We start from the raw sequence: 43344 nt of genomic DNA, 5'->3' as shown, positions 1-43344 counted from the left end.
ATTTATCTCACTTGCACTGGCTGAATGGGCAGAGCAACATGCAGTAAAACTGGAGTTTATCCAGCCGGGTAAGCCGACGCAGAACGCTTTTATTGAGCGCTTTAACCGAACATACCGTACAGAAATACTCGATTTTTATCTGTTCAGAACGCTGAATGAAGTGCGGGAAATCACGGAAAGATGGGTGTCAGAATATAACTGTGAACGCCCTCATGAATCACTGAACAATATGACGCCGGAGGAGTATCGACAGCACCATTATTTGGCCGGGATCTCAAAAAATGCATGGAACTAAAACGGGTCTATTTACAGTGTTGCCCAGGAGGTCATCAATAATCCAGGCAGAAAAAAGAAAGTAAACAGTGCCCACAGACGGTTGCGCAGGGCTATGCGGGAGGCAGTTACGGTCATAACTTCTCTTCGGAAAATGAAAAGGTGAGACAACACTAGCAAGTAAGTGTACATTTGTACATAAATCAGAGAGAGGATCTATGGCACGACGACCAAATGACCCGCAGCGGCGCGAACGTATTCTTGAGGCGACGCTGGACACCATCGCCGAACACGGCATCCAGGCGGTAACCCATCGCAAAATCGCCAGTTGTGCGGATGTCCCGCTCGGCTCAATGACCTACTATTTCTCCGGCATTGACGCGCTGCTTGAGGAGGCATTCAGCCGCTTTACCGGGCAGATGTCGGCGCAGTACGCTGCTTTTTTTGATGGTGTCGACAGCCCGGCGCGGGCCTGCGATGCGGTGACGGATCTGATCTATGGCGTGCAGGTTACTACCGCGCGCAATATGGAACTGATGTACCAGCTTTACGCCTTTATGAGCCGCCAGCCCGTGCTGAAAAGCGTGATGCAAAACTGGATGCGATCCAGCCAGACGACGCTTGAACACTGGTTTGATCCGGTCACGGCGCGTGCGCTGGATGCCTTTATCGAAGGGATGACGCTACACTTTGTGACCGACAGGCAGCCGCTGAGCCGCGAAGCGATCCGCCTAATGATTGGCCGGATCGCCGGGCTCTGAGCGGTATGCGTTATCCTGTAACCGGCAGGCACGGCGGCTGCCATCTTTCCACGGCCATGGATAGATAAGCGAGTCGTTACCATTTGCCAGGCTGACGCAGGTGGAAAACGACATTAGTTGTCGTCCGGTAATAAAGCAAAATAGCGCGATGAAAAACAATTCAGTGGCGATTTCCTTGCAAAATCACAAAATTCTATGCCTGTCTTTTTTTGCCCGCCCATTACTGGGGATTCCTCAGGGGCAGGGAGGATGATTTTATTGCTGTCTCTACGCGAGGGGCAAACCTAATCGGACTCGTCTTTTACGATCTGTCCGTTTTCTTTCATGCGATATATTTTATTATTAGTAGTAAAAGAGAGTCCCATATTCCTACCGAAACGGACAGTAAAAACTTTATCTTTATCTATACAGTTTCTTGGTGATTTCATGTCTTCGAAACAAAGTCTGTCATACTTACCTTTTTCTTTATAACTATCGCCAAAATTCCAAAAGACAACAGTAAAAAAACCATCAGTATCAGGCTTGGGAACTTCATAATTATTTTTGAGTATATCTTTATTTTTTAGCCACCAATTTATTTTCCCCTTATCTGTCAGCGGGAAGCTCCTGACTAAAACATAGCTATGATTACCGTTGTCATGAACCGCAACAACCTCTGCCGGGCGCAGTGATAGCCAAAGCCAGTAACCCAGCAGAACACAGCCAGCCAGGAAAACCAGAATCAAGATTTTTTTATTTTTTACTGTCATTGCGCCCTCCAGTGATTTCTACGGTGGCTTCCATATTGGTCATAAAAGGTTTAAAACCAAACTGATTGTACCTCTGGAGAACAAACCAGATACGAAAGAAATGTAACTGGCTGAATTTTGTTTTCAGTATATCTTCACTATCAAGACCAAAGTGATCCTGTACTTTGTAATGTACCACTGCCCGGTATCGGTCATTTTCAATATGCAGTGATTTAATGGTGATATGCGTTGCCCAGGTATCATGAATGATTATCCCCATACCATTATAATTATCCTGGAATCTGTCAAATTTAGGTAGTCGCCCTTCAAGGATGGCTTTTGGTAGTTCGTTTTTTTGGTTAGTCGGGTAATATTTTTTATCCCAATCTATATAGGTGTCAAACGCCTCTTTTAAAAGAAGCCTGGTACTGTTCTCTGTCGAATTATCTCTGAGAATGTGCTCTTTTAACGCCTGGTTCAGCGACACATCATGGAAGGGTGTACCATTGCCGTTCTGCATGTGGGTGATCATCTTTTCGATCAGGTGGCGGTATGGCCCATAAAGAGAAAACTTACGGGATAATGAGCGGAATTCATCAAACAGCATTGCGGCACACTGCTGCCGGGTAATCTTTTCACCCTGGCCACGCAGATTACAGCAGAACATGGACTGAGGGCGATCCATTGAGGAACGCCGGGTAAGCGTCCAGGGATCAACCCGGTCAGAAATATAGTCCAGCCGGTACTGGGATTTATCCTTATGCTGGTTTTCCTTTGTAGCATACTTAGAACCTTTAGCACCTGTGGTGCATATCTTTGACCGCGTTCATAAAGAATGCTGAGGTATTCACGAACACTGGGGTTTGCCGAAAAGCATTGTACTCTCCTTGCTTCAAGACCAACCTCGGCGCATTCATTTATGAATGTCTGTTTGATATCTTCCGGGAGATAGAAAACTAGTGAAGAGTACCTGGATTGACTTTGTGATGACACAAAAATTTTCCTTTATGTGAACGGCACAAATCGCTGCCGCCATTCTGTCGCCAAAGGCTACGCGTGGGCTATGTAACCAAATGATTTATAGAATTAATAATGGCAGGCAACAAAAAACCCATCAACCTTGAACCAAAATGGCGGGGTTGATGGGCTCCACAAAATGGGGACATCAAAGAAAAGCAGTGGCACTAGTTATGACTGATACCCCAGAAAAAAGTTCTGCGCATAACAGAAATATTTTCAGCTTCGGAGTTATCCGAGCCCCGGCCAGATGATGATAATCAGCGTCCCCGCCAGGGTTAACAACACGTTGGCGATCGCGTAGGTTCCGGCGTAGCCCAGTGCCGGGATATTGCTGCGCGCGGTATCGCTGATGATCTCCATGGCGGGTGCGCAGGTACGTGCGCCCATCATTGCGCCAAAGAGCAGGGCGCGGTTCATTTTCAGCACATATGCGCCGAACAGGAAACAGATCAGCACCGGAACGAGACTTACGATCAACCCGGCGATCAGCATCTGCCCGCCGATGGCGCCCAGGCCATGACCAATGCCGCTACCGGCGCTTAAGCCTACACCGGCCATAAACACCATCAGACCAAATTCTTTCACCATCATCAGCGCACCCTGAGGGATATAGCCGAACGTCGGATGATTCGCACGCAGGAAGCCAAGCATGATACCGGCAAACAGCAGACCGGCGGCGTTCCCAACGCCGAAACTGAACGAGCTAAACTGGAAGGTGATCATGCCGATCATCAGGCCGACAATAAAGAAGGCACAGAAGGCGAGCAGATCGGTAACCTGGCTGTGAATCGAGATAAAGCCGATACGGTCTGCAATGGTTTTCACCCGGCGGGCATCGCCGCTGATTTGCAGCACGTCGCCTTTATTGAGCACGATATTGTCGTCGATCGGCATCTCAATCTGGCTACGGATCACGCGGTTAAGGAAGCAACCGTGATCGGTCAATTTTAACTGCGCGAGACGGCGGCCAACGACATTGTGATTTTTCACCACCACCTCTTCCGTCACGATGCGCATGTCCAGCAGATCGCGATCGAACACCTCTTTACCGTTGCGGAAACTGGGATCGAGGCGTGCGTGCGCGTCCGGGTAACCGACCAGCGAGATCTCATCGCCCATTTGTAGCACCGCGTCACCGTCCGGGCTGGCGAGAATACCGTTGCGGCGAATACGCTCAATATAACAACCGGTCTGGCGATAGATCCCCAGTTCGCGCAGATTTTTGCCGTCTGCCCAGGCCACCAGCTCCGGCCCGACGCGGTAAGCGCGGATCACCGGCAGATAAACTTTGCGATGGGCATCAGTATCGAGGCCGCGTTCGCGCGCGATCTGTTGGGCGCTGGTTTGCAGATCCTGGTGTTGCAGCTTCGGCAAATAACGCGCGGCGAAAATCAGGCTGACCAGACCAATCAGGTAGGTTAACGCGTAGCCAAGGCTGAGGTTATCCAGCGCTTTGGCAAGATGACCGTTCTCCATCGACGTATGGCGCAGCGTATCGCCTGCGCCAACCAGAACGGGGGTTGAGGTCATTGAACCTGCCAGCATCCCGGCGGTGAGGCCAATATCCCAGCCGAACAATTTTCCCAGACCTAAGGCGATTAATAGCGCGCTACCAACTAATACCAGTGCGAGCATCAGATAATTTTTGCCGTCGCGAAAAAAAATCGAAAAAAAGTTGGGGCCAGCTTCAACACCCACACAAAAAATAAACAGCATAAAGCCAAGATTTAATGCATCCGTGTTTATGCTGAAATGTTGCTGGCCTAATAATAACGAAACGACTAAAACGCCAATGGAATTACCGAGTTGTACCGAACCCAGACGTAATTTACCAAGACACAGGCCGAGTGCCAGTACGACAAACAATAACAGTATGTAATTCCCGTTTAACAAATCTGCGACGTTTATATTCACGGAGGCTAACTTCTTGTTTACTTGTAACTTGTTGAAAGAAATGGTTATTTGGGCTAGTGTTTTGCCCGTGTGCTGGCATAAAAAAGCGGCATTGCACCAGACATTCTTCGCAAAACAAAAACAGGGCGATAGTTTAATCGGATTAGATTACAACGGCTAGTGAGAATCGCGTCTTTACGGCCAGGCCATTTCAGATATGGATTACCGTTCCCCTTTATCTGTCCGGACATTCTTTTGAACGAACTGGTGTGGGATAGAGAGTCAGGAGGATTGTTTGAAACTCAGACGACGTCGGCTCGGTGTTATTTGTAGTTTTCTACCCTTTATTGCGGTATGCCTTTCTTTGATCGTTAGCATGGAAGGAGATTTGCCACGTTCGGGTAAACCTGAAACAGGTTTGTTGTTTTTTATATTGCCCGGGATTGCCAGCGGCCTTGTTGCTCGCCGTCGCAGAGTGGTTAATGCGCTGCTGGGGGCGCTACTGGCGCTACCGTTCTGTTATGTTCTGATTCATCTGTTCCTGCTGCCGTCGCGATCGGTCTGGCAAGAGCTGGCTTGGCTGTTCAGCGCAGTGTTCTGGTGTGGGATAGGCGGTCTGGTGTGTCTGTTTGTAAGCAGAATGTTCAGGCACTGAACGCCCCCGGAGATGAGGGCGGTCGTCGGGCCGCTATGCAAACAGGCCGAAATGCTGTTTGGCGTAAGCTTCAAAATCTGTGCAGCCGCCAATGTGTTGCTGGTCGAGGAAAATCTGCGGTACGGTTTCGACCGGCTTACCGACTGTTTTTTCCAGATCGGCTTTCGTGATCCCTTCCGCATGAATATCGACATAGCGATAGTTGAAATCATCACGTTCAGCGGTCAGTTTTTCTGCCAGCTCTTTTGCGCGTACGCAGTACGGGCAGCCTGGGCGGCCAAAAATTACAGCAAACATACTCTCTCCTTAAACCTGAAGGTTAATAGCCGCTATCTTGAACAACCCCTGGCCAGATGGAAAGAAGGTTCTGCCTGTTGCATTAATCTCTGCAACCTTTCAGGACAATTTCGGCTTACTGCAATCCTCCGTCTCTGTCCTATACTCGGGAGTCTTGGTTATACGGGGATTATTGATCATGACACCAACGATTGACTTGCTGTGTGCCCATCGTTCCATTCGCCACTTTACCGATCAACCTGTCACACAGGAACAGCGTGAGGCAATTATCGCCAGCGCGCAGGCGACCTCCAGCTCCAGCTTTTTACAATGCAGCTCGATCATTCGCATAACCGATATGGCGATGCGTGAGCAACTGGTGACATTGACCGGCGGGCAGCAGCATGTCGCTCAGGCGGCTGAGTTCTGGGTGTTCTGCGCGGATTTCCATCGTAACTTTGAGATCAGCCCGGAAGCGAAACCCGGCCTTGCGGAACAACTGCTGCTGGGTGTGGTGGATACAGCGCTGATGGCGCAAAACGCCTTTACGGCGGCGGAATCTCTGGGCCTCGGCGGTGTTTATATCGGCGGTATTCGTAACAATATTGAAGCGGTAGGTGAACTGTTACAGGTACCAAAACATGTGTTGCCGTTGTTTGGCCTGTGTCTTGGCTGGCCGGCGGACGATCCGGGTTTAAAACCGCGTATGCCGGCGTCGCTGCTGGTGCATGAAAACCATTATCAGCCGCTGGATCGCGAGGTACTGACGCAGTATGACGAAGAGATCGCCAACTACTATCTGACGCGTGGCAGCAATACGCGTCGCGATACGTGGAGCGATCATATCCGTCGCACATTGATTAAAGAGAATCGTCCTTTTATTCTCGATTATTTGCATAAACAGGGATGGGCAACACGCTAATTCCCGTTCATCCTGCACTTCTCTACGTGTATGATACGCGGGCTTTAACGGCTCTTATTTAGCGAGGTGCAGGGTGAGAATTGCCATATTGTCCCGGGATGGAACGCTCTATTCATGTAAACGCCTGCGCGAAGCTGCTACGCAGCGCGGCCATCTGGTCGAAATTTTCGATCCTCTCTCCTGCTACATGAATATCAGCCCTGCGGCATCGTCCATTCACTATAAAGGTCGTCAGCTCCCGCATTTTGATGCGGTGATCCCACGCATTGGTTCCGCCATTACCTTTTACGGTACGGCTGCGCTGCGCCAGTTTGAAATTCTGGGCAGCTATCCGCTCAATGAATCCGTTGCCATTACCCGCGCCAGAGATAAACTGCGCTCGCTGCAACTGTTGGCGCGCCAGGGGATCGATTTACCGGTGACCGGCATTGCGCATTCGCCGGATGACACAAGTGATCTGATCGATATGGTCGGCGGCGCGCCGCTGGTGGTAAAGCTGGTGGAAGGCACGCAGGGGATCGGCGTGGTGCTGGCGGAAACCCGGCAGGCGGCAGAAAGCGTGATTGATGCGTTTCGCGGTCTGAATGCACATATCCTGGTGCAAGAGTTTATCGCCGAAGCCAAAGGGTGTGATGTCCGCTGTCTTGTCGTCGGCAATGAAGTGGTTGCGTCCATTGAACGCCGGGCGAAAGAGGGGGATTTTCGCTCTAACCTGCACCGGGGCGGGCAGGCGATCGTCGCTAATATCACGCCGCGCGAACGCGAAATCGCGCTGGCTGCCGCGCATACTCTGGGGCTGGATGTTGCGGGTGTGGATATTCTGCGCGCGAATCGAGGGCCGCTGGTGATGGAAGTAAACGCGTCGCCGGGGTTGGAAGGTATCGAAAAGGCTACCGGTATTGATATCGCCGGGCGAATGATCGAGTGGATTGAGCGTCAGGCAACGCCTGGATTTAGCCTGAAAACAGGCGGCTAGGGCATTTTCCTGCGCTATTAATGGTACCTGGCGTGCTTTTTGCGTAAGCTATGGGCAATTTTTCTGTAAGAGAGCATTACGTTATGGATTCACTCGTCGTTCCTGGTCTGGGCACGCTTCGTCACTGGCTCGACGAACTGGGCATCACTTTTTTTGAGTGCGATAACTGTCAGGCGCTGCACCTGCCGCATATGCAAAATTTTGATGGTGTGTTCGATGCGAAACTCGACCTGGTTAATGACATCATGCTGTTTACGGCAATGGCGGAAGTTAAACCTTCGGCGCTGCTGGCGCTGTCAGCGGATCTCTCTGCCATTAACGCCAGTTCGTTGACCGTAAAAGCGTTTCTCGATATTCAGGATGATAATCTGCCGAAGCTGGTAGTGTGCCAGTCCTTATGCGTTGGGCCGGGTGTGACCTTCGAGCAGTTCGCCTGGTTTATGCGCCAGAGTGAGGAGCAGATTTCCATGGTGATTATGGAAGCCAACGCACATCAGATACTGTTTCTTGCGACAGAAGGGGAAGAAGAGGTCGTCGTGGGTGACGCAACGCGCCATTTTCTCCACTGACTCTTCGCCGCAATTCATGCAGTCGCTGCCAGTGCGGCTGCAAAATAAATATTTTTATTTCGCTTTTAACCTTTCTTTAAAGAACTATTCACCGCAATTCCGGCGGTGAAGGCTTATCCCATAGACATATCCTGCATAAAAAATTGATAAACGGCGTTTTTTAATCTGACCTATAGCCTCAAACCCTGGCTACAGTTATTCTTGCGCTGTTTATACCCGTCATACTTCAAGTTGCATGTGCATTGGCTTTTTTATTCGGCTCATCCCTGAGCCTTACCCCTTCGGGGCCGCTGCTTACAGCGTTCAAATCTGTTCCCGGCAGATTTGTCGCTCACCCCGGTCACGGACTTATGTAAGCTCCCGGGGATTACTGAGAGACATCCTGTCTCTCACCGGAGGCCAACCTTCGGTTGGGCAAATTCGTTCCCGACGAATTTGTCGCTGCGTCGCCGCCTTCCTGCAACTCGAATTATTTAGGGTATACAATAGCATGCGGTGTCTGCCGGAAGCGTTTTCTCCTCCGAGTCTGTGCAGAATGGCAAAATATGCATGATTCTTGCATACCTTAAAACGCGTACATTTGGTTCGTATGTTAACTGGCTTTTCCAGAAGGAATGAGATATGACCGCCTTGAGCAAAAAATGGGTATCAGGTCTTGTCGCGGGTGCGTTGATGGCTGTCTCTGCCAGCACGCTCGCAGCCGAGCAAAAGACGCTGCATGTATACAACTGGTCTGATTATATTGCGCCGGACACCGTCGCAAATTTCGAAAAAGAAACCGGTATTAAAGTCGTTTATGACGTGTTTGATTCCAACGAAGTGCTGGAAGGCAAACTGATGGCGGGCAGCACCGGCTTTGACCTTGTGGTGCCATCGGCAAGTTTCCTTGAACGTCAACTGGCTGCCGGAGTATTCCAGCCGCTGGATAAGAGCAAGCTGCCAAACTGGAAAAACCTCGATCCAGATGTGCTGAAGATGGTCGCTAAGCATGATCCGGACAACAAGTACGCCATGCCGTACCTGTGGGCGACCACCGGTATTGGTTATAACGTCGATAAAGTTAAAGCCGTACTGGGCAAAGACGCGCCGGTGAACAGTTGGGATCTGGTACTGAAGCCGGAAAATCTGGAAAAACTGAAAAGCTGCGGCGTCTCTTTCCTTGATGCGCCGGAAGAAATTTTTGCCACCGTGTTGAACTACCTCGGTAAAGATCCGAACAGCACCAAAGCGGATGATTACACCGGTCCGGCAACGGATTTGCTGCTGAAGCTGCGTCCGAATATCCGCTATTTCCACTCTTCACAATACATCAACGATCTGGCTAACGGCGACATCTGCGTGGCGATTGGCTGGGCAGGGGACGTATGGCAGGCCGCTAACCGCGCGAAAGAAGCGAAAAACGGCGTCAACGTGACCTACACCATTCCGAAGGAAGGCGCGCTGGCGTTCTTTGACGTCTTCGCGATGCCTGCCGATGCAAAAAATAAAGATGAAGCTTACCAGTTCCTTAACTATCTGATGCGCCCGGATGTGATTGCCCATATCAGCGATCACGTGTTCTACGCGAACGGCAACAAAGCCTCTGTTCCACTGATCAGCGCAGAAGTGCGTAACAACCCGGCGATCTTCCCGCCGCCGGATGTCTTCGCCAAGCTGTTTACGCTGAAAGTCCAGGATCCGAAGATTGACCGCGTAAGAACCCGCGCATGGACTAAAGTTAAAAGCGGCAAGTAAATCAATTACCTGATCGGTGATTTGAGTGCACTAATATAGTGCAATTGCCCCAAAGCTGGACAGAGGTACTGCGCCTCTGTTCAGCTATTTGTAAGTCAACCTGTTGAAACAGGATGATGTTTATGCCGGAGAGCACTGGATTGAACGACGCTATTCCCCGCCCGCAGGCGAAGAGCCGCAAGGATCTGACGCCGCTGCTTGAAATCCGCAATCTGACCAAATCGTTTGACGGCCAGCATGCCGTTGATGATGTCAGTCTCACTATCTACAAAGGCGAAATTTTTGCTCTACTCGGTGCGTCCGGCTGCGGCAAATCGACCTTGCTACGTATGCTGGCCGGTTTTGAGCAGCCAACGCAGGGGCAAATTATGCTCGACGGCGTCGATCTGGCGCACGTGCCGCCGTATCTGCGCCCCATCAATATGATGTTTCAGTCTTATGCCCTGTTCCCGCATATGACGGTTGAACAGAACATCGCGTTCGGCCTGAAACAAGACAAGTTGCCAAAAGCGGAAATTGCCAGCCGCGTGGCGGAGATGCTCAATCTGGTACATATGAGCGAGTTCGCCAAACGTAAGCCGCATCAGCTTTCCGGCGGGCAACGTCAGCGTGTGGCGCTGGCGCGCAGCCTGGCGAAACGTCCGAAATTGCTGCTGCTGGATGAACCGATGGGCGCGCTGGATAAAAAACTGCGTGACCGTATGCAACTGGAAGTGGTGGATATCCTCGAGCGCGTTGGCGTGACCTGCGTGATGGTGACGCACGATCAGGAAGAGGCGATGACCATGGCTGGCCGTATCGCCATCATGAATCGCGGTAAATTCGTGCAGATTGGCGAGCCGGAAGAGATTTATGAGCATCCGACCACCCGTTATAGCGCTGAATTTATCGGCTCGGTCAATGTTTTCGAAGGGTTGCTGAAAGAACGTCAGGATGATGGTCTGGTGATCGAGTCTCCGGGGCTGGTGCATCCGCTGAAGGTCGATCCGGATGCTTCGGTGGTGGACAACGTGCCGGTGTACGTGGCGCTGCGGCCGGAAAAAATCATGCTCTGCGACGAGCCGCCAGCTGATGGCTACAACTTTGCCGTCGGCGAAGTGGTGCATATTGCTTACCTTGGCGACCTTTCTATTTATCACGTGCGTGTACAAAGCGGGCAGATGATCAGCGCCCAGTTGCAAAACGCGCATCGCTACCGTAAAGGCGCACCCACCTGGGGCGACGAAGTTCGTCTCTGTTGGGATGCCGATAGTTGTGTGGTTCTGACGGTTTAAGGAGCGGTGATGAGTACACTGGAGCCGCCGGCCCGCGTTGAAAAAGCGGGCGGTTTAACACTGTGGTTGGCGAGTATGCAGATGCGCCACGGGCGCAAGCTGGTGATTGCACTGCCCTATATCTGGCTTATTTTGCTGTTTCTGCTGCCGTTTTTGATTGTCTTCAAAATCAGCCTTGCGGAAATGGCGCGCCAGATCCCGCCGTATACCGATCTGATTGAGTGGGCCGACAGCCATCTTACGGTCACGCTGAATATCGGCAACTTCCTGCAACTGACCGACGATCCGCTCTATATCGAGGCGTATCTGCAATCGCTGGAAGTGGCGGCGATCTCCACGCTGTGCTGTCTGCTGCTTGGCTATCCGCTGGCCTGGGCGGTGGCGCACAGTAAGCCATCAACGCGCAATATACTACTGTTGCTGGTGATCCTGCCGTCGTGGACGTCGTTCCTGATCCGCGTGTATGCGTGGATGGGCATTTTGAAGAGCAATGGCGTGCTAAATAACGTTCTGATGTGGCTGGGCGTTATCGATCAGCCGCTGAATATTCTGCACACCAACCTGGCGGTCTATATTGGCATCGTTTACGCCTACCTGCCGTTTATGGTGCTGCCGATTTATACCGCGTTGACGCGTATCGACTATTCGCTGGTGGAAGCTTCGCTGGATCTCGGCGCGCGGCCGCTGAAAACTTTCTTCAGCGTGATTGTGCCGCTGACCAGGGGCGGGATTATCGCCGGGTCGATGCTGGTGTTTATTCCGGCGGTAGGTGAGTTTGTGATCCCGGAACTGCTTGGCGGCCCGGACAGTATCATGATTGGGCGCGTGCTGTGGCAGGAGTTCTTTAATAACCGCGACTGGCCGGTGGCCTCTGCGGTAGCGGTGATCATGCTGTTGTTATTGATTGTACCGATCATGTGGTTCCACAAACATCAGCAGAAACAGGCGGGGGATCACGCATGAACAACTTACCGGTAGTGCGATCGCCGTGGCGCATCCTGATCCTGGTGCTTGGATTCTCATTCCTGTATGCGCCGATGCTGATGCTGGTTATCTACTCGTTCAACAGTTCAAAGCTGGTAACGGTATGGGCGGGCTGGTCAACGCGCTGGTACGGTGAACTGTTCCACGATGATGCGATGATGAGCGCGGTGGGCTTAAGCCTGACCATTGCCGCCTGTGCCGCAACGATGGCGGCGATCCTCGGCACCATAGCCGCTGTTGTGATGGTGCGCTTTGGCCGTTTCCGTGGCTCCAACGGTTTCGCTTTTATGATCACCGCGCCGCTGGTAATGCCGGATGTGATTACCGGTCTGTCGCTGCTGCTGCTGTTTGTGGCGCTCGGGCATGCGATTGGCTGGCCTTCGGATCGCGGGATGTTAACCATCTGGCTGGCGCACGTCACGTTTTGTACTGCTTATGTGGCGGTGGTGATCTCCTCACGCCTGCGTGAACTCGATCGCTCAATTGAAGAGGCGGCGATGGACCTGGGCGCCACGCCGCTGAAAGTCTTCTTTGTCATTACGCTGCCGATGATCATGCCCGCGGTGATTTCCGGCTGGCTACTGGCCTTTACGCTGTCGCTGGATGATCTGGTGATTGCCAGCTTTGTCTCCGGGCCGGGCGCGACGACACTGCCAATGCTGGTCTTCTCCAGCGTACGTATGGGGGTAAACCCGGAAATCAACGCGCTGGCGACGCTGATCCTTGGCGTGGTCGGGATTGTTGGTTTAATCGCCTGGTATCTGATGGCGCGCACGGAAAAGCAGCGGATTCGTGATATCCAGCGTGCAAGACAAGATTATTCTCATTAAAATCGGGAAATTGTGTCGCTGATGCCGCGCTTGTCGCGGCATTTTTTCACAAGGAAATCACAGGATTGGGCTTCTTTAAGAAAACCACCCATCACGCGAAACTGAATGCACCCGCGATGGTGCAGGTGGCGGCTATTGCCATCATCACCATTCGCTGTGTCGATGTGCTGATGGTGCTCAATGTACTGGGCGGGCGCGGTATTATCGATTTTGTCCAGCGCAGCGCACAGACCTGGGCGCTGACGCTGATTTTTCTCGGCAGTCTGTTGCTGGTATTTATCGAGATCCTCTGCGCGTTTTCGGTGGTGAAAGGACGCAACTGGGCGCGCTGGCTCTATCTCCTGACGCAGCTTACTGCCACTGGCTATTTGTGGGCCGCCTCGCTCGGTTATGGTTATCCGGAGCTGTTCAGTATTGCCGGTGGGTCGCGCCGGGAGATTTTCCGTTCGCTGATGCTGCAAAAACTGCCCGATATGCTGGTGCTGTTCCTGCTGTTTATCCCCACGCCCAGCCGACGCTTTTTCCGCCTGCAATAACGGTGGTACAATCCCGGCCCCGCAAAACGAAAGGCTTTATTATGCAGTGCGCTCTCTACGACGCTGGTCGCTGTCGCTCTTGTCAGTGGATCGAACAACCGCTTGCCACCCAGCTTACCGCTAAAATGGATGACCTCCATCACCTGCTGGCGGGGTTGCCGGTAACAGAGTGGCGCACGCCGGTGAGCGGCCCGGAACAGGGGTTTCGCAATAAAGCCAAAATGGTGGTCAGCGGCAGCGTAGAGAAACCGTTGCTCGGTATGCTGCATCGCGACGGCACGCCGGAGGATCTCACAGATTGCCCGCTCTATCCCGACGCTTTTGTCCCGGTTTTTGCTGTGCTTAAACCCTTTATTGCTCGCGCGGGGTTAACGCCTTACAACGTGGCGCGTAAGCGCGGCGAACTGAAATACCTGCTGCTGACCGAAAGCCAGCAGGATGGCAGCATGATGCTGCGTTTTGTACTGCGTTCTGAAACTAAGTTGGCGCAACTGCGCGCTGCGCTGCCGTGGTTGCAGGCGCAATTACCGCAGCTAAAGGTCATTTCGGTAAATATCCAGCCAGTACATATGGCAATCATGGAAGGGGAGACGGAAATTTTCCTCACCGAACAGCAGGCGCTGGCGGAAAATTTCAATGGTGTGCCGTTGTGGATCCGCCCGCAAAGCTTCTTCCAGACCAACCCGGTCGTCGCCAGCGCGCTGTACGCCACTGCCCGTGACTGGGTGCGCGCTTTACCGGTTGCACATATGTGGGATCTGTTCTGCGGCGTCGGTGGTTTTGGTCTGCACTGCGCTACACCTGAAATGCGGTTGACCGGCATCGAGATCGCCCCGGAAGCGATCGCCTGCGCAACGCAGTCGGCGCAGGTGCTGGGGCTGCACAATCTGCATTTTCAGGCGCTCGATTCCACGCAGTTCGCTACTGCGCAACAAGATGTGCCGGATCTGGTGCTGGTTAACCCACCGCGACGCGGCATCGGGGCGGAATTATGTGATTACTTAAGCCGTATGGCGCCGCCTTTTATCGTCTATTCAAGCTGTAATGCACAATCGATGGCGAGAGACATTCGCCAGCTTCCGGGCTACCGCATCGAACGCGTGCAACTGTTTGATATGTTTCCGCATACCGCGCATTACGAGGTATTGACGCTGTTGGTTAAGCAGTAAAAAGCCGCGTAAGCGGCTTCGGACTTTGATCTCATAAGGCCAGTATAAAAAATGGGCTGACCGCCATGTTAAGAGACTCCGCTCCCAGGCAATATCCGTTTGAAATAGTCACCCTTGCGGTAACGCCATGATTTATAGGAAATTACCGGCGGCTGTGCGAAGGACATAATGGCAACCGCAAAGATCATCGCCAACCCCCATGCAACTGCTCTATCAGGTGAGCTGAAGACGATAAGTAGCAGTAGGATAAAGGCACACACAGCCACCACTCCCGCCAGGGTAACAAATCGCCTGGCGAGGTGATTTATGGTCTCTCCAGGCGTTCCTCCATATTTTTCAATATTGCTTTTTATCTTCTGCAATTCGGGCTGCGTAAACCCTGAACGGCGGCGCTTACGGAGCGTGACGACACCGGTATCTGCCAGACATTCATCAATCAGTTCGGGAGAGAACAGATCTGCGAGTGCCGCGAATTCATGCGGGGTAAATTTGTGGACGGTGTCGAGCGCCTGGCTAAGTAACATAAAAAAATCCGTAATCCCTGTGAGATTACGGATTCTTACACAGCCGCTGGGTCGTTCAACCGATCCTTAGCTGATCGGCATTAGAGATAAGGCGGGGTTTATGGGGTTGTGCGCTCATGGTGTGCTGTCCTCAGTCCGCCTGAATCAGGAATAACACATTCGTGTCTAAATTAACTTCGGGTTACCCGAAGTACTGATTAGAAGTCCGTTGATCGGGTAAGTGCAACGCTACCGGGCAAGGCAGAACTTACTGTGGGAACCACTGGTTGCTGATTTTCTGGTACGTACCGTCAGCTTTGATCGCTTTCAGGGCAGTATTCAGTTTTTCGAGCAGTGCCTTGTTTTCCGGGCGAACAGCAATGCCGAGACCGGTGCCGAAATATTGCGGATCGGTCACTTTCGGTGTTGCAACGCCAAGCTGCGGGTTAGTTTTCAGCCACTCATTAACCACGGCGGTATCACCAAACACACCGTCGATACGGCCATTTTTCAGGTCGATAATCGCGTTCTGGTAGCTGTCATAAGCCACGGTTTTTACTTCCGGGTGCTTATCCTGCAAATATTTCTGATGTGTGGTGCCGTTTTCCATACCGATGCGTTTTCCTTTCAAATCGTCGAACGATTTAAACGCGTCTTTTTTTGCAATCACCACGGCGGAGTTTGCGTAGTACGGATCGGTGAAAGAGACCTGTTTGGCGCGCTCTGGCGTGATATCCATACCGGAGATCACCGCATCATATTTTCTGAATTTCAGTGATGGGATCAGGCTGTCAAACGCGTGGTTGGTGAAGGTGCAGTCTGCCTGCATCTGTTTGCACAGCGCATTTGCCAGGTCGATATCAAAACCGACGATTTTATTGTTGGCGTCCAGCGATTCAAACGGCGGGTAGGTGGCGGAAACGCCGAAATTGATTTTATCAGCAGCAGAGGCGCTCGCAGCGAAAGTCGCGATCAGGGCGGCGGCCAGCATCAGTTTTTTCATTTTCGAACTCCTGTCGATCAATCTTCTTGTTGTTGCCGTGTCTTCAGCATGGCGTCCACGATGCCACTAATTGAATTTGTATGCAATAAAAATGCTTAAATATATTTTCGATGGTATAAAAAAGGCGAGAAATGAAAGCATTATCTCGCCGTTGATTATTATTTATGCAATTAGTTGCGGCGTTCGAAAGCCAACGCTTTGCGCTCAATCAGACGCATCATGAGTGTTAACAGACCGTTCACCACCAGATAAATCAAGCCGGCAGCGCCAAACACCATTACGTCATAGGTGCGGCCGTACAGTAACTGGCCGTGTCCCATCACCTCCATCAGCGTGATGGTGTAAGCAAGCGATGTACTTTTAAACACCAACACCACTTCATTGGAATAGGACGAAAGGGCGCGTTTAAAGGCGTAAGGCAGCAGGATCGCCAGTGTGTCTTTCTTGCTCATTCCCAGCGCGCTACAGGATTGCCATTGACCCTGTGGAATCGCGCGGATCGCACCATAAAATAGCTGTGTGGTGTATGCCGCACTGTTCAGCGACAGCGCCAGCAGCGCGCACAGCCACGGCTGCGACAGCAGATGCCAGATAAATGGATAGTTCTGCAACGACGGAAACTGACCGGGGCCGTAGTAAATCAGGAAGATCTGTACCAGCAGCGGCGTACCGGTAAACAGCGTGATATAACCACGTACGATGTGCGTCAACACCGGCGTTTTCAGCGTCAGTACGACGGTAAACAGCAGTGACAAAATCAGCGCCACAATCAGTGACGCGATGGTTAGCGTCAGGCTGGTATGCAGACCTTTAAACAGCTCTGGTAAATAGGCAAGCATTATCCCGGCCTCCGTTCAAAGCGCGTCGCACGCAGGTCAATGCGCTTGAGGATCCACTGGCTGAGCAGGGTGATCACCAGGTAAATCGCTGCCGCCACAATGTACCAGGTGAAGGGCTCCTGGGTACGGGTAGCAATGCTTTTGGTTTGCAGCATCAGATCGTTAACGCTTATCAGCGATACCAGTGCGGTATCTTTCAACAGCACCAGCCACTGGTTACCCAGACCCGGTAGCGCATGACGCCACATTTGCGGCATCACCAGACGGAAGAAGATCGCCCCTTTCGACAGACCGAGCGCCTGGCCGGATTCGCGCTGACCGTCCGGCACCGCTTTTAACGCACCGCGCAGGGTTTGCGAAGCGTAAGCAGAGTAGAGCAGGGAGAGGGCGATCACGCCACACAGGAACGGGCTGACATCGAAGTTTTCAATCTGTACCTGCACCGGGATCTGCACCACGCCCAGATTGATGGTGAAACCATCAGAGAGCGTCAGCAGCAGTTGCGAAGCGCCGAAATAGATAAACAGCACCACGAGGATTTCCGGCAGACCGCGCAACAGCGTGACCAGAGCGGTACCGATCCATGCAATGGGACGCCACTTAACGGACTCCCACACGGCAAAGATCATCGCCAGCACCAGGCCGATGAGCAGCGCACAAACGGCAAGGCCGACGGTCATCCCGGCGGCGCTTGCTAATGGAAACATTTCGTTCATTAAGGATTACTTCTGGAACCATTTGCTGTAGATGGTCTGGTAAGTCCCATCTTTCTTCACTTTTTCCAGCGCAGCGTTGAATTTCTGCTGCAATTCAGTGTTGCCCTGGCGCACGGCGATACCCAGACCAGTACCGAAGTAATCTTTGTCCGTCACTTTATCGCCTACCGCAGCCAGTTTGGTATCAGCTTTCAGCCATTCGGTTACCACTGCGGTGTCACCAAAGACGGCATCAATACGACCGTTTTGCAGATCCAGACGCGCATTCTGGTAGCTGTCGTACGGCACGGTAGTGATTTCTGGGTGTTTATCGTTAATAAATTTCTGGTGGGTGGTGCCGTTCTGCACGCCAACACGTTTGCCTTTCAGCTGATCGATACTGGTGAATTTACCCTGCTGGCCGATGAACAGCGCAGAGTTATCGTAGTACGGTGTGCTAAACAGAACCTGTTTTTCACGCTCTGGCGTGATATCCATACCGGCCATCACCGCGTCGAAGCGGCGGAATTTCAGGCTCGGGATCAAGCTGTCAAAGGCCTGGTTGGTAAAGGTACAGGTTGCATCGATCTCTTTACACAGCGCATTCGCCAGATCCACATCAAAGCCGACGATCTTGTTGTTAGCATCGGTGGATTCAAACGGAGGGTAGCTCGCTTCCGTCGCAAAACGAATGGTCTGGGCTGCTGTAGCGCTAAGGCTGATGCTGGCAAGTAGTGCGGCAATCAATACTTTTTTCATTGTCTTTATTCCCGAGTCTTCAGTGAGATAGGTAGTATTTAAACGCATCGGTCTGCGGCGCGGCAAAGCAGCTTGCATCCCCTTGCTCAACAATGTGACCGTTTTCCATATACACCACGCGGCTGGCGGTTTTGCGCGCCACTTCCACTTCGTGGGTCACGATGACCTGCGTAATGCCGGTTTCCGACAGTTCACGAATAATGCTGACAATTTGCGCGGTGATTTCCGGATCGAGTGCGGCGGTGGGTTCATCAAACAGCAGAACCTGCGGCTCCATCATCAGCGCGCGGGCGATGGCAACACGCTGCTGTTGTCCGCCGGACAGGTGCAGCGGGTAGCGATCGCTATAAGGTTTAAGACGTAAACGCTCCAGCAGCTTCTCAGCGCGAGCCAGAGCCTGATCTTTGCTTAAACCGAGCACGCGGCACGGCGCTTCAATCAGGTTTTGTTGCACGGTCAGATGCGGCCAAAGATTATATTGCTGGAACACCATACCCACGTTCTGGCGCAATTCGCGAATCGCTTTATCTGACGGGGTTTTGGCAAAATCAAAATGGTTGCCTGCAATGCTTAACTGGCCGGAACGCGGCATTTCGAGCAGGTTGAGTACGCGCAACAGCGAACTTTTACCCGCACCACTTGGGCCGAGCAGCACCAGAGTTTCACCCTGTGGGCAATCCAGTGTGATGTCGAAAAGCGCCTGGTGTGCGCCATAAAAGCAATTGATGCTGTTTAATTTAATACTCATCGAAGCAGTCTGATAGCAATTGAGGCCGCAAATAGTAACGTTGACAGAATAGTTATGCAATATTTGTGCGTTAAAACTTAAAAATAAACCAAGTTATGCGATGAAGTTAGCACAAAATACCGGACGGTGAGGTAACCAGGCATAAATGTCGGCATTCCCCAGGGAATGCCAGACAATTTACGGGGGGTTAGCACATGTTGTGATAACCGTTAGCGATGTTCCACTGACTGGCGCAGCGTCCCTGCGGGCGCATGTACCGAGCCGTCCAGATAGCGGACATCGTCCACCGTCCAGCACTGTCCTTCACGGATCATCAGTACTTCATCCTGCCAGCGCTGGTTTCCCTGACTTAACGTTACGCGCAGCGGAATATTCCGTGCATCGCTATTGGGAATGGTGGAAGCGCTGGCGACATCGGCATGATCGGCTGCAACGCTGCGGCTGGAGAAGGGATCGGTTTTTAGCAGCGAAGCGGTTTGCGGATCGCGGCTGGCGTTATTCAGCATTTTCGCCAGATCGTCGCTCAGGTATGGGCGCAATGCGGTCAGGTTGCTGCCCGGATGGGCAATGCGGTAGTCATAAAATTGTTGTGCAACACTGTCAGGACCGCCTTCCACACACTGCCCGCTATGGACGCCGATATCTTTATAGGCCGGGGTCACGGTGGTACAGGCGCTCAGCAGCAGCGCGCACGGCATTACAAGAGTCAAAACTGAATAGCGCATGTTGATTTCCTTATTTCTCTTCAGAAGACACGACCTTTCAAGAATAGTGTATTGATCTGATAATGTGTCTCGTAACGTGCGCACTTAAAAGGAGAACTTTATGCAATTTTCAACCACGCCGACTCTCGAAGGGCAGCCGATTATCGAATATTGCGGCGTTGTGACGGGCGAAGCGATTCTGGGCGCTAATATTTTCCGCGATTTTTTTGCCGGTATCCGCGATATCGTCGGCGGACGTTCTGGCGCCTATGAGAAAGAGCTGCGTAAAGCGCGGGAAATAGCCTTTCGTGAACTGGGTGAACAGGCGCAGCAGCTCGGTGCAGATGCGGTGGTCGGTATTGATATCGATTATGAAACCGTCGGCAAAGACAGCAGCATGCTAATGGTGAGCGTCAGCGGTACGGCGGTTAAAACGCGCCGATGAAAAAGTATGTATTAGCATTGCTGGCGCTGCTTCTGGCTGGATGTGCGAGTGAAAAAGGAATTATTGATAAACCTGGCTACCAACTGGATACGCGGCGTCAGGCGCAAGCAGCTTACCCGCGTATCAAGGTGCTGGTGATTCATTACACGGCGGATGATTTTGATGTCTCGCTGGCGACGCTCACCGACAAGCAGGTGAGCGCCCATTATCTGGTTCCTGCCAGGCCGCCGCTGTATCACGGTAAACCGCGAATCTGGCAACTGGTTCCGGAGCAGGATCTCGCCTGGCATGCGGGCGTGAGTTTCTGGCGCGGCGCGACGCGTATCAACGATACCTCCATTGGCATTGAGTTAGAAAACCGCGGCTGGCAACAGAGCACGGGCGGGAAAACTTTCGCGCCTTTTGCCCCTGCGCAAATTAGTGCATTGATTCCGCTGGTAAAAGATATTATCGCGCGCTACAACATCGCGCCGCAAAACGTTGTGGCGCATGCCGATATCGCGCCGCAGCGTAAAGACGATCCCGGCCCGTTATTCCCGTGGCAGGCGTTGGCTGCTCAAGGGATTGGCGCCTGGCCGGATGCAGCAAGGGTGGCGTTTTACCTGAATGGTCGTTCTCCCCATCAACCAGTTGAAACGGCGTCGCTGCTTGATTTGCTGGCGCGTTACGGTTACGAAGTGAAACCAGAAATGACGCCTGCGCAGCAGAAACGGGTGATCGAGGCGTTTCAAATGCATTTTCGTCCGGGGTTATGGAACGGCGTAGCGGATGCCGAAAGCCAGGCGATTGCCGAGGCATTACTGGAAAAATATGGCCAGGGGTGACAGCCGCTGGTTTTTTATGACGAGGTTAATGGAAATGGTGTTTCGCATCATGACAGGTGCATTGCTGATGGCGGCTTTTGCTGTCCACGCTGCGCCAAACCCGCCGTACGCATGTTCCTACTGGGACAAACAAACTGACAGTGTGAAAACGCTGGATGAGTGCGCCGTACTGAAAGAGGGCAAGCTGGTATTTTTACCCGCGCTATTTGCCAAAACCCATGATGTCGATGGCATGTCGTGGGTCGGGCTGCACGGTTATACCCGTGGAGCAGGGGAGCAGGATGCGGATTATTATGTGCGTTCTGCACACGAGTATCTGCCAGTGATTCATTTCGAGAACGGGCCGGACTGGTTTGTCGAGGGGCTGGTGCGCTCAACGCAGAACGGTAAAGTGGGCTATTGGGATGACAGTTTTCGCAACCACATTGCCGCCCGCTATGATTACGCTTCGCAGTTTGATGGCGGCAAAGCGCTGGTCTGCATCGGGTGCAAACCGCAGCGCGAAGGCGAGCATATCTCTTTGAGCGGCGGGGAGTGGTACTACATTGATAAGAGCGGCCAGCGGATATCTGAGATTAAATCCGGGCCGTTCTGAGTTTGTCAGTGGTGCAGTTTACCGTGGTCTTTTAACCAGTGCGCCGTGCGTTTGATGCCTTCATCCAGCGTCACGATCGGCGCATAGCCCAGCTCTTCCTGCGCGCGCGTGATATCCAGCGTAAAATCAAAATTGAGCTTCGACACGCCATAGTGGGTGAATGCGGGTTCTTTCGCGCGCTTGTCGCCAAAACGCTCCATGCTGCGGGCCAGCATATCCAGCATGGTGTAGGGCACGGAACGAATACGACAAGGGATTGCCAGATCGTCAATCAGCCGCTGTACGATACTGCGCAGCGAGCGTGGCTCGCCGTTGGTGATGTTATATGCCCGTCCGGAGGGCAACATGTCGCACTGTTGCTGGCTGGCGAGCCACATCGCATGTACGGCATTTTCGTAGTAGGTCATATCCACCAGCGCATCACCGCCGCGCGGCAGTAACACGCTGCGGTAGTGGTGCATCATCTGCGCCAGCCGTGGGATAAACACTTTGTCGTGCGGACCAAACAGGCTTTGCGGACGCAGAATGGTAAAGCGGGTGTTGGGGTTCGCCTGCGCCAGCAGATCGATAACCTGCTCACCTGCGGCTTTGCTGCGGGCAAATTCGTTGGCGAAACGCGCCGGGCGAAAATCTTCCGGAATATTGTGATGGTGATGATAATCGAAATAGAGCGAAGGCGAGGAGATATGGATAAAGTTGCGTATGCCCCAGGCGACAGCCCATTCACCCAGACGGCGCGTGGCGCGCACATTCGCCAGGTCAAACGCTTCCTGCGTTCCCCACGGTGAAGTGAAACTGGAACAGTGCCACAGCGTATCGATATCGGCGAGCATGACTTTAGCCTGTGATGAAACCAGCTCGGTTAAATCCGCATGCACAAACTCGGCGCCCATCTTGCTCAGCAACTTGCCCATCGCTTCGTTGCGGCCCGTCGCCCTGACGCTGATCCCTTTTTGACGCAGATATTCGACGGCGTTTCGGCCTAAACCGCTGGTTGCGCCCGTGACCAGTACCTTCATATCAATCCACTGTGTTGAAAAGCAATTATCGCGCGCATTCTTCCGTGAATTACGCCGCGATGCAATGGGATAAGTAAAAGAAAAACGTTAACCGTCAGACTTTTTCACTATTTTTTTCTGCCAGACGGGCAATCTGTTGCGCCATACCTCGAAAGATGAACAGATGAGCCGGAAACATCAGTAACCAGTAAAACAAACCCGGCATACCGTGTGGATGCCACCAGGCGCGGACATCCAGCAGCCGGTGGTCGCCCTTGTCGCTCAACGTAAAGGTCAGCCGCCCCAGCCCCGGTGCTTTCATGCCAAACAATAATGCCAGTTGCTGCTCTGGCTCGGCGATGATCACTTTCCAGCTATCCACTGCATCGCCGGTTTGCAGCCAGGCGCGATCGGGACGCCCGCGCGGCAACTGGTGGCCGATTAAACGATCAAGCGCGGCGCGGGTTTCCCACAGCAGATTGCCGAAAAAATAGCGCTCTTTGCCGCCGATACGGTTAACCACTTCCCACAGTGCGCTGAGGCTGGCTGTGGTTTTTACCTGATAACCGGCCTGTTTCGGATAGTAGCCATATTGTGGGCGCCAGCGTGAGAAGGCCTGTGGGTCGTAGCCCCAGTCTGCGGAATTCACCAGCTTTTCTTCTTCCTGCAATGTCTGACGCACCGCATCATCAAAGCAGATCAGTGTTTGCGGGATTAAATGACGCAGTGCGCGATCATCGGCCAGCAGATCGTGTTTCAAACCCTGGATCAGCGCCCTGGCGATGGTTGGTGGCACGGAAGTGATGAGATGTAAAAACCAGACGGAGATCAGCCGCGTTGGCAGCGGAATGGGGATCAATGGGCGGTGTACGCCGCTGACGCGCATAAAGTGCTCAAACTGCTGCTGATAGCTCAATACTTGTGGCCCGGCAGCCTCAAACACGCGGTGTTCCACCGCCGGGTGATGCAACAACTCCAGTAGATAATACAGAAGATTTTCCAGCGCAATCGGTGTGGTACGCGAACGCACCCAGCGCGGCGGCGTTAGCACCGGCAGGTTAAACACCATATCGCGCATCACTTCAAAGGCCGCCGAACCTGCGCCGACAATAATCCCGGCGCGCAATTCAGTAACCGGGACACCGGCTGCCCGCAGCAGATCGCCGGTATATTGCCGCGCCAGTAGATGATCAGAATCCGTTGCTTCTTTTGCCTGCAACGAACTGAGGAAAATAACCTGCTTGACCGGGGTTTTCCGCAGCGCATCGCGCACATTCAGGGCGATTTGCCGTTCATGCGCCACTAAATCGCTGCTTTCGCCCATGCTGTGCACCAGATAGTAGAGCGTATCGACACCGACAAGCAGTGCCGGAAGATCCTGCGGCCAATAGAGATCGACAGTGTGGCAGGTCACGCCCGGCAACTGCTGCTTTTGCAGGCGTGTTAACTGGCGCGCCGCCGCTTTGACCTGGTGGCCTTGCTGACTGAGCGCGGCTACCAGCCGCTGCCCGATATAACCGCTGGCACCAAGCACCAGGATCCGCTGCGCCACATCTGCTCCTTAGTGCTGTAAAAAAGCCTGCCAGTGATGAACCACCTCGGTTAGCTGCTGGCGATTGACGTCAAGATGGGTAACAAGCCGCACCACTGGCGCCGCGTTGATCAGCACATCGCGTTCGCGCATAAACGCGCTCAGCGCAGCGGCGGGTTCACCAACGCGGACGAACAGCATGTTGGTGTCGTGGCGCATCACGTCGGCGCCAATCTCCTGTAGCTGAGCGGCCAGCCAGGCGGCGTTCTCGTGATCCTCTTTCAGCCGCTCGACGTTGTGCTTCAACGCATACAGACCCGCTGCGGCAAGGATCCCGGACTGGCGCATGCCGCCGCCGGTCATTTTGCGCCAGCGGTTGGCGCGGGTGATCCAGGCTTTGTCGCCCACCAGTAATGAACCGACCGGTGTGCCGAGGCCTTTCGACAAGCAGATGGTGAAGGAGTCGCAATATTGCGCGATTGCGTTAAGGTCGCAGCCGTATTCCACGATAGCGTTGAAGATACGGGCGCCGTCAATATGCAGCGATAGCCCGCGCTCGCGAGTGAATTCCCACGCCTGTTTCAGGTAGTCACGCGGCAGCACTTTGCCGTTGTGGGTGTTTTCCAGACTGAGCAGTTTGGTACGCGCGAAGTGGATGTCATCGGCTTTTATTTTTGCCGCGACTTTGTCCAGCGGCAGCGTCCCGTCGGCTGCGGCATCAATTGGCTGCGGCTGAATGCTGCCGAGCACCGCTGCGCCGCCCGCTTCGTAGAGATAGTTATGCGCTCCCTGGCCGACAATATACTCTTCGCCGCGCTCACAGTGGCTTAACAGCGCTACCAGGTTGGCCTGTGTTCCGGTCGGCAGAAAGAGTGCGGCTTCTTTGCCGCTAAGTTCTGCTGCGTAACGCTGCAATTCGTTAACGGTGGGATCATCACCATAAACATCGTCCCCGACCGGGGCTGCCATCATCTCTTCGAGCATGGCGCGCCCCGGGCGGGTTACAGTATCACTACGTAAATCAATCACGGCATTTCCTTTCTCTGGCCCAGGTTAAGCATCTGTTTTACCTGAGCCAGTTGGTTTTCGCCAGTTCGATGACTTCATCGCCGCGTCCGCTGATAATGGCGCGCATCATATAGAGGCTGAAGCCTTTGGCCTGCTCCAGTTTGATTTGCGGCGGGATCGCCAGTTCTTCTTTGGCAACAGTAACATCTACCAGCACCGGGCCATCGATCGAGAAGGCGCGCTGGAGCGCTTCGTCAACCTCGGCGGATTTCTCCACGCGGATCCCGGTAATGCCGCAAGCCTCGGCGATGCGGGCAAAGTTGGTGTCCTGTAACTCCGTACCGTCGGTTAAGTATCCGCCTACTTTCATCTCCATCGCCACAAAGCCGAGTACGCTGTTATTAAAGACGATAATTTTCAGCGGCAGCTTCATCTGCACAACGGAGAGAAAATCGCCCATCAGCATGCTGAAACCGCCGTCGCCGCAGAGTGCCACGACCTGTCTTTCCGGGTAGGTCGCTTTTGCGCCGAGCGCCTGCGGCATGGCGTTGGCCATCGAACCATGGTTAAAGGAACCGATCAGGCGGCGCTTGCCGTTCATTTTAAGATATCGCGCAGCCCACACCGTTGGCGTACCGACATCACAGGTGAAAATCGCGTCATCAGCGGCAAAATGGCTGATTTGCTGCGCCAGATATTGCGGGTGAATTGATTTCTCGCTCGGCTTCGCTAAATCATCCAGCCCTTTGCGGGCTTCACGGTAATCCGCCAGCGCTTTATCAAGGAAGCGGCGATCGGTTTTTTCTTCCAGCAACGGCAGCAACGCGGCAAGAGTGGCTTTGATATCACCTACCAGCGCCATATCCACTTTACTGTGCGCGCCAATGCTGGCCGGATTGATATCGATCTGGATGATTTTGGCATCGGTGGGGTAGAAGGCGCGATAGGGGAATTGTGTGCCGAGCAGCACTAAGGTATCGGCATTCATCATGGTGTGGAACCCGGAAGAGAAGCCAATCAGCCCGGTCATGCCGACATCGTACGGGTTGTCGTACTCCACATGCTCTTTACCACGCATCGCGTGAACGATGGGCGCATTCAGTTTCCCGGCGAAAGCCAACAGCACTTTGTGCGCGCCAGCGCAGCCGCTACCGCACATCAGGGCGATATTGCTGGAGTAGCGCAGCAACTGCGCCAGTTTTTGTAACTCTTCTTGTGTCGGTGTGACCACCGGTTGCGGCGCACTGTACCAGTGGCTGCTGGCGCTTTCCGGCGCGGGTTTCAGCGCCACGTCGCCAGGCAGTACAACGACGGAAACGCCTTTATTAAGCACGGCTTTGCGCATGGCGATCGCCAGCACCTGCGGGATCTGTTCCGGATTGGAAACCAGTTCGCAATAGTGGCTACATTCGCGAAACAGCTCCTGGGGATGGGTTTCCTGGAAGTAGCCGCTACCGATTTCGCTTGAGGGAATGTGGGCGGCAATTGCCAGCACCGGAACGTGGTTGCGGTGGCAATCGAAAAGGCCGTTGATCAGATGCAAATTTCCCGGCCCACACGAACCGGCACAAACGGCCAGCTCCCCGGTCAGTTGTGCTTCCGCTCCGGCGGCGAAGGCGGCGACTTCTTCATGACGCGTCGGCATCCAGTGAATAGTGCCCATGCGATTCAGGCTGTCGCTCAGCCCGTTAAGAGAATCGCCGGTTACTCCCCAAATCCGTTTAACACCCGCTTGTTCAAGGGTTTTAGCAATATAAGCAGCCACAGTCTGTTTCATGGAAAGCTCCTTTTTGTGATCTTGCTTACAAGCTTAGTCAATGATTCTCCCTGCCATGAGATTAACGATGTCCTTTTTTAAAACAGGGGTTTATTTCAGTTACATTCCGTAATACTCGGGGTCTGAGGTCCAATAGTGTAAAAAAACACGTTAAGAAGATAATTCATTGTTTAAATTGAAATTTATTGACCTCAATTCTCCCTTCAAAATCTCTTCCGGCAGGGTAAACGTATAGTGCCCCAGCATGTTGATATGACCGTGCATCAGTGGCGAAAGCCGGGCAATATGCTTATCCTCTGGCGTTTCGCCTGTTGAGCGAAGGTGTGAAAGCGCCTCCTGCATATAAAGAGAATTCCACAGTACTACCGAGTTAGTGACAAGACCAAGCGCACCCAACTGATCTTCCTGCCCTTCACGGTAGCATTGAAAATGGTGGCGGAGAAAACAGGTATCTCTCGTGCTACCTATTTTCGTCTGAAAAAGCGTACCGATTAAGTTGGTAGCTTTTCTTATCGTAATTATTTCTGGCAGCATAAAAATTAATGCTAAAGTAGCATCTTAATTTATAAAGAAAACGGAAAATATCGGTTCAATAACTGATGTCTGATACCAAATGGAAGGGAAATAAGGATGAGTATAAGAAGCGAAATTATTGATGGTAATCTGGCACAAAGAAGTTCATACGGATTGATATATACGGAAGTATTGGGCTGGGTGGATCTCGGACATGCGCAGGGTACAGATATCCGAAATATGTGGGCTCAAATGCTGCGGGGTGAATCCCAAAGCGGGGAAACTTATAATGTTACATATAAACAATCAATGGTTGGTCTCAAGCGTCGTCTGACGGTCGGTAAATCAATTACCTGGCGCCTCAAAAAAGGCCTGCCATATCATCAAAAACAAAGCATTGCTCTGGCCATGATGATGACAGTAGCCCGAAGGTTTGAGGGGCTTCAGGGTTCTTTCCCTTTCAGCTGGGCTACTGATAGCGGATTCAGCGGTGAAGATCTGGTATCGGACCTGCTCGGTTTCTACCGGGTGATGTCGTGTATGAACAACGTGTTCAGCTACCTGAAACCGGTAAGCAAGAAAGAGGCTTTAAAACGGTGGGATCATTACGGAAAAATAGGCTCATGGAAAAATGAAACTTTTAAGCCACTGCTGTTCCCTGATCCTGCCCATTTTCCCAACAGCAGACCACACTTTGGGCAATTACCAAACTTCATGAAAACCATCACTCCTTATAACAGGTGGAAATCTGAAGATGTCCGTATTATTGACCCTAATCGGGGCTTTATCCGTTTTGGCAGGGGAGAACCGCGAGCATGAAGAAGTCAGTGAAGATTATGTTGGCCGTTCTGGTGGTATGCGTAATTAGTATTTTTTATGGCTTAAAATATCTAAGAATGGAATTTGCTGATGGTGCTGATTATACAGAACAAGATAAGAAGGAATATAATTTTTATACTCCGGAATTGCTTAAAAATATGCCTCGCGTCAGTAACGCCTACCGCTTCCATTACAGCAATGTGTCCGGACCTAATCCTGCACTGATTTATCAGGCGATATTTTCCGGCACAACGGATTCAAGCCAAATTGACTCCTACCTGGAGAAAAACGGGTATAAAAAAACAGGAATGTGCAATAGCAATGGGGATTGCTGGATAGGCAAAGATCCGAATGTCACAGTATCGGTGGGTGTTGATGAAAACCCAAACGCCATTCGTGTCGAGATGGTAGATAAGGAATAGAGTAAGAGCCTGGCCCAGTAGGCGTATATTGTTGCAGCCAGTTTGGGCACGGACAGCGCGCAACAACCGGAGCGTACACTCAATACGTGAGGATGACTCGCTTCGCTCGCCCTAAAGGGCCGCCGCAAGCGGCGTTCAAAATGTTATGGCATTTTGTGTGAGCACTGCCCAGGACCAAAATGGCAAATAAAATAGCCTAATGGGATAGGCTCTAAGCCCGGTTGATACCGGGTTTCTTAAATAAAGCTAAAAAACAAATCATTCACACAGATCAAAACAGGAATTTTATTTTTAATAAAAACAATTTGTTAGGCTGTTATCGTGGTTTTTTACACGATTGAACCTCAAACTCCTACTCTGACAAGGATCGATGAAAACGGGAATCATTTCAAATGGTTAAATCATTGTTAAATGCAGTTAATAATATGTTTTCACATGAAGATCTTGGCCGACTATTACTGCGTTTGTTGGTTGGCGGATTGATGTTGTTTCACGGGCTGCATAAATTAATCGGCGGTATTGATGGTATTGCGGGTATGCTGGTGTCAAAAGGGTTGCCGGGTTTTATTGCTTATGGCGTGCTGATTGGCGAAGTGCTGTGCCCGATCCTGATCATTCTGGGCGTTCTGACCCGTCCTTCCGCGCTGGTGCTGGCGTTTACTATGGTAGTGGCGTGGTTACTGGTTGGCATTGGTAAAACGGGTACTCTGGATGCGACTGGCGCGTGGGCGATTGAGAGTATTGTTTACTTCTTTATTGCTGCGCTGGTGATTGCTTTTATTGGCGCGGGCCGCTATTCCGTGGCTCCGGCGTGGAAGTAGTACAGCGTTAACAGAGAGCCGGATCGTCAAGACAATACCCGGTCAATGAGACCTGGAAAACGCCCTCCACACAGGAAGGGCGTTTTATTTTACGCAGAAAGCATTATGCCAGCACCAAATCCCCTTGTGGATGGCAGGAGCAGGCCAGCACATAACCATCGGTAATCTCTTGCTCCGTCAGCGTCATGGTGCTGCTAACGCTATACTCTCCGGAAATCACCTGCGTCTTACAACATCCGCAAACCCCGGCGCGGCAGGCGGCATTTACTGGCACCTTATTGCTCTCCATCGCTTCCAGCAGCGTGCTGCCTACCGGCGCATAGAAAGTTTTCATCGGCGAGAGTTTGTTGAACTTCAACCCACTGGTGGCAGCCTGCGCGACAGGGGTAAAGAATTTCTCTTTAAAGAAACGCGTTACGCCCAGCGTTTTCACTTCGCTCTCAACCCAATCCATATACGGTGCCGGGCCGCAGGTCATCACCGTGCGCGCGGCCAGATCCGGCACCTGGCTGAGCAGTTCGCGGCTCAGACGGCCAGAGGCAAAACCGGCGCTGGCGTTATTTTCTGCCACCAGCGTGACAGGGTATTCACGCCATTCGTCGGCGAAAATTACATCCTGCGGCGAACGTACGTTGAAGATCACCTGCACATCGGTCTGTGGTCGATACTTCGCCAGCCAGCGACGCATCGACATAATCGGTGTCACGCCACACCCTGCCGCCAGCAGCAACAACTTATCGTTCGGTTCCTTATCACAGGTAAATTCTCCCTGTGCATCGGAAAGCCACAGATAATCGCCGCGTTTTACCTCCCGGGTCAGCCACCGGGAACCTGCGCCATCATCAATACGACGAACAGTCAGCGTAATGTATTCGCTCACGCCCGGCGTGGATGAAAGCGTGTAAGCACGCAGCGTGTCGGCACTGTTGCGAATGCTTACCAGCGCGTACTGCCCGGCGCGATACGGGTAGTAATCGTGGCATAACAGCGACAGCGTCCAGACATCCGGCGTTTCCTGACGGATATGGTGAACCTGCATGCGCCACGGGCATTGAGGGGTTGGCATGGTCATCGTTATCTCCTTATGCGCTCAACAACTGCCGCATATCCTGTTCAACGGTTGTGACCTGGCGCAGGCCAAATTTCTCATTCAGCACGGCCAGCAGATCCGGTGTCAGGAAGCCCGGCGCGGTTGGCCCGGTAACGATATTGGTGACGCCCAGCGACAGCAGGGTCAGCAGGATGACGATCGCTTTCTGTTCAAACCAGGAGAGCACCAGCGATAGCGGCAGGTCATTCACGCCGCAGCCCAGTTTTTCCGCCAGCGTCACTGCCAGAATAATCGCCGAATAAGCGTCATTACACTGACCAGCATCGATCAGACGCGGCAGCCCTTCGATGTTGCCGAAGTCGAGTTTGTTGAAGCGATATTTACCGCAGGCCAGCGTCAGGATCAGACAGTCATCCGGCACCTGGGTGGCAAAATCGGTGAAGTAATTACGTTCGCCGCGAGCGCCGTCGCAGCCGCCGACGAGGAAGACGTGGCGCAGTTTTTCGCGGCTCACCAGGTCTATCAGCGAATCCACCGCGCCAAGCAGGGTCTGACGACCAAACCCGACGGTGATCAGATGTTCAATTTCGCTGAACGGGAAACCGGACATTTGCTGTGCCTGGCGGATCACCGGTGCAAAATCGTCGCCTTCGAGGTGGTTCACGCCCGGCCAGCCAACAATGCTGCGGGTCCAGATGCGGTCGTCATAAGAACCGACGGTTGGATCGATGATGCAGTTGGAGGTCATCACGATCGGGCCTGGGAAGCGGGCGAATTCCACTTGCTGGTTCTGCCAGCCGCTACCGTAGTTGCCGACCAGATGTTTGAATTTACGCAGTTCAGGATAACCATGTGCCGGCAACATTTCACCGTGGGTATAGACGTTAACGCCGGTGCCTTCGGTCTGTTGCAGCAGGTTATAGAGATCTTTCAGGTCGTGACCGGAGATTAAAATGCATTTCCCGGCGACGGCTTTAACGTTTACCTGGGTTGGCGTTGGATGGCCGTAAGTGCTGGTTTCGCCGGCATCGAGGATGCTCATGATGCTGAAGTTCATCTGGCCAATTTCCATCGAACATTCGAGCAGAGCGTTCATGTCCGCAGGCCAGGTACCCAGCCAGGCCATAATTTTATGGTAGCGGGCATAAATATCGTTGTCGTACTGCCCGAGAACGTGTGCATGTTCCATATAGGCGGCTGCGCCTTTCAGGCCGTACAGGCAGAGCAGGCGCAGACCAAGGATATTTTCGCCAATCGTGGCTTTGTCTTTGTTTGGTGTGAATTCTGCTGCCTGGCGCTGTAATTCACCCAGATCGTCGCTGACCAGTTGCAGCTCAGCCATCGGGTTATCAACACTGGCGTTCGGGTCGATAGAAAGGCAGAGCGCTTTCAGCGCTTCACGTTTGGCGATCGCTTCACGGGCGTAACCGACAATGCGTACGGAGTCGAAGTTTACGTTGGTCAGCGTCGAGAAGAAGGCACGTGGCGCGAAATTGTCGATTTCATGATCGATCAGATCGTAGTCACGGGCTTTGCAGGCCCAGGCAGAGAGCCCTTGTAACGCGGCAATCAGCAAATCCTGGAGGTCGGATGTTTCGGCGGTTTTACCGCACATCCCCTGCGCGTAGGCACAGCCATTACCTGCCGGGGTTCGAATGGTTTGTTCACATTGCACACAAAACATGGTCACACCTTCACAGTTAAAGTTATATTTTAAATGCATGTTTAAGATTATGCTGGTGAGCGAAGCCTTAAAAGCGCTTTTCGGTGCAACTTACAGGGAGATTGATTTAGCGCAATTTTGGCGGCAAAAAGTTACCGCCAAAGAGGTATCAGGCAGAGAAGAAGGCCATGAGCAATGGCACCAGCAGGCTGAGGATAAAACCATGAACAATGGCCGCAGGCACCAGCTCCAGACCGCCGCTTCGCTGGAGTACCGGCAGAGTAAAATCCATTGACGTTGCACCGCATAGGCCTAGCGCCGTGGAGCGGCTGCGGCGTACTAAGCCGGGGATTAGCATAATGGCGATCAGTTCGCGCGCCAGATCATTAAAGAAAGTTGCGCTGCCAATGACCGGGCCAAAAGATTCGGTCAGCAAAATCCCTGACAGCGAATACCAGCCAAAACCGGAGGCCATCGCCAGACCTGTCCGGAGCGGCAGGCCAAGCAGTAATGCGTTGATTGCGCCGCCGACCAGCGAACTGAGCACTACCACCACGGCGATAATCATTCCGCGGCGGTTGAGGACAATCTGCTTCAGCGTCATACCGCTGTTACGTAGCTGGATACCGACCAGCAATAACAGGAAGATCAGCGTATATTCGCTGGCTTGAGTGGCATGCTGTAAAAACGCCAGCCCGCTGAGGCCAATGGCAAAACCGGCGACCACCACGCCGCACAGACGCAGGGATTCCAGCGCCATGGCAAGGCGCGAAGGCAGTTTTTCCTGCTGATGTTGGTGCTGCCAAGGTAGAGTACGCTCCAGCCATAACAATGCAACGGCATTGCACAGCAGGATCACCACGATGCTTACCGCTGAATAGTGAAATATCGACAGCAGATTGGCGCTGAGATTGTCGAGGAATGCGAGGCTTATCCCCATAAAAAACAGGATCAGGTAAACAATCCAGCTCAGTAATTTATTGATCAGTTTAAGAGCTGCTGTATGACGCAGGGGAATGAGGTAGCCGACGATCAGCGGCAGAAGAATAATTAGCAATCCTGAAAGCATGAACGGCCTGAATCCTTGCAAATATGAGTAAGCGCCGAACACACTACCGAAAGGCAGTAACTGAGTAAAGCCGTGAAAAGACGTAGTCATAACGTAAAGAAAAGCCCGGCGTGCTGCATATTTTTCAATAAAATTTTGTACTTAGCGCATATCATGGCGCCTCTCACCCCGCTATACTTCCCGAAGAGCATAGACGAAAAAGACGGAATTAGCCGGAGGGAAGAATGATTCTGGAGCGTGTAGAAATTGTCGGGTTCCGCGGCATCAACCGTTTATCGTTGCTACTTGAGCAGAATAACGTGCTGATTGGTGAGAATGCCTGGGGTAAATCCAGCTTGCTAGATGCGTTAACGTTATTACTGTCACCGGAAACCGATCTCTACCATTTTGTTCGCGAGGATTTCTGGTTCCCTCCGGGAGATATTCTGGGGCGTGAGCACCATCTGCACATTATCCTGACTTTCCGTGAGTCCGAGCCGGGGCGCTACCGCGTGCGACGCTATCGTCCTCTTGCCGAATGCTGGGTACCCAGTCATGACGGGTACCATCGCCTGTTTTATCGCCATGAAGGTGAGCTGTCTGAGGATGGCAGCGTGATGACATTACGCGGTTTTCTGGATGAAAAGGGAGAGTTGCTCAATCTTCCCGATATCGACGAATGTGCCCGTCATCTGGTGCGATTGATGCCGGTGTTGCGTCTGCGCGATGCGCGATTTTTACGGCGTATCCGCAGCGGTACGATGCCTGATACACCCGAAATGGAAACCACTGCCCGGCAGCTTGACTTTCTCTCCCGCGAGCTGGTCTCCCGACCGCAAAATTTGACGGACGGGCAGATCCGTCACGGTCTTTCTGCGATGGTGCAACTGCTGGAACACTACTTTGCTGAACAAGGCAGCGGGGCTTCGCACCAGCGTCTGATGCGGCGTCGCTCCCATGATGAACAGCTTAGCTGGCGCTATCTGGATATTATCAACCGTATGATCGACAAACCCGGCGGCCGTATGTACCGGGTGATCCTGCTGAGTTTTTTTGCCACTTTATTGCAGGCGAAAGGAACCGTACGTCTCGACCGTGATGCGCGGCCGTTGCTGCTGGTGGAAGATCCTGAAACACGGCTGCATCCGATAATGCTATCGGTTGCCTGGCAACTGCTGAATTTGTTGCCGTTGCAGCAAGTGACAACGACCAATTCTGGCGAGCTGTTGTCAATGACGCCGGTTGAACATGTCTGTCGACTGGTGCGCGAATCGTCACGTGTCGCAGCCTGGCGCCTTGGGCCCAGCGGCTTAAATTCCGAAGATGCGCGGCGTATCGCTTTCCATATCCGCTTCAATCGCGCCTCTTCGCTGTTTGCCCGCTGCTGGCTGTTGGTGGAAGGTGAGACAGAAACCTGGGTGATTAACGAACTGGCGCGCCAGTGTGGTCATCATTTTGATGCTGAAGGGGTGAAAGTTATTGAATTTGCCCAGTCCGGGTTAAAACCGCTGGTGAAGTTTGCCCGCCGTATGGGCATTGAATGGCATGTGCTGGTGGACGGCGATGAAGCGGGGAAAAAGTATGCCGAGACGGTGCGCGGCCTGCTGGATAATGATCACGTCAAGACACGGGAGCATCTGACTGAGTTACCGGCGCGGGATATGGAACATTTTATGTATCGGGAAGGTTTTGCCGACATTTATCATCGGGTGGCGCAACTGCCGGAAAACGTGCGAATGAATATGCGCCGGGTGATCATCAAAGCGATTCACCGCTCATCGAAGCCGGATCTGGCGATAGAAGTGGCAATGGAGGCGGGGCGCCGTGGTATAGATGCTGTACCGCCTCTGCTGCGCAGGATGTTTTCCCGCGTGCTGTGGCTGGCGCGCGGGCGAGCGGATTAGTTCCGGCAGAGGCTGACAGTCTGGGTATGCAGACTATCGAGTAATTCGTAACGGCGTCGGTACTCTGCGCGTTTTTTACTGGCGATCGCCTCCATCGGTTTACGCGGTATCTCCAGTGGCAGGATATAATCACCCGACGCGTCAGCTACGGCGCCCAACGATTGCCAAAAACTATTGTAATCTGCGTGCAATTGCCCCTGCTTTTTTCGGCGGTAACGAATATTACGATAGATATGTGTTTCGTTGCTGACAGCACGGATCTGCTGCACGTTCACAAACTGTCCCAACGTCATCGCTGCTTCTACCAGCAGGCGTTTTGGAAAGAGACCATGACAGGATTTGGTCGCCGCCTGAATAAGTTCATGCGGCACGTGGGCTTTGGCTCCCTGTAACCCGCCAATATACAGCGTATTTTTCCCGGCAAACTGGCACAGGGTAAATGTCAGCCCGGCCAGTACGGTATTCTGCGCATCGCAGAATACCAGCGTTGCTTCACCTTCCTTGCCCAGCATGGTTTCTGAACACAGACGCAACGAATACTGCTGCTCGTCTTTACCGTTTAACAGTGCAACGGTGATTCCTGCCTTGGTAAGATAGCCGTTGACCATCCTGGTGGGCAGCAGAGTCGTTATCGCGTCGTAATGCCAGCACACCGCGTCGGACGCTTGTGTACGATTGATATTCACGGACAACCATGGGCGATGCAGACGGCAAGGTAAACCAGGCTGCACCTGTAATATTTTTGCCAGCATGGGCTGACGTATCAGGCGCGTGAGAAAACGGGCGGTGCTGAACGGTGTGGCCAGCGAACGTAGCAGAAATTTGCCGCGATAGGCAGGGTGATGCCATGCCAGACCAGGCATCAGTTTGCCAGAAGACAGGGAATAAAAGAGTTGCCAGGCCGTTTTCGGCAGAGGCATATCGGTATGTGTTGTGTCGGCAATGGTGGACATAGTGAAATCCATTTATCTCAACAGAGATCGCTATTCCATCAGGCTGCGCTTCAACAGCATTTAAATAAAAAATGGAGAGATTAAGAATTTTCTGTTTCGTTGATATTTTGTTTATTTAAACATGTTACTACAGGCCGCGTGCCACATTATTCGGGATTTTTATGAAACTTAAGGGAAAACGCAGGACGGTATTTATCGTACTGGTGGTCGTCATTTTACTGGCCGCCTTTTGGCTGTGGGGAAAATTAAACGCACCGGTGGTGCAGTATCAGACGCTAATTGTCCGCCCTGGCGAATTGCAACAGAGCGTACTGGCGACGGGCAAGCTTGATGCATTACGTAAAGTTGACGTTGGCGCACAGGTGAATGGTCAATTGAAAACGCTATTGGTCAATATTGGCGATAAAGTCAAAAAGGATCAGTTGCTCGGGGTTATCGATCCGGATCAGGCAGAAAACCAGATCAAAGAAGTGGGCGCCACGCTAATGGAGCTGCGTGCGCAACGCCGTCAGGCGCAGGCGGAACTGAAACTGGCGCAGGTGACACTGGCGCGTCAGCAACAACTGGTGAAACGCAATCTTATTTCCCGCCAGGATCTGGATACCTCGGCCACCGATGTGGCGGTTAAAGAGGCGCAGATCGGCACTATTGATGCGCAGATAAAACGCAACCAGGCGACACAGGATACCGCAAAAAAAAATCTCGACTACACACGCATTCTGGCGCCGATGGCTGGTCAAGTGACGCAAATTACCACCTTGCAAGGGCAAACGGTGATTGCGGTACAACAGGCGCCTAACATCCTGACGCTGGCCGACATGAGCACTATGCTGGTTAAAGCACAGGTTTCAGAGGCGGATGTTATCCATCTGAAGCCTGGGCAAAAGGCGTGGTTCACCGTGCTGGGCGATCCCGGCACCCGCTATGAAGGGGAACTGAAAGACATTCTGCCGACGCCGGAGAAGGTCAATGACGCTATCTTCTATTACGCTCGCTTTGAAGTGCCTAACCCGCAGGGCATATTGCGCCTGGATATGACCGCGCAGGTGCATATTCAACTGACCGGCCTGAAAAATGTACTGACTATCCCATTGTCGGCGCTGGGCGATCCGGTTGGCGATAATCGCTATAAAGTGAAAGTGCTGCGTAACGGCGAACCCCGTGAGCGCGAAGTGATGCTGGGCGCGCGTAATGATACTGATGTGGTGGTGGTGAAAGGGCTGGATGCCGGTGATGAAGTGGTGATCGGCGAGCTGAATCGCGGAGCTGCCCGATGACGGCACTTCTTGAACTGACGGATATTCGCCGCAATTATCCTTCAGGTGACGAGCAAGTGGAGGTACTGAAGGGAATTACCCTCAGTATTAATGCCGGTGAAATGGTGGCGATTGTCGGCGCTTCGGGTTCCGGTAAATCGACGCTGATGAACATACTTGGTTGTCTGGATAAATCCTCCAGCGGTACATACCGCGTTGCCGGAACAGATGTCTCCACGCTTAGCGGCGATGCGCTGGCGCAACTGCGGCGCGAGCATTTTGGTTTTATCTTCCAGCGTTATCATCTGCTTTCACATCTGACGGCCACGCAGAATGTTGAAGTGCCCGCGGTATACGCCGGAACCGATCGTAAAGCGCGGCTGATACGCGCCAGAGAGTTACTTACGCGCCTTGGCCTGGGCGAGCGGACGGATTATCAACCTTCTCAGCTTTCTGGCGGCCAGCAGCAGCGCGTCAGCATCGCCCGGGCTTTGATGAACGGAGGGCAGGTCATTCTGGCCGATGAACCCACCGGTGCGCTGGACAGCCGCTCAGGCGAAGAGGTGATGGCGATCCTCCACCAACTTCGCGATCGCGGGCATACGGTGATTATTGTTACCCACGATCCGCAAGTGGCGGCACAGGCTGAGCGAGTGATTGAAATTCGCGATGGTGTACTTATCAGTAATCCTCCGGCCCGCGAACAAGCGATTACAGCGGATAACCGAGATGCAGTGTCTGTGCAGGCAAAGGGCTGGCGACAGTTTATCAGCCGTTTTCACGAAGCGCTGACCATGGCCTGGCGCGCAATGGCGGCAAATAAGATGCGCACGCTGTTGACCATGCTCGGCATTATTATCGGTATCGCCTCCGTGGTCTCGATTGTCGTCGTGGGCGATGCGGCGAAGCAGCTTGTGCTGGCGGATATCCGTTCGATCGGCACCAACACCATTGATGTCTATCCCGGTAAGGATTTTGGCGATGACAAGCCGCAATACCAACAGGCGCTGAAATATGACGATTTGTTGGCGATCCAGAAACAGTCGTGGGTGCGCTCGGCGACACCATCGGTTTCGCAAAACCTGCGTCTGCGCAATGACAATATTGATGTCGCGGCCAGCGCGAATGGTGTGAGCGGACAGTATTTTAATGTTTATGGCATGGCCTTCAGCGAAGGGGCATCGTTTAATGCCGAGCAGGAGAAGAGACGGGCGCAGGTGGTGGTGCTCGACAGTAATACCCGCCGGCAGCTATTTCCCAATAAAACCAGCGTTGTGGGTGAGGTGATTCTGGTCGGCAATATGCCCGCAACGGTGATTGGCGTGGTGGAAGAGAAGCAATCTATGTTCGGCAGCAGCAAAATACTGCGCGTCTGGTTGCCCTACACGACTATCTCCGGGCGCATTATGGGCCAGTCGTGGCTAAACTCTATTACCGTTCGGGTGAAAGATGGCTACAGCAGTGAGCAGGCTGAACAGCAACTCACCCGGCTGCTGAATTTGCGGCACGGAAAAAAAGATTTCTTCGTCTGGAATATGGACGGGGTATTGAAAACCGCGGAAAAGACCACACGTACTCTTCAATTGTTCCTGACGCTGGTGGCGGTGATTTCCCTGCTGGTTGGTGGTATCGGTGTGATGAATATCATGCTGGTCTCGGTGACCGAGCGAACCCGCGAGATCGGCATCAGGATGGCAGTGGGCGCCAGAGCGGGCGATGTGTTGTCGCAGTTCCTGATTGAGGCTGTGTTTGTTTGTCTGGTGGGTGGCGCGCTCGGCGTAACGCTTTCAATGTTGATCGCGTTTATTTTGCAGCTCTTTTTACCGGGCTGGGAAATTGGTTTTTCACCGGTTGCGTTGATCACTGCCTTTTTGTGTTCAACGTTTACCGGGGTGCTGTTTGGCTGGTTGCCAGCGCGCAATGCGGCGCGCCTGGATCCCGTGGATGCGTTGGCTCGCGAGTAATAAAAATGCCAGCCGATTGGGCTGGCATTTTAACTGCGGCATGTACACAATGAGGTTGCGGTTGCTGGCGTCAGGCCATGGCTTCCACTTCGATGGGCACGATAACGCTGGCGTGATTGCCTTTAGGGCCCTGGTGTACATCAAACCGGACTGTCTGTCCGGCTTTTAACGTTCTGTAACCATCCATCTGAATGGTGGAGTAATGCGCGAAGATATCTTCGCCGCCGCCTTCAGGGCAAATAAAACCGAACCCTTTGGCATTGTTGAACCACTTAACAGTACCCGTTTCCATGCTTCGACATCCTTCGTAAATCTTATTTAAGTAAGATGGAATGAACCGGTGGCAGAGCGAGCGGGCTGTTCAAAACCTCACCAACTCTCGACTGTACAATTTAGATAAATCGTATACTGCGTCAAGCGTTTGGCTGGGGTTCTGGGAGGCGACGCATCAAAATTTTGATGCAGTTAACGCTATGACAACAGAATGTGACAGCCGTCGCGGATGGCAACGATAGATGATTGTTATCTGACATCTGATGTATACCCTAAATAATTCGAGTTGCAGGAAGGCGGCGACGCAGCGACAAATTCGTCGGGAACGAATTTGCCCAACCGAAGGTTGGCCTCCGGTGAGAGACAGGATGTCTCTCAGTAACCCCCAGCAGCTTACATAAGTCCGTGACTGGGGTGAGTGACAAATCTGCCGGGAGCAGATTTGAACGCTGTAAGCAGCGGCCCCGAAGGAGTGAGGCTCAGGGATGAGCCGAATAAAAAAGTCAACACACATGCAACTTGAAGCATGACGGGTATAGATTAAAAATACATCCAGACTCATGTAATCGGCCGATTAAACGCCGCCGGAACCTGTAACCTAAGATGAAGCGCTAACGATGGGTAAGAGTAATAGCTGGCTGGATTTCGACCAATTGGCGGAAGAAAAATTGCGCGATGCGCTAAAACCGCCATCCATGTATAAAGTCTTGTTAATGAACGATGATTACACGCCGATGGAATTTGTTATTGACGTGCTACAAAAGTTCTTTTCTTATGATGTAGAACGTGCAACGCAACTGATGCTTACGGTTCACTATCACGGCAAGGCTATCTGTGGTGTTTTCACCGCCGAAGTTGCCGAGACTAAGGTCTCTATGGTGAACAAGTACGCGAGGGAGAACGAGCATCCGTTGCTGTGTACGCTGGAAAGAGCCTGAATGCAGGCATGAAACTTGGGGGAGGTGCCCTATGCTCAATCAAGAACTGGAACTCAGTTTAAATATGGCTTTCGCCAGAGCGCGCGAGCACCGACATGAGTTTATGACCGTCGAGCACTTGTTACTGGCGTTGCTCAGTAACCCCTCGGCCCGCGAAGCGCTTGAAGCGTGTTCCGTGGACCTGGTGGCGCTGCGGCAGGAACTCGAAGCCTTCATCGAACAAACCACACCCGTTCTACCCATGAGCGAAGAGGAGCGCGACACGCAGCCGACGCTCAGCTTCCAGCGTGTTTTGCAGCGCGCGGTGTTTCACGTTCAGTCCTCCGGTCGTAGTGAAGTCTCCGGGGCGAATGTGCTGGTTGCCATTTTTAGCGAGCAGGAGTCGCAAGCGGCTTACCTGCTGCGCAAACATGAAGTGAGCCGCCTTGATGTGGTGAACTTTATTTCACACGGTACGCGTAAAGACGAACCGGGGCCGTCATCGGATGCAGGTAGCAGCAGTAGCAGCCAGGTGAACAGCGAAGAGCAAGCAGGCGGGGAGGAACGTATGGAGAACTTCACCACCAACCTTAATCAGCTTGCTCGTGTCGGCGGTATCGACCCGCTGATTGGCCGTAGTAAAGAGCTTGAGCGAGCGGTGCAGGTGCTGTGTCGCCGCCGTAAAAACAACCCGCTGCTGGTTGGCGAATCCGGTGTCGGTAAAACGGCGATTGCCGAAGGGCTGGCCTGGCGGATTGTGCAGGGTGATGTGCCGGAAATTATGGCCGACTGCACTATCTATTCGCTTGATATTGGTTCGCTGCTGGCCGGTACCAAATACCGTGGTGATTTTGAAAAACGTTTCAAAGCGCTGCTGAAACAACTTGAGCAGGACAGTAACAGTATTCTGTTTATCGATGAGATCCATACCATCATCGGTGCAGGCGCTGCGTCCGGCGGGCAGGTTGATGCGGCTAACCTGATTAAGCCGCTGCTGTCCAGCGGTAAAATCCGCGTGATGGGATCTACCACCTATCAGGAATTCAGCAACATCTTCGAAAAAGATCGCGCTCTGGCGCGTCGCTTCCAGAAAATTGATATTACTGAACCGTCCATTGAGGAAACGGTGCAGATTCTCAATGGCCTGAAGCCGAAGTATGAAACGCATCACGATGTACGTTATACGGCGAAAGCGGTGCGTGCAGCGGTAGAACTGGCGGTGAAATACATCAATGACCGTCATTTGCCGGATAAAGCGATTGACGTTATTGACGAAGCGGGCGCGCGTGCGCGTCTGATGCCGGTGAGCAAGCGTAAGAAAACCATCAATGTGGCGGATATCGAATCGGTTGTTGCGCGCATCGCGCGTATTCCTGAGAAAAGTGTTTCTCAGAGCGACCGCGACACGCTGAAAAATCTCGGCGATCGCCTGAAAATGCTGGTATTTGGCCAGGATAAAGCCATTGAGGCGTTAACCGAAGCCATTAAAATGAGCCGTGCAGGGCTGGGGCAGGACCATAAACCGGTCGGTTCCTTCCTGTTTGCCGGCCCAACCGGTGTGGGGAAAACCGAGGTGACGGTACAGTTGTCGAAAGCGCTGGGTATTGAGCTGCTGCGCTTCGATATGTCCGAGTATATGGAGCGTCACACTGTCAGCCGTTTGATTGGTGCGCCTCCGGGATATGTCGGTTTCGATCAGGGCGGTCTACTGACCGATGCGGTGATCAAACATCCGCATGCGGTGTTGTTGCTCGATGAAATCGAAAAAGCGCACCCGGATGTCTTTAACCTGCTGTTGCAGGTGATGGATAACGGTACGCTGACCGATAACAACGGGCGCAAAGCCGATTTCCGCAATGTGGTGCTGGTGATGACTACCAACGCTGGGGTGCGTGAAACCGAGCGTAAATCCATCGGCCTTATCCACCAGGATAACAGCACCGATGCGATGGAAGAGATTAAAAAGATCTTTACACCAGAGTTCCGTAACCGTCTGGACAACATTATCTGGTTCGATCACTTGTCTACCGAGGTGATCCATCAGGTGGTCGACAAATTTATTGTCGAACTCCAGGTACAACTGGATCAGAAAGGCGTGTCGCTGGAAGTCAGCCAGGAAGCTCGCGACTGGCTGGCCGAGAAGGGATATGACCGTGCCATGGGTGCTCGCCCGATGGCGCGTGTTATCCAGGACAACCTGAAAAAACCGCTGGCCAACGAACTGCTGTTCGGCTCGCTGGTTGATGGTGGTCAGGTAACCGTGACGCTGAATCAGGAAAAAGGTGTGCTGGAGTATGACTTCCAGAGTGCTCAGAAGCACAAACCGGAAGCGGCGCATTAATCTCTGTTGTTAGCAACTAAAAACCGGGCTCATGTGAACCCGGTTTTTTTACGCTCATCTGAATGCCACCTCCTGTGGAGGTGGTCAGCAAAAAGTTGGCTCTGCCAGTAATGCTACCCATGGGAAAATCCGAATCCGTTATCCCCATAACTGATAAGGATTTAACCATGAGTAGGTTCACAAAAGCATCTCATGTGCTTTGGTGTTGTCAATATCATATAGTCTGGACACCCAAATGCCGATTTCGCATCCTACGGAACAATGTTGGCAAAGAAGTTTACAAACAGATAAGGATTTCAAGTGAACAGCTCGGAATAGAAGTAGTGGAGCTGAATGTTCAGTTAGATCATGTTCATCTGCTAGTAAAAAT

General features: G+C 52.7%; 44 protein-coding genes and 2 pseudogenes. 24 read left to right on the top strand and 22 right to left on the bottom strand.

What is annotated here, in order from left to right; translation table 11 throughout:
- Positions 1-295: integrase core domain-containing protein (locus tag GA0061070_RS17845; RefSeq protein WP_139109788.1), on the top strand; the 295-nt coding region annotated here is incomplete at its 5' end.
- Positions 296-312: 17 nt separating this feature from the next.
- Here GA0061070_RS17845 and GA0061070_RS25585 read toward each other — a convergent pair.
- A pseudogene (locus tag GA0061070_RS25585) lies at positions 313-411 on the bottom strand (hypothetical protein); the annotation flags it as partial.
- 80 nt (positions 412-491) lie between these two features.
- Here GA0061070_RS25585 and GA0061070_RS17840 point away from each other — a divergent pair.
- Positions 492-1034, top strand: coding sequence for a TetR/AcrR family transcriptional regulator (locus GA0061070_RS17840; RefSeq protein ID WP_090137360.1), 543 nt, complete (start codon positions 492-494; stop codon positions 1032-1034).
- A 284-nt stretch (positions 1035-1318) separates the two neighbouring features.
- On the opposite strand, the gene GA0061070_RS17835 is transcribed toward GA0061070_RS17840, so the two are convergent.
- From GA0061070_RS17835 to GA0061070_RS17825, 3 genes are all read right to left on the bottom strand, one after another.
- Complete coding sequence (locus GA0061070_RS17835) at positions 1319-1783, bottom strand: DUF943 family protein (protein ID WP_090137359.1); 465 nt, start codon at positions 1781-1783, stop codon at positions 1319-1321.
- Positions 1767-2576: a YPO3983 family protein gene (locus GA0061070_RS17830; protein WP_425256063.1), complete on the bottom strand. Its 810-nt coding sequence runs from the start codon at positions 2574-2576 to the stop codon at positions 1767-1769. Before GA0061070_RS17830 ends, GA0061070_RS17835 begins: the two co-directional genes overlap by 17 nt.
- A gap of 434 nt (positions 2577-3010) precedes the next feature.
- Positions 3011-4696 carry an aspartate:alanine antiporter gene (locus GA0061070_RS17825; RefSeq protein ID WP_090137357.1) on the bottom strand — a complete coding sequence of 562 codons (1686 nt, stop codon included), beginning with the start codon at positions 4694-4696 and terminating at the stop codon, positions 3011-3013.
- A 274-nt stretch (positions 4697-4970) separates the two neighbouring features.
- On the opposite strand from GA0061070_RS17825, the gene ybjM reads away from it, so the two are divergent.
- On the top strand, positions 4971-5330 hold the full coding sequence (ybjM, locus tag GA0061070_RS17820; RefSeq protein ID WP_090137356.1) for an inner membrane protein YbjM: 360 nt from the start codon (positions 4971-4973) through the stop codon (positions 5328-5330).
- A 33-nt stretch (positions 5331-5363) separates the two neighbouring features.
- On the opposite strand, the gene GA0061070_RS17815 is transcribed toward ybjM, so the two are convergent.
- Positions 5364-5627, bottom strand: a complete 264-nt coding sequence (locus GA0061070_RS17815; RefSeq protein WP_007374085.1) for a GrxA family glutaredoxin — start codon at positions 5625-5627, stop codon at positions 5364-5366.
- A gap of 178 nt (positions 5628-5805) precedes the next feature.
- Here GA0061070_RS17815 and nfsA point away from each other — a divergent pair, with 178 nt between their 5' ends.
- From nfsA to rlmC, 9 genes are all read left to right on the top strand, one after another.
- Positions 5806-6528 carry an oxygen-insensitive NADPH nitroreductase gene (gene nfsA, locus GA0061070_RS17810; RefSeq protein ID WP_090137355.1) on the top strand — a complete coding sequence of 241 codons (723 nt, stop codon included), beginning with the start codon at positions 5806-5808 and terminating at the stop codon, positions 6526-6528.
- 73 nt (positions 6529-6601) lie between these two features.
- A complete protein-coding gene (gene rimK / locus GA0061070_RS17805; protein WP_090137354.1) occupies positions 6602-7504 on the top strand; it encodes a 30S ribosomal protein S6--L-glutamate ligase in 903 nt (300 codons plus the stop codon).
- Between the two features lie 83 nt (positions 7505-7587).
- Positions 7588-8073, top strand: coding sequence for a type III secretion system chaperone family protein (locus GA0061070_RS17800; protein WP_090137353.1), 486 nt, complete (start codon positions 7588-7590; stop codon positions 8071-8073).
- A 621-nt stretch (positions 8074-8694) separates the two neighbouring features.
- The gene (potF, locus tag GA0061070_RS17795) at positions 8695-9807 is read left to right on the top strand and encodes a spermidine/putrescine ABC transporter substrate-binding protein PotF (RefSeq protein WP_090137352.1); all 1113 of its coding nucleotides are present in this window, start codon (positions 8695-8697) and stop codon (positions 9805-9807) included.
- Positions 9808-9947: 140 nt separating this feature from the next.
- Positions 9948-11081 carry a putrescine ABC transporter ATP-binding subunit PotG gene (gene potG, locus GA0061070_RS17790; RefSeq protein ID WP_156525221.1) on the top strand — a complete coding sequence of 378 codons (1134 nt, stop codon included), beginning with the start codon at positions 9948-9950 and terminating at the stop codon, positions 11079-11081.
- Between the two features lie 9 nt (positions 11082-11090).
- On the top strand, positions 11091-12044 hold the full coding sequence (potH, locus tag GA0061070_RS17785) for a putrescine ABC transporter permease PotH (protein WP_090137350.1): 954 nt from the start codon (positions 11091-11093) through the stop codon (positions 12042-12044).
- Positions 12041-12895, top strand: coding sequence for a putrescine ABC transporter permease PotI (gene potI, locus GA0061070_RS17780; protein ID WP_090137349.1), 855 nt, complete (start codon positions 12041-12043; stop codon positions 12893-12895). Before potH ends, potI begins: the two co-directional genes overlap by 4 nt.
- A gap of 116 nt (positions 12896-13011) precedes the next feature.
- Positions 13012-13431 carry a YbjO family protein gene (locus GA0061070_RS17775; RefSeq protein ID WP_090137363.1) on the top strand — a complete coding sequence of 140 codons (420 nt, stop codon included), beginning with the start codon at positions 13012-13014 and terminating at the stop codon, positions 13429-13431.
- 41 nt (positions 13432-13472) lie between these two features.
- Positions 13473-14600: a 23S rRNA (uracil(747)-C(5))-methyltransferase RlmC gene (gene rlmC, locus GA0061070_RS17770; RefSeq protein WP_090137348.1), complete on the top strand. Its 1128-nt coding sequence runs from the start codon at positions 13473-13475 to the stop codon at positions 14598-14600.
- 68 nt (positions 14601-14668) lie between these two features.
- Here the strand turns inward: rlmC and GA0061070_RS26025 are convergent, their stop codons facing one another.
- The 7 genes from GA0061070_RS26025 to GA0061070_RS17735 form a co-directional block, all read right to left on the bottom strand.
- Positions 14669-15124: a transposase domain-containing protein gene (locus tag GA0061070_RS26025; RefSeq protein WP_425256062.1), complete on the bottom strand. Its 456-nt coding sequence runs from the start codon at positions 15122-15124 to the stop codon at positions 14669-14671.
- Between the two features lie 247 nt (positions 15125-15371).
- Complete coding sequence (artJ, locus tag GA0061070_RS17760; protein WP_007374097.1) at positions 15372-16106, bottom strand: arginine ABC transporter substrate-binding protein ArtJ; 735 nt, start codon at positions 16104-16106, stop codon at positions 15372-15374.
- Positions 16107-16276: 170 nt separating this feature from the next.
- Positions 16277-16945 (bottom strand): arginine ABC transporter permease ArtM, encoded by a 669-nt coding sequence (gene artM / locus GA0061070_RS17755; RefSeq protein WP_090137347.1) that lies wholly within the window; start codon positions 16943-16945, stop codon positions 16277-16279.
- Positions 16945-17661 (bottom strand): arginine ABC transporter permease ArtQ, encoded by a 717-nt coding sequence (artQ, locus tag GA0061070_RS17750; RefSeq protein ID WP_090137346.1) that lies wholly within the window; start codon positions 17659-17661, stop codon positions 16945-16947. The genes artM and artQ overlap by 1 nt, the downstream gene beginning before the upstream one ends.
- Positions 17662-17667: 6 nt before the next feature.
- Positions 17668-18399, bottom strand: coding sequence for an arginine ABC transporter substrate-binding protein ArtI (gene artI / locus GA0061070_RS17745; protein WP_090137345.1), 732 nt, complete (start codon positions 18397-18399; stop codon positions 17668-17670).
- A gap of 19 nt (positions 18400-18418) precedes the next feature.
- Positions 18419-19147, bottom strand: a complete 729-nt coding sequence (gene artP / locus GA0061070_RS17740) for an arginine ABC transporter ATP-binding protein ArtP (RefSeq protein ID WP_007374101.1) — start codon at positions 19145-19147, stop codon at positions 18419-18421.
- 209 nt (positions 19148-19356) lie between these two features.
- Complete coding sequence (locus GA0061070_RS17735; RefSeq protein ID WP_090137344.1) at positions 19357-19872, bottom strand: lipoprotein; 516 nt, start codon at positions 19870-19872, stop codon at positions 19357-19359.
- A gap of 100 nt (positions 19873-19972) precedes the next feature.
- Here GA0061070_RS17735 and GA0061070_RS17730 point away from each other — a divergent pair, with 100 nt between their 5' ends.
- The 3 genes from GA0061070_RS17730 to GA0061070_RS17720 are packed head-to-tail and all read left to right on the top strand — an operon-like array spanning position 19973 to position 21715.
- Positions 19973-20296: a heavy metal-binding domain-containing protein gene (locus GA0061070_RS17730; protein WP_043954077.1), complete on the top strand. Its 324-nt coding sequence runs from the start codon at positions 19973-19975 to the stop codon at positions 20294-20296.
- Positions 20293-21120 (top strand): N-acetylmuramoyl-L-alanine amidase, encoded by an 828-nt coding sequence (locus GA0061070_RS17725; protein WP_090137343.1) that lies wholly within the window; start codon positions 20293-20295, stop codon positions 21118-21120. Before GA0061070_RS17730 ends, GA0061070_RS17725 begins: the two co-directional genes overlap by 4 nt.
- Positions 21121-21136: 16 nt before the next feature.
- Complete coding sequence (locus GA0061070_RS17720) at positions 21137-21715, top strand: hypothetical protein (protein WP_244153165.1); 579 nt, start codon at positions 21137-21139, stop codon at positions 21713-21715.
- A 5-nt stretch (positions 21716-21720) separates the two neighbouring features.
- Here GA0061070_RS17720 and GA0061070_RS17715 read toward each other — a convergent pair whose 3' ends face one another.
- The 5 genes and pseudogenes from GA0061070_RS17715 to GA0061070_RS17695 form a co-directional block, all read right to left on the bottom strand.
- On the bottom strand, positions 21721-22734 hold the full coding sequence (locus tag GA0061070_RS17715) for an NAD-dependent epimerase/dehydratase family protein (RefSeq protein ID WP_090137342.1): 1014 nt from the start codon (positions 22732-22734) through the stop codon (positions 21721-21723).
- Positions 22735-22828: 94 nt separating this feature from the next.
- A complete protein-coding gene (locus GA0061070_RS17710; RefSeq protein ID WP_090137341.1) occupies positions 22829-24265 on the bottom strand; it encodes a DUF2867 domain-containing protein in 1437 nt (478 codons plus the stop codon).
- A 9-nt stretch (positions 24266-24274) separates the two neighbouring features.
- A complete protein-coding gene (gene ltaE / locus GA0061070_RS17705) occupies positions 24275-25273 on the bottom strand; it encodes a low-specificity L-threonine aldolase (RefSeq protein WP_090137340.1) in 999 nt (332 codons plus the stop codon).
- Positions 25274-25310: 37 nt separating this feature from the next.
- On the bottom strand, positions 25311-27029 hold the full coding sequence (gene poxB / locus GA0061070_RS17700; protein WP_090137339.1) for a ubiquinone-dependent pyruvate dehydrogenase: 1719 nt from the start codon (positions 27027-27029) through the stop codon (positions 25311-25313).
- 150 nt (positions 27030-27179) lie between these two features.
- Positions 27180-27449, bottom strand: a pseudogene (locus tag GA0061070_RS17695) (Tn3 family transposase); the annotation flags it as partial.
- A 210-nt stretch (positions 27450-27659) separates the two neighbouring features.
- Here GA0061070_RS17695 and GA0061070_RS17690 point away from each other — a divergent pair.
- The 3 genes from GA0061070_RS17690 to GA0061070_RS17680 all read left to right on the top strand — a co-directional run bounded on the left by GA0061070_RS17690 (position 27660) and on the right by GA0061070_RS17680 (position 29604).
- A complete protein-coding gene (locus tag GA0061070_RS17690) occupies positions 27660-28361 on the top strand; it encodes a hypothetical protein (RefSeq protein ID WP_090137338.1) in 702 nt (233 codons plus the stop codon).
- Positions 28358-28783: a hypothetical protein gene (locus GA0061070_RS17685; protein ID WP_090137337.1), complete on the top strand. Its 426-nt coding sequence runs from the start codon at positions 28358-28360 to the stop codon at positions 28781-28783. Before GA0061070_RS17690 ends, GA0061070_RS17685 begins: the two co-directional genes overlap by 4 nt.
- A gap of 392 nt (positions 28784-29175) precedes the next feature.
- Positions 29176-29604, top strand: a complete 429-nt coding sequence (locus tag GA0061070_RS17680) for a DoxX family protein (RefSeq protein ID WP_090137336.1) — start codon at positions 29176-29178, stop codon at positions 29602-29604.
- Between the two features lie 103 nt (positions 29605-29707).
- Here the strand turns inward: GA0061070_RS17680 and hcr are convergent, their stop codons facing one another.
- The 3 genes from hcr to GA0061070_RS17665 all read right to left on the bottom strand — a co-directional run bounded on the left by hcr (position 29708) and on the right by GA0061070_RS17665 (position 33387).
- The gene (gene hcr, locus GA0061070_RS17675) at positions 29708-30676 is read right to left on the bottom strand and encodes an NADH oxidoreductase (protein ID WP_090137335.1); all 969 of its coding nucleotides are present in this window, start codon (positions 30674-30676) and stop codon (positions 29708-29710) included.
- Positions 30677-30686: 10 nt separating this feature from the next.
- The gene (gene hcp / locus GA0061070_RS17670; protein ID WP_090137334.1) at positions 30687-32339 is read right to left on the bottom strand and encodes a hydroxylamine reductase; all 1653 of its coding nucleotides are present in this window, start codon (positions 32337-32339) and stop codon (positions 30687-30689) included.
- 148 nt (positions 32340-32487) lie between these two features.
- A complete protein-coding gene (locus GA0061070_RS17665; RefSeq protein WP_090137333.1) occupies positions 32488-33387 on the bottom strand; it encodes a LysO family transporter in 900 nt (299 codons plus the stop codon).
- 224 nt (positions 33388-33611) lie between these two features.
- On the opposite strand from GA0061070_RS17665, the gene GA0061070_RS17660 reads away from it, so the two are divergent.
- Positions 33612-35270: an ATP-dependent endonuclease gene (locus GA0061070_RS17660; protein ID WP_090137332.1), complete on the top strand. Its 1659-nt coding sequence runs from the start codon at positions 33612-33614 to the stop codon at positions 35268-35270.
- Here the strand turns inward: GA0061070_RS17660 and GA0061070_RS17655 are convergent.
- A complete protein-coding gene (locus tag GA0061070_RS17655) occupies positions 35267-36223 on the bottom strand; it encodes a VirK/YbjX family protein (RefSeq protein ID WP_090137331.1) in 957 nt (318 codons plus the stop codon). The genes GA0061070_RS17660 and GA0061070_RS17655 overlap by 4 nt on opposite strands.
- A gap of 161 nt (positions 36224-36384) precedes the next feature.
- Between GA0061070_RS17655 and macA the strand changes: the two genes are divergently transcribed.
- Positions 36385-37500 (top strand): macrolide transporter subunit MacA, encoded by a 1116-nt coding sequence (gene macA / locus GA0061070_RS17650; protein ID WP_090137330.1) that lies wholly within the window; start codon positions 36385-36387, stop codon positions 37498-37500.
- Positions 37497-39443 carry a macrolide ABC transporter ATP-binding protein/permease MacB gene (gene macB / locus GA0061070_RS17645; RefSeq protein ID WP_090137329.1) on the top strand — a complete coding sequence of 649 codons (1947 nt, stop codon included), beginning with the start codon at positions 37497-37499 and terminating at the stop codon, positions 39441-39443. The genes macA and macB overlap by 4 nt, the downstream gene beginning before the upstream one ends.
- Positions 39444-39513: 70 nt before the next feature.
- Here macB and cspD read toward each other — a convergent pair whose 3' ends face one another.
- Complete coding sequence (cspD, locus tag GA0061070_RS17640) at positions 39514-39735, bottom strand: cold shock-like protein CspD (RefSeq protein WP_090137328.1); 222 nt, start codon at positions 39733-39735, stop codon at positions 39514-39516.
- 598 nt (positions 39736-40333) lie between these two features.
- Between cspD and clpS the strand changes: the two genes are divergently transcribed.
- From clpS to tnpA, 3 genes are all read left to right on the top strand, one after another.
- Positions 40334-40654 (top strand): ATP-dependent Clp protease adapter ClpS, encoded by a 321-nt coding sequence (gene clpS / locus GA0061070_RS17635; RefSeq protein ID WP_090137327.1) that lies wholly within the window; start codon positions 40334-40336, stop codon positions 40652-40654.
- A gap of 31 nt (positions 40655-40685) precedes the next feature.
- On the top strand, positions 40686-42974 hold the full coding sequence (gene clpA / locus GA0061070_RS17630) for an ATP-dependent Clp protease ATP-binding subunit ClpA (protein WP_090137326.1): 2289 nt from the start codon (positions 40686-40688) through the stop codon (positions 42972-42974).
- Between the two features lie 167 nt (positions 42975-43141).
- On the top strand, positions 43142-43344 hold a 203-nt coding region (gene tnpA, locus GA0061070_RS17625; RefSeq protein ID WP_139109763.1), incomplete at its 3' end, for an IS200/IS605 family transposase.

The organism is Kosakonia oryziphila (genome assembly GCF_900094795.1).
GTDB lineage: Bacteria > Pseudomonadota > Gammaproteobacteria > Enterobacterales > Enterobacteriaceae > Kosakonia > Kosakonia oryziphila.
Note: the sequence above shows the minus strand (reverse complement) of the source record. Positions and strands in the feature narration are given on the sequence as shown.

What these genes read in the sequence shown, in the direction of transcription:
- hcp (WP_090137334.1), bottom strand. Translation starts at nt 32,339, where the DNA reads ATGTTTTGTGTGCAATGTGAACAAACCATTCGAACCCCGGCAGGTAAT.
- poxB (WP_090137339.1), bottom strand. Translation starts at nt 27,029, where the DNA reads ATGAAACAGACTGTGGCTGCTTATATTGCTAAAACCCTTGAACAAGCG.
- artI (WP_090137345.1), bottom strand. Translation starts at nt 18,399, where the DNA reads ATGAAAAAAGTATTGATTGCCGCACTACTTGCCAGCATCAGCCTTAGC.
- potI (WP_090137349.1), top strand. Translation starts at nt 12,041, where the DNA reads ATGAACAACTTACCGGTAGTGCGATCGCCGTGGCGCATCCTGATCCTG.
- GA0061070_RS17800 (WP_090137353.1), top strand. Translation starts at nt 7,588, where the DNA reads ATGGATTCACTCGTCGTTCCTGGTCTGGGCACGCTTCGTCACTGGCTC.
- nfsA (WP_090137355.1), top strand. Translation starts at nt 5,806, where the DNA reads ATGACACCAACGATTGACTTGCTGTGTGCCCATCGTTCCATTCGCCAC.
- macA (WP_090137330.1), top strand. Translation starts at nt 36,385, where the DNA reads ATGAAACTTAAGGGAAAACGCAGGACGGTATTTATCGTACTGGTGGTC.
- GA0061070_RS17840 (WP_090137360.1), top strand. Translation starts at nt 492, where the DNA reads ATGGCACGACGACCAAATGACCCGCAGCGGCGCGAACGTATTCTTGAG.
- artQ (WP_090137346.1), bottom strand. Translation starts at nt 17,661, where the DNA reads ATGAACGAAATGTTTCCATTAGCAAGCGCCGCCGGGATGACCGTCGGC.
- potF (WP_090137352.1), top strand. Translation starts at nt 8,695, where the DNA reads ATGACCGCCTTGAGCAAAAAATGGGTATCAGGTCTTGTCGCGGGTGCG.
- rlmC (WP_090137348.1), top strand. Translation starts at nt 13,473, where the DNA reads ATGCAGTGCGCTCTCTACGACGCTGGTCGCTGTCGCTCTTGTCAGTGG.
- GA0061070_RS17680 (WP_090137336.1), top strand. Translation starts at nt 29,176, where the DNA reads ATGGTTAAATCATTGTTAAATGCAGTTAATAATATGTTTTCACATGAA.
- cspD (WP_090137328.1), bottom strand. Translation starts at nt 39,735, where the DNA reads ATGGAAACGGGTACTGTTAAGTGGTTCAACAATGCCAAAGGGTTCGGT.
- GA0061070_RS17775 (WP_090137363.1), top strand. Translation starts at nt 13,012, where the DNA reads ATGGTGCAGGTGGCGGCTATTGCCATCATCACCATTCGCTGTGTCGAT.
- GA0061070_RS17720 (WP_244153165.1), top strand. Translation starts at nt 21,137, where the DNA reads ATGACGAGGTTAATGGAAATGGTGTTTCGCATCATGACAGGTGCATTG.
- GA0061070_RS17725 (WP_090137343.1), top strand. Translation starts at nt 20,293, where the DNA reads ATGAAAAAGTATGTATTAGCATTGCTGGCGCTGCTTCTGGCTGGATGT.
- GA0061070_RS17735 (WP_090137344.1), bottom strand. Translation starts at nt 19,872, where the DNA reads ATGCGCTATTCAGTTTTGACTCTTGTAATGCCGTGCGCGCTGCTGCTG.
- GA0061070_RS17660 (WP_090137332.1), top strand. Translation starts at nt 33,612, where the DNA reads ATGATTCTGGAGCGTGTAGAAATTGTCGGGTTCCGCGGCATCAACCGT.
- potH (WP_090137350.1), top strand. Translation starts at nt 11,091, where the DNA reads ATGAGTACACTGGAGCCGCCGGCCCGCGTTGAAAAAGCGGGCGGTTTA.
- GA0061070_RS17685 (WP_090137337.1), top strand. Translation starts at nt 28,358, where the DNA reads ATGAAGAAGTCAGTGAAGATTATGTTGGCCGTTCTGGTGGTATGCGTA.
- GA0061070_RS17690 (WP_090137338.1), top strand. Translation starts at nt 27,660, where the DNA reads ATGAGTATAAGAAGCGAAATTATTGATGGTAATCTGGCACAAAGAAGT.
- GA0061070_RS26025 (WP_425256062.1), bottom strand. Translation starts at nt 15,124, where the DNA reads ATGTTACTTAGCCAGGCGCTCGACACCGTCCACAAATTTACCCCGCAT.
- artP (WP_007374101.1), bottom strand. Translation starts at nt 19,147, where the DNA reads ATGAGTATTAAATTAAACAGCATCAATTGCTTTTATGGCGCACACCAG.
- GA0061070_RS17665 (WP_090137333.1), bottom strand. Translation starts at nt 33,387, where the DNA reads ATGCTTTCAGGATTGCTAATTATTCTTCTGCCGCTGATCGTCGGCTAC.
- artM (WP_090137347.1), bottom strand. Translation starts at nt 16,945, where the DNA reads ATGCTTGCCTATTTACCAGAGCTGTTTAAAGGTCTGCATACCAGCCTG.
- GA0061070_RS17715 (WP_090137342.1), bottom strand. Translation starts at nt 22,734, where the DNA reads ATGAAGGTACTGGTCACGGGCGCAACCAGCGGTTTAGGCCGAAACGCC.
- GA0061070_RS17730 (WP_043954077.1), top strand. Translation starts at nt 19,973, where the DNA reads ATGCAATTTTCAACCACGCCGACTCTCGAAGGGCAGCCGATTATCGAA.
- GA0061070_RS17655 (WP_090137331.1), bottom strand. Translation starts at nt 36,223, where the DNA reads ATGTCCACCATTGCCGACACAACACATACCGATATGCCTCTGCCGAAA.
- clpA (WP_090137326.1), top strand. Translation starts at nt 40,686, where the DNA reads ATGCTCAATCAAGAACTGGAACTCAGTTTAAATATGGCTTTCGCCAGA.
- clpS (WP_090137327.1), top strand. Translation starts at nt 40,334, where the DNA reads ATGGGTAAGAGTAATAGCTGGCTGGATTTCGACCAATTGGCGGAAGAA.
- GA0061070_RS17835 (WP_090137359.1), bottom strand. Translation starts at nt 1,783, where the DNA reads ATGACAGTAAAAAATAAAAAAATCTTGATTCTGGTTTTCCTGGCTGGC.
- artJ (WP_007374097.1), bottom strand. Translation starts at nt 16,106, where the DNA reads ATGAAAAAACTGATGCTGGCCGCCGCCCTGATCGCGACTTTCGCTGCG.
- GA0061070_RS17815 (WP_007374085.1), bottom strand. Translation starts at nt 5,627, where the DNA reads ATGTTTGCTGTAATTTTTGGCCGCCCAGGCTGCCCGTACTGCGTACGC.
- hcr (WP_090137335.1), bottom strand. Translation starts at nt 30,676, where the DNA reads ATGACCATGCCAACCCCTCAATGCCCGTGGCGCATGCAGGTTCACCAT.
- macB (WP_090137329.1), top strand. Translation starts at nt 37,497, where the DNA reads ATGACGGCACTTCTTGAACTGACGGATATTCGCCGCAATTATCCTTCA.